Genomic DNA, 55,908 nt, shown 5'->3' with positions numbered 1-55,908 from the left:
GCTCAAAGAGTCTCAACCCTGTAGGATTTGAAGAGTTCCAAGTCTTTATCTTTAATATTGAGCTTAGTCACAACTAGGTCTATCATCTTGTTCTGTAGCTGTTCCTGTATCTTGGGCATCTCCTCTTTCTTTCCATTCACCATAAAGGTAGACAGAGATCTGGCCAACTCGGGTATATACTTTAGATAGGTGAGTAACCTCTTCTTGGCCTCCTCCTCCCTCTTCTTCTCCGTTATGTAGACTTTTAGTGATCTCGCAGCTTCCATTATACCATTCCGTATCTCCTTTTCAATCTCCTCCACGTCCGCTATACTTTCCTTCCCAGCACTCTTGTAGGGAACCTTAGTACTGCATAGGTGAACCATGACCACCAGAGGTATTTGTTCCTCCTCTATGCCGTATCTCTTCCAATCCATCTCCTCAACAACCTTCCACACCACGTCAGATTTCTCGTCATAGATGAGTGGTATCTTGTTGGCGTACCTGAGCACGGTAGGCTCCTCCGCGGGTTGTATACTCCCACCGTACGCCAGTCCCACCTCCACGATGAAGGGATGTCCCTGATAGGCCTTAGGCTTCCTGGTCACCGCCCCCACGTAATCTGGAGAGAGAGTCTGCTTAAGTCCCAGCTCTATGAGGTCAGCCCCTATAACCGACAAAGCCTCAGGAGACGGAGGTCTGAAGTCTGGAAAAGACTTCATGGAATCCACAAGCTTGGAGAGCTGGTCGTCGGTTAGCTTAGATGCCTTCTTGTTTGGGTCTATACCAGCCATCTCCAGGACTCCGAGGGCAGTCTTCTCACCCACGCTTTGAAACTCCTTGACCAAGAATTCCTTGACTGTAATGTCATCCCTCTGCTTGGATATCATGTTCTTCAGTAGCTCTATATCCACGCCATATGGATGGGGCTTGACTTCCTTCGGAGGCTCTGGGAGTTTGTTGGTAAGCCTCGGGTAGAAGACGACGTTTCCTTCCGGATCCTTCAGGAAGAACTCTGCATAGGGAGTGATGATGTAAGTCCTCTTGACGTACTCGTAAATCCTGGACTTAGCCCTCATCCAATCTCCTAGGATATACATGGTCACAATAGTTCCGTGAAATCCCGTTTCGTTGTTTACAGAGGCCTTCTCATATATTATTGGCTCGTTTTTCGTGACATCAATCTTGAGCTTAAAGGTATAGAGCCTCTTTGACCCCATGGGGGAAGTAACTACCTCAATTGGTCTGTCTTGATACATCTGGCTATACAATACTGCTGCTTTAACTCCTAGTCCGTACATTCCCCTGGTCTGTCTTATGACGTACTTGGAACTGTAGAGAACCCTCCCAAAAGCGTCTGGAACTACGTGAGGAGGAATACCTATTCCGTTGTCCTCAACTGAGACCCTGTATATTTCCTTCTCTTGGCTAGCCCTGTCTATGCTTATCTTTACAGAGGGCAATATGCCGTGAACGTCAGTGGCGTCCAAAGCGTTCTCCACTAACTCACGTAGGGCCTGATACATAGCCCTAGCAGGGTTTGAGAAACCTGCAAGTTCAGGGTTTCTCTTGAAGAACTCGGCTGGCGATATGCTAGTAAATTTCTCTTTTAAGGACACTTAAATCACCATGATGGATATATTATTGAGGGTGTTAGCTTAATAAGGATAAGGCCATAATGGGGAGGGCGAGGGTGGCGTCGGCATATATCACCACTTGCTGTGCTCTCTCCCTTATCTTGTTCCAGCTTATTGCCTCCCTAGGCCTGGCTCCACTCAGGCTCCCGTCGTATTCCTGGGCAGTGGTGAGGTATATGGCGTAATCTAGGCCATCCTTAAATTGGTTCCACCAAATGGTATGATGCTTACTTATTCCACCTCCTATTAGTAGGGCTCCAGCGACCTTGCTGGAGAAGACCATATCCTTTATCAACCTCATGTCCTCGAAGAGGTTTATCCTGAAACCAGTGAACTGAGATTGAACGAACAGGTTCGTTCCGAAACTACCGTCCACCACTCCAGGAACTATGATTGGGGTCTTGGTCTCATAGGCTGCCCGGAGTACTGAGTTATCATCGTTTATCTTCTCCCCGAACTTCCACAGAAGCTCATAGACTGGCCACTCCCTCTTCACCTTGATCAGTTCTGGGACTACTCCCCCCACCACTTTCTCTATGATTCCTCCGTAATTTTCGAAGGGTATGAGAACGTTTCCCAGCCTATGGATCCCTAATCTCCTGAGCTCTCCATCATCCAGTTCAAAGGATCCCTTATAGTACTTTCCACCAAAAGACCTCGCTATATCATGGTCTATAGTTCCACCCGTTGTAACGACGACGTTGAAGAAACCTCTCCTTATCATGTCGGCTATGAGACCCCTCAACCCAGTAGCCATCAGGTTAGCCGTGAATGAGATAAACCTCAGGTCACACTCCCTGACTATCCTCTTGAGGAGCAGGGAGCCCCTATACACCGCTTCTGCAGAGAAACCGTATATCTCGTTATATACCTCCAGGAACTCGTGAGCCTCCCTTAATCTATCCAGATTTACGTCCTTAATCTCCTCTGCAAGTAACTCGTCCCTATTCATCCCTTGGTCACTCCGATTGGTCTCAACCTCATAACTAACTTGGCTATCTTAACCTCGTGGGCAACCTTGGCTACCCTATCAACATCCTTGTAGGCTCCAGGGGCCTCCTCGGCAACGACTCTCCTGGTAGCTGCCCTAACTATTATACCCTTCTCGTCAAGTGAGCCTATTACGGAGTTGGCTGGATAATTCCTCACAGCTGCCTCTCTAGACATCCATCTTCCGGCACCGTGAGGGGCGGTAAACCAAGTCCTCCTCCCCTCTGGGACTCCTACCATAACATAACTTGCGGTCCCCATGCTACCTGGAATCAAGACCACCTGACCTGTCTCTCTGTGCTCTACGGGTATCTCTGGACTTCCGGGCGGGAATGCCCTAGTGGCCCCCTTTCTGTGAACCAATACCCTCTTCTTCTTGCCATCTATCGAGTATTCTTCAATCTTGGCAATGTTATGAGCCACGTCGTAAATGATATGGAGGTCTAGCTTCTCTGGATCAACCTTGAAGACCTTTCCGAAGCTCTCTCTGGCCCAGTGGGTTATGAGTTGTCTGTTACTCCAAGCAAAGTTTGCACCAGCAACCATGGCCCTGAAGTAATCTTGCCCTTCCCTACTATTGAAGGGGATGGCTGCCAGCTCCCTGTCAGGAACCTGGATGCCGTATTTCTTCATGGCCCTCTCCATGATTTGGAGGTAGTCGCTGGCTATCTGATGACCTAAACCCCTAGACCCTGTATGTACCATCACGGTAACTTGTCCCTCTCTGGTTATCCCCAGGGATTTAGCTACCCTCTCGTCATATATCTTGTCCACCACCTGTACCTCTAGGAAGTGGTTTCCGGCACCCAACGTCCCCAACTGCGATGCTCCTCTCTGTTTAGCTACACTACTGACTTTACTGGGATCCGCCAAGTCCCAACTACCCCTCTGCTCTATGTTGTTCATATCCTCAGCCCAACCGTAGCCCTTATCTGTAACCCACTTCACTCCTTCGCTCAGAAGGTTGTCCAACTCCTGTTGACTAAGCTTCACTTTGCCTTCGCTCCCCACTCCGCTGGGAACGTTCCTATATAACTCCTCTACGAGTTCTATCAGCTTGGGCTTAACGTCATTGTAATCCAAGTTCGTCCTCAGCAACCTCACGCCACAGTTTATATCGTATCCTATCCCCCCCGGGCTCACTACACCGTCTTCTTCTATGGAAGTTGCTGCTATCCCCCCGATGGGAAATCCGTATCCCTGATGACCATCAGGAAGAACGTACACGGACTCTTGTACCCCGGGGAGGCACGCCACATTAACCGCTTGTCTCAAAGTCATGTCCTGTCTCATCTTCTCTATAAGGACGTCATCAGCGAAGACGGACACCGGAACCCTCATACAACCTGTCTTGTCTATTTTCCACTCATACGAACTGACACGTTTTAAAGAAACGTCCATGGTCGATTCAGATATGATCTAATCTTTTTAACTAATAAAATTGCTCTCATGAGTGTTGATGAGTGTGGCGGACCCTGAGTGAGTGATGACCAGAGCTACACTGATCCCTTGGTTTTCAAGTTAGGACAGTGAAGGATCCTAATTGGTCTCATCTCATCCAACTGAAGGTCATGTTTAGCCGTCACGGGAGTGGAGGTAATGCCTCCCAGCCCTAGAAGGGACGAAGGATGTTACCTTTTCCATCAGATCTTCTTCTCAGCCTTCTTCTTACTCTGTTCCAGTTTCTCTTCATACTTTGCCAAAACTTCCCTCAGAGGCAAAGTAAGGCAGTCCTCCTTTAGGGAGTACAGCAATTCTCTCATGAAACTATATGCACAGGATTTGCTGTGAAACTCTAGATTTTTCCCCGAGACGCTAAACGTGACCCCTTGTCCTCTAGGGAAGGGTCTTCCACACGTTAAACACTCGTGAGTTTCTTGCATGGTTATGAGGGCTGATTTTATATTTTTAAAAATAACTCTAGCAGTTACTATTCGACGCCGCCCAAACATGGTGAAGTTAATGAACAGTAATGGATTACATCATAGAGTCGCTGCCCTGATGAGGGAGAGGAATTGGGCTACGATGACCAAGGTTCAGGAGTTAGCATTAGAGCCCATCCTAAAAGGTCGTAATACCCTTATCATAGCTCCGACTGGCTTTGGTAAGACTGAGGCAGCTATCTTGCCCATCCTAAGCAAGATGATGGATGAGGGGTGTAAACCAGTCTCATTGCTTTACATTACTCCATTAAAGGCCTTGATCAACGATATAACGATAAGGATAGACTGGTGGGCGTCTAAGCTAGGTCTCCTTGTCAACAGGAAGCATGGAGAAGTGCCTCAAAAGGAGAAGAACCAAAGACTCAAGAGGGTACCCCACATATTAGTAACCACACCCGAGGGTCTTGAGATAGACTTAGATTGGGCCTCAAGATTCAGGGAGAACTACAAGAATGTTAAATGGGTCATTGTGGATGAAATACATGAAATAGTGGGCTCTAAGAGGGGTGCTCAGCTCTTCATCCTTCTCGAGAGACTTAAGGAATTCTCAGGGACTGATTTCCAGAGGATAGGTCTTTCTGCCACCGTAGGTAATCCCAAGTTTGTAGCCTCAACCCTCTTTGGTTCATCCACAAGGCAGAGGTCCATAGTGAAGATCGATGAGAAGAAGGACTTCAGTCTCGTGGTGAGGAAGGTCGATGAGGGAAATAACGTTTGGTCAGACTCTGCTAAAGCTATAGAGGAATCCATAGAACCTCCTACACTGATCTTCACCAACTCCCGTTTCCTTACTGAACGCCTTCATGAAGAGCTTGAGAGGCTGGGTAAGAGTAACATATACGTTCATCACTCCTCAATCTCTCGAGACTCAAAGGCGACAGCGGAGGAGAGCCTTAGGGCAGGTAAGGCCCAGGCAGTCCTTTGTACGAAGACCCTTGAACTAGGTATAGATGTGGGTAAGATTAAGAAAATAGTATTATACAGACCTCCTCCCTCCGTAGCTTCATTTCTCCAGAGACTGGGAAGAAGTGGTCACTGCGTAGGCGGAATACCTAAGGGAGAGATCATATGTGTCCAAAACTTCGATTGCCTGGAGGCCCTAGCCATATACAACCTTTCCAGGAAGGGAGTAGTAGAAAGTCCCAGGAACGGTAGCCCCTTAGATGTAGTATCAAGAGAGATCCTGGGGATGGTTCTTCAATATTCTTCTATCGATGCCGAGAGAGTGTATCGGGTCATCACGTCCTCCTTCCTATACAGGAAACTAAAAAGAAGCGACTTCCAAAGGCTTCTAGATTACCTAGCCAAAAATAACTTGATCCAAAGGGAAGGGGACGAACTGAGGTTAGGTAAGTCGTTCTTCCGTATATGGACATTCAAGAAGGATAGGAACTTCTCCTGGTCCAGAAGCTTCTCCGAATTCTTTTCGCTAATAAATAACGATGATACGTTCGTTTTAAGATATAACGATAGGCCAATAGGGGAGATAGACGCAATTTATGTCTACAAACATATCAGACCAGGGGATCTGTTGAGGATTGGAGGTAAACTCTGGAGAGTCTCCAAAATACATAACGGGAAGTTAAGCATAGAGTTAGTCCCAGCAGAGAGAGGAGAAGGAGAGATACCAGTTTGGAAGGGTGAAGGAGTTCCAAAGTCTCACTTGTTGCCTATGGAGATCCAGTCTATCCTAAGCGACTTCAATAATTCCCTCAAGTCTCAAGTCTTAGATCAAAAATCTAGGGAAGAGCTGAGTAAACTTATGGAGCCCTACCTTACAAGGGGGGCCCCTCTACCCAATTCATCTATAGTATATGTAGAGAAAATAGGTAACGAGACCGTTTACTCCACACTGATCGACGAGAAGGTGGCCAATACTCTGGCACATATGCTGCTCTACGTGGCCACGTCTAAACATTCGCTCAACGTCTACGCCAGGGCCTCAATATATGGGTTTTCCATCAGTGTGACGGAGAGGGATCTCCTAGATGAGCTACTCAACGTTAAAGGAAATAGGTTGAAGAGGCTCATACTCAAGGCAATACTCAGGTCCCCACTATTCGTGTCAGTGCAGAAGGAAATCCAAGTGAGCTTCGGAAAGATAGGGAAGCTAGATCCGAGGGAAGACTCCCTAGTGATTAGGGAGGCTCTCAGACAGACAGTGATGAGGTATTTCAGCATCAAAAAGACGTTAAGTTTCATCGATAAGTTGAGGAAGGGAGAGATCAGGATTGTTCATGTAGAGCCTTCAACGCCCCTCGGAGAAGCAGTGCTCTCTCACGCTCCCATAAGACCGTGGATATCAGGGATACAAGCTCTGCTTTACGATGTACTCAAGGGAGGCGCGTACACGTTGAGTGAGCTGTCAGAAGTTCTATCAATTCCTCCCAAGAGCCTCGAAGTAAAGCTAAAACAGATGCGGAGAGCAGACTCAAAATATAGGGTGACTAGCTTCATAGATGTGGACAGCAGGGAAACTAGATGGTGCCTTATAGACGAATTGAAGACCTTCGCTAGTTCAGATGAGTTCTACACCTCCTTTGCCCCCATAAATGGAGAGGAGACTCTGATAGCCTCGCTGAGACCCCTCCATGGTAGTAGCACTTCTGAGGTCATCTTCAAGCCAAATCAGATCCTCGAAAATCCTGAGGATTTCACTAAGAAAATCCCCATGGATGAGATAGGGGAACTAAAGATAGTCGATCCAGTGGATCCAATGGTATGCAATATGTCTCCCAGGTACTATTTCGTTAGGAGAGATGTGATTCCCTACCTTCTACTCAACGCCTCAGCTTATATACAGAACATGAAATACACGTAAACATGATGATGAGAGCCCTAAATTTGAGCTAATGATATGGGCCCGTGTTCCTGATTAGTCCTAAACGTGATGGCTTTGACCCTTATGACAGGATACCTCCGTAGCATCTCTGGAACCTCTAGCTCCCTCCTGGCATCGAAAATGTATTGCATAAAGACCAATTATATCCATTGTGTACACAATTATAGAACAAATCTCCCTCCCTAAGCTAGATGTTAGGAGCCGATTTAATGAAAACACTTAATGACATGAACTCCCGAATAAGTGTTAACACTACTGACGCATTCTCATAACCAATCCAATAGATTTATTTCTTGAGTCTTGTGTTGAGATGCAGTGATTAACGTGAGCAGTAAGGTCGTTCAGTTCGTGGTTAGTCGTAACAAGTCTATAGAGGATCAGGTACTTGAGATAATTAGTTCCTTCAACCAGGGAGTTAATGACGTGGAACTCAAGGGTTACGGTAGGGAGATTGATAGAGCCGTCGATATATACAACATGCTTAAGGACAAACTGGGAGATGGAGTAAAATTGGAGGGCGTTAACATAGGAAGTGAGGTAAAGGAGAAGAGGAGAATCTCATATCTCCTGTTTAAACTCAGGAAGGGCTTCTAGACTCTCCACCTGCGCCAGGAGGTCGAGCAGGACCTCTGTCCCTTCTAAGTTTCCTAGGGAGATCATGTCCATCCTATTCAATAATTCTGCTGTAACTTCTTCAGAGACCAATTCGGGAAACTTGGACAGGAAGTTGTAAGCCTCGATCCCCTTTTTGGTAGCTATCAGTACTGCTTTTCTCTTGCTCTCTACAACGTAGCCATGGCGCAGGAGGGTCTGTAGAGTTTTAGCGTATGTGCTGGGCCTTCCGATCCTTCTCTCTTTCATTTGTTTTATCACGTCAGCATAGGTTAGGAGCCTGGAACTGGATCCCCTATAAGTTGAGACTTCTACCTTAACCCTTCCCTCAGGTACTGCGTAAACTCTATAGCTATACACTTTAGAGAAGCCATCCCTCATCTCAGTGAGCAACTCGACGTCCCACTTCTTATTATCCAGGCTGATCTCATACCTCGAAAACTTTGCCACCGATTCCCTCATTTGGCTGGCTATGAATCTTCTGAAAATCAAGTCGTACAAGGCGAAATGAGCCCACGTGAACTTGACTGTATGAAGCGAAGGATTTTCTCCCAATTCCTTCTTGAGCATCTCCACATCAAAGGATCTAGTGGGCCTTATTGCCTCATGGGTTCCTTCCTGCCCCCAACTCCTGGGCCTGAGGTCCTCAAGGAGTGACTTGCTCTGAAGATATTCCCTTGCTATCTCTATTCCCTTCGACGATATATGATGACTGTCGGTTCTATGATACGTTATGAGTCCGCTCTCGAAGAGATCCTGAGCAATTCTCATTACCCTCTCTGCAGGTAACCTGAATTGCCTGTAGGCCTCTACTAGGAGTTCGTCGGTGGAGAAGGGAGGTGGTGGATCCAGTAGCTCCTCCCTCTCCCCTATCTTTGAGATCATTGCCTCGTCTTCTTTAGGAATCCATTTGTCTTTAGAGAACTCCCTTAGGAAGTAATTTCCTATCCTTATTGATGTTACCCACCCCATATTGGACTTATATTCCTGAGTCCTCCTCACTATCCAACCTAACACGGGTGTCTGTACTCTCCCTGCACCGTGGTTTCTTTCGCCGAACTTGATCCTCAACAATTTGCTTAGCTCAAACCCAATCCACCTATCCTCTATTCTCCTGACAATCTGACTCTCCACGGTCTTCAAATCCAGACTAGCTGGATTACGTAGAGCTTCCAAGATACCAGTCCTGGTGACTTCATGATACTTCACTCTCCACAACCTTGGGTTATAGGGGACTAGTCCAACTGCTATATCGAAAGCTATTTTCTCTCCTTCCACATCAGGATCGGTTGCCAGGAACACTTCATCTACCTCTAGGGAGAGTTTCCTCAGGGCATTTATGGAGGTGAGAGTGGATGTAACTAGTGTGGATCCACAGTAGGGGCATACTTCTACCTCTTTACTAACAGAGCTCCTGCAGTTGAGACATCTATACAAAGGCGAGTAATGGGGAACTATTTTTCTGTCCCTGACCTCTACTCCGTAAATACCGCGTTCATTTAGTGTTAGGTCAGTGACGTGACCCTTACTGGCTACCACGTCCATAACAAAGACCTGGTTACCATCCATTATGACGGTCTCGTAGACTGGAATTCCTCCAACGAACCTCCTAGAGGGGAGGCCGAAAAGCTTAGATATAGTCCTGGCTTTTGTGGGTGACTCTACTACCATGAGCCCAGTCCTTATTTCTATCTTCCTCCCTCCCTCCTCTCTCGTTCTTTCGATTTCCTCCCTAAGGCCCTTCAGGTCTAGGGATTCAAAGTGTTCTGGATGAAATCCTTGGATAATATAATTCATCTTCTTCTTAAATATTTCGAATAATATCTGGTCGTCCACTATTACTACGCTAAGGCCCTTGGTAAGGCCTCCATTTAATAGCCTACTACTCCTGCCGGAACCCTGCAGATATGTTATGACATCTGGATATTGTAAGTAAACTTCACGTCCCATTCTGGTCAGGAGGAAGGTTTCACCTACGATATTGTCCTCAATTCTGCTTAGGGCCTCACTGACCTCCTCTATCAACCCCATTACCTTCTGCTGAACCTCGCCTAGTCTACCCTCCAGCTTCTGATTCTGAAGTATGGATATCTTAATTGCCTGAGCCTCACCTGGAGATAAAGTGAGGATCTCCTCCTCCGGAACCTCAAACCCCAAGAGTCTGGCCACCCTGAGTAAAGTGTATGGGTTCTTTATGGCGTCCATAGCACTTACTCTGGATTTAGGGACACCATAAAACACGACGTACTTTAGTGCTTTGGGCTCGTCTATTCCCCTCACCGCCACTCCGTAATAGGAGGCAGACCCTACGAGGATGTTAGTCTTACCTTCTGAGAAATCCTTTAGGAACTTCCTCCCAGCTATGGCCAGACCGACCTTAAACCCCATCCCATCTAGTCTATCCTTTATATCTCTCATTACTGTCTTCCCATATTCCCTTGATACCAACACTAGTCCCCCAGGGCCCATCCTCTCTACGACGTCCTCCAAGGAAGATGTTGTAAAAGAATCTACAATGTTTCTGGCGTAGGTCTGTGCCGTAGAGATATCAAAACCCGATATATGTCTTAGGGCTTTCTGCTTGATCCCCTTAGGTCTTAAAGACGCGCTCGCAACTACCAGTTGGGCTATAGGCCCAGAAAAAGACTTTATTTTATTTTCAAGATCGTTCAATTTCTCCATTAGCTCTTCCTTATTCTCCCTGAGTACCAGGAGCCTTCTGAGTCTGACCAGCCTCATGGCATCTTCATAGACCTCTTTAGGAATTCCCATGAGCTGGACCAGCTTATCTGTAGTTTTACCACTCTTGATGATGGAGTCAGCATCGTCCACAGCTATGAACTTGGGTCTGTAATCCGATAGAGCCTGGAAATTCCTATTTATGTAACTCACCGTGAGCACAGATACGGCGTTGGGATTCATGGATCCACAACTCACACTAGTTATTTCCCCCAACCTGTTGCAGATCTGTTCCTGTAACGATTTGGTGGGAACTAGGTAGAGTACGTTTTTAGATAGGTAGGCCGAATGGACGATCAGAGTAGTAGTCTTACCCATCCCTGTGGGAGCTGACAGCGAAAAGTTATCTCCTTCACTTAATCTCCTTAGCCACAAGCGTTGGAGAGACCAAGGTTCCTTACCGGTGACCTCCTTGAAATAGTTGATCATCTCTTTGTGAGCCTCGAGCGTGTAATAGAGCTCCCAATATCTGGCCAACTTCCCGTTGTTGACCAGCAGGTTGTAAATCACTTTGGATTTCTCCTCGATGGGCAGGTTTGCATAGGCGCTCCACTCACCGGGTAAGCAATTCGTACAAGGAAGACCTTGAAGGGCTCTGAAGTCTTCAAGAGGACCTTGACAATTTGGGCACGTACTATGGAACACTGAAGTTATCATTAGTTCTCAACTTAGGGACTGGTGAAGTTTAAAAAGAAGATAACCAGATGTTACTCGAAATTTGAGGAGTTCTGGCTTCTTAGGACTTCATGACACTAAATATGGACCGTTCAGGTTTCCATTGTAAATTCACTTTATTTAACTCCTTTTAGAGTAATTAGTCGTGAATCCATGAGAACTTAGTAATGATAAGGTAGAATTTGCATTACGTGATAACATAAAACTGCTATTCTCAATGGATCCGTGAATCGCCTCTAAATATTAATCCTCACCGTTTGTCCCTGACCTCATATAATTAATATTTATGACCTTTTACACAAACAAAAATTTGGAGAGTGCCACTTTGAAGTCTATGAGCGATGCGAGGTTGGAGGAAGGCACCCAATGAAACTTCCCATGTTCTCAAGAGAGTGTCCCAAGCGAGAATATTTGAATAAATCTATGTTCAGCTTGTTTGTTAATAATTCATTCCAAGTAAAAGTTATCGAGAAATTCTGAATTTCCTCGTCGGGGACTGCCCTTCGTAATACTTAAAGGGGACAGAAGGCGGTAGTACTCGACCCGACATGAAACCGTGGTACCACGACCTCCCCCAATAGAACTTGGCGGCAGGCATAAAACTCTTTTGAAGTTGAACTACGTGCTGAGCACGTTCGCTGCCTTCCTGAACGTCGACACGCTCACGCTGAGGGCGCTGATCCTCACGGTCGTGTGGCAGTGCTCCTACATGGACGTGTGGGGTTACTACGAGCACGACCAGATGGTCAGGTGGTTCCTAGGTAGGCCATTGTCTAAGTCTGAGCTGCACAGGAGGGCTAAGCGGTTGGGGGGTAAAGGAGGTCTTCCTGGAGTACGTCAGGGAGCTGGAGGGGGAGCTGGCGAAGCTGGAGGGTTACCTGCCCAGCAGCGCCATCCACGGGAAGCTCTGGGCTGTCGACTCGTTCGCGGTGGAGGTCCCCTTCGGCAAGACGACAGGGAGACGTTGAGGAAGAAGTTCGAGGTCAGCCTGAGGCAGGGCAAGGTCAGGGAGGCAGCTGAGCTCCTCTACCTGGTCCTGAGGTCGAAGGTCGGGAGGAGGTTCAAGGGCGAGTTCACCAAGAAGAGGAACAGGAGCCACTTCGGTTTCAAGGTCCTCGTCGCGATCTCCCCACCATGCTTGTCCACCGGGTCCAGGTCGAGCTGGCCAACTTCCCGGACAACGAGGTCGCCTCCTCCCTGCCAGGATACGAGGTCGTAGACAGGGGTTTCCCAGGGGAAGACCTGGCTCGTGGGCTTCCCCAGCTTCAGGAGGTACGTGGAGTTCTTCAGTTTCCTCAAGAAGTACTGGAGGCCCTACGCGGTCGACAGGGAAGGGGCAGAGCCCTTCGTCTACGTCACAGCGCTAGTCTACAACTCCCTGATCTACACCTTTGTGCCATCACTGGTCCCCGAACAGGAGCTCACGACCTAAACGAGGGGTCAGACGGGCGACCTCGACTCTACTGGGGTAGTGAGGGGTCTGCCGGAAAGTCAGTTTTCATTAACAATAAGTTATTTTATCTTACAACAAATCGAAGATCTACCCTAATCTTGAAAGATATATTCACCTTGTTCCTATTAGACTACAATTCGACGTTTCTATCACGTTTTGAACATTCAAATATTTGCGTTCGGGACACTCTCTCAAGGGGAGTTAGTCCCGTAGACGGGATGAGGAGGAAAATAAGGGTATGAGGACGAGGGTAGCCATGAAATTTCATGAAACCCTATGAAAGACCAACCCCTCCTTACTTCCTGGCCTGCTCTATGAGGGGGTGCGGGTTTATGATATCAAACTTGTATCTTAGGGTCATGATACCTGTTTTGCACTAAAATGTCCAAACCTAAAGGTCACATTTTTGTAGTCTATGCCTGACCTATAAAAAGAAAAACGCAACCGAACATTCATGACTTACCGATCTCTTGGGACGAAAATGCGGGCCCCAGAATAACTTTTTTAACTTATGTTGTCTCCTTATCAACGCAAAAAGGTGGTAAAATGAGCGGAACATCTCCAACTCCAAGTAACGTAGTCTTGGTGGGCAAGAAACCAGTAATGAACTATGTACTAGCTGCCCTAACCCTGCTAAACCAGGGTGTTCCAGAGATAATCATAAAGGCAAGGGGAAGAGCAATAAGCAAGGCTGTAGATACTGTAGAGATCGTCAGGAACAGATTCCTTCCCGACAAGATAGAGATAAAGTCCATCGGAGTGGGCAGCCAGGTAGTTACCAGCCAAGACGGTAGACAGTCCAGAGTTTCCACAATAGAGATAAGTATCAAAAAGAAGGCATAAAGTGTCAAAAAGCGTTTTTTAGGTGCACTCCTTAGTGGGAACCGCTCACTTAATTAATGTCGCGTGAGTATTTCTACTGGATAGTTATGAGTCAGCCTACCCACAGGGTAGAATTTGAGGGAAAGGCAAAAATAGGAGAAATCATGGGGAGCATAGGTTCTATTCAACTCAGACCGGAGGACCTGTCTAGCCCTATAGCCTTTCAGATGGCCTTATCCAGAATTTATTCAGAACTTATGAATATGATGACACAAGGCCCAAAGAAACACTACGTAGCCGAAGTAAAGTTCACAGACTCCATGGGAAATCCAGTTTCTGTAGGAGTTGACTTTGGAGAGAAGATCCCTCCACTCTCCAAACAGGAAGTGAAGGTCAAGGTCATCCTCGAGTTCTACGACGAAGAATAGCCCTCCTTAATAAATACGGATAGCTGACTTGAGATAGGAATTCGTCGAGTGGTACAATAGTAATCCTTCCCTCCCTATCTAGGAGGAGCCCCACTCTGGAGAGATATCTCAATGTAGATCTGGCCACTTTCCTAGAGAAATAAGGCTCGAGACACGCATAAGCGTCTAGGGGGGTAAACTCCTTTTCTTTAAACTTCCTCCAGAGTAGATAATAGACTACCATTTCCCTTTTCTTTGGCCACCTCATGGTCAACACAGCCTGGTTTATCATCACTACTCAGACCTTACAAGTCCTTTCATCAACAAATTTAATGCCTGCTACACTTTAAGCGTTTAAATGCCCTATATTTTCCAAGGGAAAGTATGTAAACCAGGAGAGATTGACCTAGTGAGGAAAGGGGATATAGTAATTATTAAACCTGTAACCCTTCTCGTAGAAGGTAGGCAGAGGGTCTACTCTCCACTGTCAGTAATCAGTGATAGTTGCAAGAGCGTTATCACTTCTCCTGCGTGGGTGGACGGAGTGGTAGTAGGAGAGCAGGAACCCATAATCTTGAGAGGGAAAATGGAGGTCTCAGGTGACCTTGAAGTGCTCAGTCCTGACTTTCTTCCAGCCTTTGTGGCACGTAGGATATTAGGTTCCACTAAATTCGTAGTAGATCCGTCACCTGTAGGGACTCCAGTGGTCTCGGTCTCCAGAACACCGCTCCTCTCGGCTAAAAGAGGGAAAGTGTTCCTTCACACCGAAGACCATCATAATATACTCCTTCCCTTAGCCTATTCACTCTTCTTCTTCGTGTCGTCATCTAGTAGCGAATAGAACATCTCCTCCATGGTTATGGACTTCCTCTTCTTGGCTTGATATTCCTCAGAGGTTCCTTGAGTAATCAGTTCGTACAGGATTGCAGTCTTATCTCCAGAGCTGTTCCTAAGCAACCTGCCTAGCCTCTGAATGAACTGCCTCTTGGAAGAGGTTCCAGCTACTATTATCCCGACGTTTGCGTCTGGAATATCAAGCCCTTCATCTCCAACAGTGGTGAGGACTAGCACACCTTTCTTGCTCTCCTTAAACTCTTCAAGGACTCTAACTCTATCTCCCTTACTCATCTTTCCTGTGAGCAGTAAAGATCCTAGAAACCTCGATATTGTCTCTGCGTGCTCTACATACTGCGTAAAGATCACAACTTTCTTCTCCTTATTGAGCTCAACGATCTCTCTTATCTTATTCAACTTCGCCTGAGTCAAAGCGGTTAACATACGCATCTCGTTGTGAACTCTCAGTGCTTCTGCCGCTTCTACATCCCCTTTCTGCAGAGCGTTAACCAGTTCCCTCATCGTTCTACCCTTAGATAGGGACCTGAACCTAGTCAGTAGTGTTGTGTATCGTTCCCTCTCTTGAACTGTGAGGGGTAACTTCACCTGAATCACTCTGAAGTTTGCGAGATATCCCCTGCTCACTAACTCCTCTAAAGGCTTATAATAGACTAGACCCCCCATCAGTCTGAATAGCTCCACGTGTTTTCCGTCGCTCCTGAAGGGAGTGGCTGAAAGTGCAATCCTGTAGGGGGCTACGAGTCCCAGTGCTATGTTCTTGAACTTCTCCGCAGGAAGGTGATGAGCCTCGTCTATTATTAACAATTTGAAGCTGGGGGAAAGCTCCTTCAAGTGCCTTATGGCTGACTGGTAGGTAGTAACGGTAATTGGAGATATCTCCTTCTTTTCGCTGTAGAATATACCCACTTTAGGGGTGCCTGAAAGGGACGACTTCAATGAGTCTAGCCATTGACGCAACTGCTCATTTGTGAAGGTGACTATCAGAGTTGAAGATCCAGCCTCACGAATTGCCCCTAAACCGATCAGAGTCTTGCCTGCCCCCGTAGGAAGGGAAATTACGCCTCTCATCCCGTTCCTCTTCCAGGCATCCAGTGCTTCCCTCTGATATTCCCTCAACTCAACGTTAAGCCCGACCTGAAAGTTTGAGAACGAAAGATCTAACCCCCTTACCCTCAGCGAACTGGACTTAAATATTCTCCTGAGAATGTGATAATAATAAGGATGAGTCACAAATCTTCTCCTAAGCCTATCATAGGGTATAGAGACCCTGAAGCGTTTCAGAACCTGAGAGAGATCTACCTTAGCCCTTACGATGAGCTTGTCTCCCTCCAGTTCGAAGAATACGTCAAAGTCGAGGGATTCCTGGAGTTCTCTCCTCTCCTCCTGTGAGAGTTGAACTCCAAACTTGTCTAGGATCTCTAATACCTCCTGTGACGAGAGTCCGTGAGCTGTTGCCCTCTTTAAGTTTAGGACGAACTTGTGACCTTGGGTCTCCTTTCCAAGGTAATCAGAGAAGCCCTCCAATAGTCTCAGATCTTCATCTGTCAAGTGCCTCAAGTAGAAAGTCTTCCAGGTCACCCTTTATCACTTCCACGTAGATCACTTCTCTTCCACTGCCCAGCAATTCCCCTAGTTCTTTTATCTCTTCAATTTTATAAATTAGCAACTTGATGCCGTCTGGTCTCACGAACACCGCAAAGACCTCTCTGGGGAGTTGCGTCTGGGACACGACGAGAAGTTGCCTGATTTTCTCGTCAGGGGTCACCCTCAGAACCAATCCCACACCGTTATCTAGAGTTAGACCTAAGAGCTCGGCTCCCAAGAGGGAGGCCTCAGACACTCCCATGTTGACTGCCTCCCTCAGACCTTTTATCTCCAGGTTCAGGAGATCGTTAAGGTTCATCATCTTTATTTCCTCTTTGATCTAAATATTAATCACATGGATAGAAAGTATTTTCTGGTCATAACCACCCTACCTGACCTGGAGAAAGGAAAGGAAATATCTAGAGTCCTGGTCAAGGAGAAATTAGCTGCGTGCGTCAACTTAATACCAGGCCTGACCTCGATCTATTGGTGGAAGGGAGATGTAACGGAAGACAAGGAGATCATCGCTCTAATAAAGACGAACTCAGATAGGTTAGAACAATTAATGGAGAGACTCAGACAGCTTCACCCCTACGAGTTACCTGAGATCCTAGTCCTAGAAATAAAGGAGGGTTTAAAGGCTTACCTGAACTGGATAGATACGAGTGTTTCAAGTTGAAGGTTAGTGTGGACGAAGAACTCGTGAGAAAGTTAGAGTCGCTGGCACTGATCTCGTTGTCCCCAGAGGAGAGGAGGGAGATAGTAAAGGATTTGTCGAGGATCCTGGATTTCTTCAATAAGATCGACGAGATAAACTTGGAGGACGTGGAACCTATGTTCCATCCCCTGAGCCAAGGTAGGCTTAGAAAGGATCAACCCAGAGATCCCCTTCCCAGAGACGAGGCAATCAAGAACGCGAAGAAGAAGAAGGACGGATATATAATAGGGCCCAGTACGACCGGTGGTTAGGCGTGATCAAGGATATAATAAACGACCTGTCATCTGGGAACTTGAGTCCAGAGGACTACGTGAGGAGAAGCTTCGAGAGGATAGAGAGAGTAGAAGGAAGGGTAAGAGCGTTCATAACTCTGCGAAAAGAGGAGGAGGTTCTCAACGACGTGAAGGCGTCACTAAGGGGGAAGGGCAAGTTATCTGGCGTCCTCATAGCAATTAAGGATAACATATCCACCAACGGAATAAGGACTACGTGCGCCTCCAAGATGCTGGAGGACTATGTCCCCCCGTACGATGCCACTGTGATCAGACGACTGAAGGAAGAGGGAGCGGTGATACTGGGTAAGACCAATATGGACGAGTTCGCCATGGGCTCAACAACTGAGACGAGCTATTTCGGACCCACCAGAAATCCCTGGGACCTGACCCGTACTCCTGGCGGATCCTCAGGAGGGAGCGCTAGCGCAATCGCCGCAGGCTTCGTGGAAATCGCTCTAGGTTCTGATACAGGAGGATCCATAAGGACTCCCGCCTCGTTCACGTCCATTTTCGGTCTGAAGCCGTCCTACGGAACCGTGAGCAGATACGGTCTGGTTGCTTACGCTAACAGCCTGGAGCAGATAGGTCCTATGGCCAGAAATGGAGAAGACCTTGCCCTTCTCTTCTCTATAATAGCTGGTCCAGACGATAGGGATGCCACTACCATAGATTATGCTCCACAAGGCGGGGCAATCAACATACCAGTTAAGGGAGTGAGGGTGGGGATACTTACGGATCTCCTGGAAGCCTCAGACAAGGCCGTATCATCTACGATTACCGGGTTCGTAGATAAGATGGTATCGGAGGGAGCTATAGCAGAGGAGACCAAACTAGGCCTAGTCGATTACGTACTACCTACGTATTATATTATTGCCATGTCAGAAGCTAGTTCTAATCTAGCCCGTTATGATGGAGTTAGATACGGATATAACTCGTTAGTTGAGGGTAACTGGAGGGAGGTTTATAGCAAGAATAGAGGTGAGGGCTTCGGGAGGGAGGTCAAGAGGAGGATACTCCTTGGTTCCTTTATCCTGAGTGCTGGCTACTACGAGCAATTCTACATTAAGGCGTTGAAAGTGAGGAGATTGATAAGGAATTCCGTAGAGAAATTGTTTAGCAAGTACGACATACTCGTCTCCCCCACGACCCCCGTACTTCCTCCAAGGATCGGAGAAGTGATAGATGACCCCATAAAGATGTACGCCATGGATGTGGGTACAGTTACAGCTAACCTAGCAGGAGTTCCTGCACTTTCTATGCCAGCTGGGTTCTACAATGGATTGCCGGTGGGTGTTCAGCTAATGGGAAGATACTTATCTGACAACTTTCTCATGGGGGTTGCAATTTTCATGGAGAAAGCGTTGGGACACAAGGGAGATCTGGCTAACCCTTGACACAATTTGGGTTTTCGCTCTAGGTGCCATGAATTAATTGGATCCCCATATCAAAAACAAATTTTCCCTTAATATTCATTTCATATTCGTCAGTCTGTCCTTGATCTCTAAAGGTAAATCCTCCAGTTTCACTACAGTGGCACTCCTAGGTCTCCTCACGAAGGTTTTGTTAATGATGATATATCTATCTGGAGACTTTTCGTCTCTTTTCTTTAGAACTCTCAACTTGGCGAACCTAGATTTATCGAGTTCAACGTAAACGTACTTCCCCTTCTTTAGTCCCATGAGGCTTCAGTACTCCTTGTTCTCATTACCTTTAAATTTCTAATTCCTCCTCTTCCTCTATCGGCTTTATACACTCGAGGGACTCCAACTTATCGAATATCTTTTTCACCGCCCTATAGACCTCATCTTCTCTCTTCGCCCCAGTTATCACCATCTTACCGCTACTGAAGATCAGTAGGACAACTCTAGGGTCGTCCATCCTGAATATGAGACCTGGAAACTGTTCTGGCTCATACATGTTGTTCTCCAGAAGAAATGCTGCCTTATCCAGGTTCACGTGCACGTGCATGTTGGCTGAGGCCACTATGTTCTGTATCTGGATCTTAGGTTTACCACCTATTCTTATACCGTACCGCCTGAGACTCTTTATTATCCTTTTAACCGCCTTTATGAGCTCCTCCGTGCTTTTGGCGCCAGTGACGACCATTTTCCCAGACTTGAATATCAGGGAAGTGACCTTTGGGCTCTCGAGTCTGAAGATGAGTCCCGGAAATTGGTCAGGATCATACTCCACGTTAGGGACGCTTCTTTCCATAGCATATAGATCCAATGTCTGATCTAGAGTAACTGTAGCTACAATGTTCTCAATACTTATAATCGGCTTATAAGCCGCTGAGCTGGAAATACTGAGTCACCAGTATATAGTTTTTATACTGCTTTATAAACTCCTTCTTTCCTGACTTCTTAACTTAGGCGTAGGAATTTAGCTCTACTTAATATAAGGCCACCTAAAAGTACTTCTACCCCACACATATGGCCTCAAATAATAATATTCTTCAGAAGTCTGAGTTCTGGAAATTCCATTATTCCCTCCCCCTCTACGACCAAGAAGGGTCTAGCTTTCTCCAAGATACCGTGTTCTCTCATGAGTGAACTCATGTAACTGTTCCTCATGAGACTTATGTCATTTCCAGCTTGATAACTGCCTATCGCGGGGAGCACTACGATTTGCCCCCCCAAATCTGTAGGAGTTACTAAGAAACACGGAAATTTTCTGGAAAATCCTAGCTTATCTCTTATGGCTATCCTTGGATGTTCGTGGCCAATTACGTAAACCCTCTTTGGTTCGACCTCTATCTCCCTATGACCGTGAAATATTACTAATTCTCCTTCCCTTATCTCGTCCACAAGCTCCACATTGTCGAACTTCTCAGCGATTAAGGAAATGTAGTTGTCGTGATTGCCCCTAACTAGTTTCACTGAGACACCTGATTCCTTTAAGTCCTTAAAGATGTCATTCAGATCCTCCCTTTCCTGTCTCCCAAGTCCGTTGAACCTATGTTTCATGTCTCCGTTAATTATTAGCCTGTTTGTTTTGAAATTTTCAATAGCACTCTTGTATATCTTCATGAACCTCCTTTTCTGGACTCTGGGCAGAAATAAACCCTTACTTGCCATTTCCTCCTCATAGCCAATATGAACGTCAGATAATACTACGGCATTCAGAGCCCTAGAGTAAACTACTGGTAAGTCTCCCTGGATCTCTATTCCATCAACCAATGAGACCAAGCATAAACACCCTTTTACTTCTAACCTTTAGTTAAAACCCATGTCAGCTATCCATTTCATAGGACTGGGACTCTCAAAAAGGTTTCTTACTAACGCTGCGTTGCAAACCTTGAGAAATTGCGATGTAATATATTTCGACTTCTACACCTCTCTTAGTTGTGATCTCTCTCCCGAATCTTTGGCAGAGATCACGGGGAAAAAGGTAGTCTCTGCAACGAGAGATCTCCTGGAAAGAAGGGAAAGGGAAATCCTACTCCACCTTGAGAACGGTAAGGACGTGTGTATAGCTACAGTAGGAGATCCCATGATAGCCACGACTCACGTTAGTTTATTTACTGAAGCCGTAAGGAGGGGACATGAGGCTAAGGTCATTCCTGGGTTGTCAGTTCATTGTTATGCAATTTCTAGATCCATGCTCTCGTCGTATAAGTTCGGTAAGTCTGTGACGATAACTTTCCCCGTATCAGGAAAGTTAGATTTTACTCCTTACAACGTAATAAAGCAGAACAGGGATCGCGGTCTCCATACTATAGTCTACTTGGACCTAAAGGAGGATATGGTTATGACCGCACAGTTAGCCATAAGTTACCTCCTCAAGATGGAAGATGAGCTCAAGGAGAGAGTCATCTCTGAGGACGATTTAGTAGTCATCGGTGAGAGACTTGGATGCCAAGACGAGAGAATGAGGGCTTTGAGGATGAGCGAGGCCCTTGCGACTGACTTTGGCAAACCCCCGCACATAATAATAATCCCAGCCAGAAACCTATACGACATGGAGGTAGAAGCTCTGAAATGTCTGAGTTGAGGGACAGGATACTAAGGTACATAGATGGCGTTGAGAGAACTCTCAATCAGATTTCCGAATCTAAGCATCCCAAAATAGTTCAGTTAGCTATACAGTATAAAGAGGACGCAAAGTACTACCTGGAAAAGGGGGATCTAGAGACTGCCTTAGTTGATATTGTGTACGCAGAAGGACTCCTAGACGCCTTAAACTACCTCGAGGAATCAAGGAAAAAGGTGTTCGTTGGAGGTACCTTTGATATCCTACATCCGGGCCACATAGAGTTTTTGAGAAGGGCATATCAACTAGGCGATGTCTACGTGGCAGTGGCTAGGGATAAGAACGCTGAGAAGGTTAAGGGAAGAAAGCCAATCAACGATGAACAACATAGACTAGAGGTTATAAGGAGCATCAAATATGTAAAGGAGGCGTTCTTGGGGGATGAAAATGACTTCCTTAAAAGTGTGGAGAGGGTGAAGCCAGATATCGTATTCTTAGGGCCTGATCAGAGAGTGGACGAGACCAAATTGAAAGAAGAATTGGATAAGCGAGGAATAAAGGTTGAAATATTCAGACTCAAAGAGAGGATAAATAAATGGCCTCACAGTAGTACTTCCTCAATAATTAAGGAGATAACGAACCGTTTCTGCAATCATGCATAGGCCTCAACTGTAACTTCGTCACCGTCATTGAGATTCAATTCCTTCCTCAAATGATAAGGTGATATGACCTCAATGATGCTCTTGGGATGGACGCTCCTGAGAGGAAAGACCACAGCTGCAGGTCTCAATCCGTTGATGGAGGCTGGAAACGCCCTAACTCCCCCTAAAACTCTGTTCTGCTCCCTATATTCAGGGATATTTATTGACTTAGAGGTATCTAAGGCGAGCCTATTTTCCAACGATTCCCTATCATATATGGCTAAATTGAGAGTTCCAGGATAGGGTTCGAAACCCAAAAACTTCTTAAACGACTCAACGTAGTACGGCATCGTTAGAAAGAGCCTACCCTCTCCTAGCCCAGAGATGACCCTCCCCCTGATTATTAACAGGTGAGACGTCATTATTGCCGTCTTCAGTACACTGAGGCATTCCTCAAGTAGCTTCTCCCCATTTTCAGTGACTCTGATTACCTCTCCTTCCTTGGAAAGCGAGCGTTTTATCAAACTCCTCTCCTCTAGCTCCCTGAGCTTCCTCGATATTGTCTGTTGCGACATCTTTAGTTCTTCAGCGAGAGTCTGTTGTGTTACCTCAGATCCCTTGTTAGACAGATAAACGATCTTAGCAATGAGGCATTCCTCACTCATGATCTTTCCCCTCCATCGCCTTCCTCGGTACAGCCAAGCTCCGCCCCTTTATATTCTCCTTCTATATCGTCCTGGACGTCTTGAGCTCTCCAGTCCCATTTCTCATTCCATGCCTTACCTATCTGTATGGGTCTCTCAATACTACTCAGGAGTACAATCCTGCTAGGCACATGCTCTGAGAGTGTATTATATCCAGACAATTCGGCTAGCTTTTCCGCGAACTTCCTCACTTCCCCGTGTCGAGGCATCGCGTCTTTAGTCAGCCTATATGTGGATGGTCCCACATGCATGTAGGCCTTAACCTCCACGTAAGTCGGAGAGGAAAAACGAATCAGTTTGGCGAATTCCTCAGCGTCACTATCGCTCATATTGAAGCCCTTAATCATCGTCATCCTTATTACTGTGGGTGAACTGAAACTGGGCAAAATATCCAAAGTTCTCATGACTAAGTTCCATGAGTTAGAAACTATGGGTCTGTTTATCATCTTATGTTTTTCTTCGTTTGGAGCCTGTAGGGAGACGAAGAGTTGACTTGGCTCTTCTTCCAACGACGCAAGAACGTCAGGTCTAACGCCACTGGTCACCAGGAACGTGGTAATCCCCCTCTTGTGATACTCCCTTATTAGTTCTCCAACCTTCTCGTATAGTGTGGGTTCTCCCGTCAGACTTATAGCGACGTGAGATGGCTTTAAGGCTTCCCTGGCCTTAATTGGATCAACCCCTTGTCTGCCCAGATATCCAGATACGGACCTCTTGTGCTCTTCAATTGACCTCTCCACTATATACTCAGGATCGTCCATGTAAGGCATCTTGGTTTCGTCCCACTCCAGGCCTATGTCCTCTGGTTCTAGCCTCCAGCAATGTATGCACCTGAACCAACACCAGGCCGCAACTGGAGTCATCTGCACACACCTATGGCTCTCTATTCCATAGAATTTCCCCTTGTAGCAATATCTCCCACTAGTGAGGGCCTCATGAGTCCAGTGACACTTCTTGTAGGCACTATGCCCTCCTATCAGATGGTATCTCTGTTTCTCCAATTCCTCTCTTATCTTGGAGAGAGTATCAATCCTGAATTGAGTGGCCATAACTTTACCTTAAATCAATTAACAGCGTAAGTTAAAATATCCTCCCTTAGTACTCGAAGTGAGGATCTCACAGATACTAGGACTGAAACGCTGTAAATGTAGGCATTACTACTTGTCGTCTATACCTACAGGGTCAGGAAAAGCTTTCTAATTACTCGTATCCTCAGAGAAATGGCCACCAGCCGGTCATACAAGTTGTTGCTAGTCGTCAGCCCCTAGTTAATCTCGACTTCTCTAGGATACTCAGCGCGAAATATGTCGCTATAAGTAAGAACGATGAGAGTAACAGGAGATAAAACGACTGAATTTGTATAGCATATATCCCGTTCTCTAGGTTCTTTAAAAGCTGGCTTAGAACTAGGTAAGCCAGTACCGAGGCTGCTATCTTTAGTACATCATGCCATACTTTAACGTCCCTATCCATGGCCCTAGATATGAGCTTGCCTGCGTATAAAATTACAAGTGAAAACGTCAAGTAGGGCAGAACGGCCAGCGTAACCGAGGAGGCACTGGAAATGGATAACTCCTTATATTGAATTCCTGTAAGATAACCATTTATAATAGCTAATATTAGCGAGATCGTAGAGAGAATAGCTACTATAACCATGATGGTCGAATTTTCCCACCATCTTTCTATGGACTCGTCTATTCCGAAACCCCTAACTAACATAGCAATACCCAACACCAGCAGGATCACGGGCAGCAAATAAGACGTGAGTCCCATTATGGACAGCACGCTGGATAGAAAGAGGATGATCCCTGGAACGCCTAAGAACAGTCTGGAGTACCTGGGTTCTGTTACCAGCCTTTTGAGGTATTTAGCGAGAAGTATATAGGTTTCCTCAACTCCCCTATGTTGCTCCACAATGACCCTTTCAATACCAACAATCTTCACCCGGCTCTCTATGATCGGAATTGCTTTGGCGTCCTCCGGGCTATCATAGACCAGGATTGCCTGATCTGGTCTCACAGTCTTCATAACGTACTCTATCTCCTTCGAGAGGTTCATCTGTGCCTCCAGACCTCCCTTCTGTGAACCTGCCACAAAGACGATCTCTACGTCCTCCCCTTTCTCCTTCATATCTAGAAAAATATTGAACGCTGTGATCATGGAATTCAGATCGGAGTCTAGCGCTAGAAACCTGGAAGCTTTCTCTATGGCTTCCCTTGCTTCCTTCTCGCCGATCACTGGTGACTTTATCCCAGCCCTCTCCAGGTCATTATCGATGTCAATGTAAATTACCGTGGTCTTCATCTTTTCCCCTGGCAGCCCCATAAAGGGCATAAAAGTCCTCGAATGTTAGCCTCTCCCCTTTCTTTAATTTCTCCTCTGCGACTTTCCTTTTTCTCTCTAAGACTTCCGCATCGTTAGCACCGCCATATACACCTCTCTCCATCTTCTTCTGAGTCTCCACCTGTTTCTCTAGCTCTCTGTTCTTCTGCTCTATCTGGCTATTCAGATCCTCTATCTCCTTATTCTTCTGCTCTATCCTCTGCTTCAGCTCGTCCAGTTCCTTTTTGATCTTCTCTCTCTCTTCTTTCAATGAGGCTATCAACTTCTTCTTCTCACTTATCTCGCCCACTGTTGCTGAGATCTTCTGCCTAATCGTCGCGAGCTCTATCCTTTTAGCTAGGAACTCCGCTTTCTCTTCATTCCCTTTCTCCTTAATTTTTAGTATTTTCTTAGCCTCTGTGAATTTCTTCTCCAATTCAGCTATTTTCTGAATCAGCCTCTTCTCCTCGTCTAGAGTAAGCGATGAAGTTTGGATTCTCCACTCGAGGCTCTTTATGCGCTTTTCGAGCAAGTCGGGATTCAAACCTTGTGTCTTCTTCATAAGATTCTTTAGTTCTTCAAATTCCCTCCTCATCTCCTTTATTACGTCAAATAGGGCGTCCTTCTTTTGCTTAAGTTCCTTCAACTCATTGATCCGGGCATTATACTCCTGGAAAAGTGTCTCGAGCTGGGCCCTGACGGCCTTTAGCTTCTCTATTTTTTCAATCCTCCTCTGTCTTAACTTCCTTACTTCCTCTATCGCTGCATATTTCTTTTCCTTCAGCTTGTTTATCTCCTGTCTAAGGTCGCTTATCCTTTTAAGAAGGTCTTCTTCCGCTGCCTCTGCTGGCGGGTTGCTCATCAGGGCTTACATAGAGATTGCTATGTTAATAACTTTTCCTAAACTCGAAGCGGACAGCTGGGCCTACCATAGTGATCTGTCAGAATTAAAAGCCAAAATTACGTTCGGATTGACTAGGGGGTTCTGGAACCTAAACTGGGTGGCGACTGACGAGATGGATACGCTTTATATTTCCTATGGCCAATAATCTCAATCCTAGGCTCGTATTATCTCTTCAATTATCTATCGAGTATTATCATTAGTGATATATAAGTGTGGAAAGAGTATTACCTTCTATCGTGAAACACGTTAAACAAGTCCCCATGGGTCGTTTCGTCAAGTCCGTCCTTAATGAGAAGTGGTTGGTAGCAGCCAACCCCAACCTAGACTACTCAAGGGAGGACCCAACGGGCCTAATACTCCTTGACAGCGGTGGGAGAAGAGTAGGCAAAGTCTTAGATGTCTTAGGACCTATAGAGAACCCCCTTCTTCTCGTAGAACCCCTTACTAGAGAAGAACCTAGGGGTGACGTCTTCCTCGAGATGCCCAGAATCGGGAGGAAGAGGGGTGGCAAGAGATGATGGTCTGCCCAACGTGTGGAGTCGGCGATAAAATTATTTATGACCAAACGAGGGCTCAATTCATCTGCAGTATAGACGGTACTGTTATCGCAGAAAACGTAGTAGACACCGGCCCAGAATGGAGAGAGTTCGATAGCTCGGACAGAGACAAGAAGGGAAGAGCTGGATCTCCCTTCACGAACAGAGTCCACGACGGAGGTATCACTACAATAATTGGTAGAAGTGCCAGAATGAAAGACAAAGTCAAATTAATGAAACTTCAGAGATGGCAAAGTAAACTTAGAGTTGCTGCAAGGGATAAGAAAGTGGTAACCTACTTGTCGACTCTAAACAGTGAAGCAGCAAAGTTGAACTTACCGGAGCACGTTAAGGAGACAGCTGCAATGATAATTAAGAAACTCATAGAAACTGGTTTAGCCAGGAGAGTTGACATGTACGCCCTTATAGCTGCTACATTATATTACGCTAGCCAAGTTAATAATTTCCCTATCTATATCCAAGAAATAAGGAAAATATATTCCTTAGATACGAGTACTCTTTGGAAGGCCCTCGAGAGAGTGCAGGCTGTAGCTAAGAACACTCAGAACATGAAGTCCAAATTGAAGCCGGTTGAGCACATACCAAAGATCGTGAATAGGTTAAATCTGCCTCAGCAGGTTGGAACCAAATCCGCTGAACTAGTAGATCTGATGTTCAACACGGGTCTGACCAGCGGGAAGGGGTATTTGGCACTGAGTGCTGCAATGGTTTACCTCATCAGTAGCCTTATGGACGTGAAGAAGACCCAGAAGGAGGTAGCAGAGGCGTTGCAGATAACTGAGGTAACTATTAGGAACAGATACAAGGAGATAGTAAGCAACTTTGAGATTGAGGTTTCAATATGAGCCGTTTCATACAACAATTGATTGATGTCGAAACCGTTTTGTTGTAATAGGGGCTTGGGGCCTCTTAGGTGAAATTTAGTTTAAAATCGATTTCGATTCGAAAGGTTTTACCATTCAATGCCTTCTAGCGCACGTGAGGCTCTTTAGTTTTTTATGATTCTGGTTTCCCATTAAAACCTTTCCAGATTTTAAACTTTACAAGGCTAAGGAACCTCGATGAGGGAGGGAGTTGAACGGAAGTAAAGTAAATAAGCCTGCAATCACATATTATAAAATCAGCTAACCCAGGTGAAATGGTTTGGAGACAAAAATCTCAACAAACGAGGAATTAGTGCACAGAAAGATAGCGGAGAGTGGTGATGAAGGAATCTCGCAACAAGAACTTGCAAGAAAGCTCGGTATCTCTACAAGGGAACTCGCTACTACAGTGAAGAAATTGATTAATAAAAAAATGATAATCAAGAAGGCAGTCAAGGAGAACGGAAAGCCTGTAATTAAGCTCTTTGCTGTGAGGAGGATAGAGGAACAACAAATATACGTCAATCTAGGTAGTATAGAGGATATTCCATGTTTCACATGTAAACTTCTCTTCAAATGTGATAATGGAGCTCACGTGACTCCAAGCTCTTGTACCAAGTTATCTAATTGGATTCTGTCTTCAGTAGCTTGACTTCAAACATTCCACAACTTCCTTGAACTCCCTCGAGGTTTTAATTCCAACGTTATTGAAGTGTGTCCTTGAGGCATCACCTAGACATTCTAAGACCTTATGTATAGGCCTCATATTTGTCCTCAGTTTTGATGCTATGACGCTGAGGTTGTAATATAGCTTGTATTTATTTTCATTCTTTAATAAATTTAAAAGATATGATAATTCACTATAGCTTTTTAGATATGAAAATTTTTCGAGAACAGACCTCATTTTATCCAAAAAGACCTCATCGTTGATACTTCCAGTCCACGCTGGTCCGGAGGAGAGTAAGGATCCACCGCACAACGGACATGACCTGATACACGGGTCGGTATCTAGAAAGATATAGCCACATTTGGTGCACTCATACATAGTGCCTAACTCCTGGAGAGACTTATCGGCCCTCTTCGCACCAGGCTCTAACTTTACAAACAGTCTGTAGTAATACTCCTTGTAGAAGGAGAAGAGAGGAACTACCCCCCTCTCAAAGAGGGCCGCGTCTCTGACCACTTTACCCAGAAGGATCCTCAGTCCTGCCTCCTTTGAGTAACTGAGCTTAGAAGTCCTAACACCGTACTTCCTGAAGCAGGAGGCTCTGGAGCTACCTTCTAAGGGGGCCAAATCGGTAGCTGTCAATGCTATTACCCCACCCCTCCTCGTTGAGGCTACAGCGCCCAGAGTGAAGGGTGATGGAGAGCCAAAGGGATCCACATCCGTAAAGTCCACCTTAAATTGGTGCATTGCCACGTTAGCGTCCAATTGAGTTATCTTATAGTTCTTCAGACCGTTTCTCTCTACGTTGATTCTCAGTAAGGTTATTGCCGCTGGATTCTTGTCATTAAAGATAGTCTCATCTGGGGAGACGCTCTCCAGGTTGTACCTGATTCCCCTGATCCCAGTAGCTGACATTGAGTCCAATATGGACTTCGGGGAGAGGAGTGAAACAGCTATAACGCTTGCATCCCTATTAAAAGTCATCTTAGGATTATAGAAGACAGGAGCCCAGGATGGGTCATACTTTCCTTCCCTAGAGTATGCAGAGGGGTCAGGGGCTAAGATCTTAGCCTTTCCCTCGACTACTTCATATAATTTCGTCCCCAAGGCTATCAATGTCATCCTGAGTGAGGATATTAAACCCATCCTTCTGTAATCTCTTTGCAGAGACCGAAGTCCTAGCCATAACTAAGAGCTTAGTCCTAAGTCCTGAGGCCATCTTTATGGCTTCCCTTAACTTCTTTTCAGTCTCTTCAGAGTTCTTGGGTTCTATGGTGACCAACACTTTTTCGGATCCTTTGGACGCTACAACGTCAACGGCTGTGAGTCTCAAAGTTGCAGACAGGAAACCTATCTTTGCCAGACTGTCGGCTATTTTGGAGCTGAGACCTTCACCAGCCGTAGGTTCCTCAAGAGAGAGGTTGTTCTGCACTCCGTCGCAGACATCCCCTATGATCTCGTCACCGAATATATCAATTAACTTCTCGGCGACCTCGATGGAGACATCGGATTCCCCGTTCTCGTAATCATAGATGGTCTTCCTGGTCACCCCGAGAAGCTTGGATAGATCACCCATACTGTAGCTCATCTCGATTCTCTTCCTTTTCAAAACGTCTGGCCTTATCTTGATGAATATCCCTCCCCTTGTCCTATATATGAAAATCTTCTCGCCCCTTAAAGCCCTGCTTAATCCCTCTAAGGAAAGGCCTATGACATTACCTTTCCCTATGGCTATGTCCTCCTCCGTCTCATCCGTAACTATCACAGGGGTACCCCCCAGAATAACGGAAAAGTTCCTCAATTCCTTAGTCTCATCCTTAGATGTATGATCCCCAGAGATCCTGATGACGAATTTCCTGTACTTTCCCTTGGCTATAACGTCTATAGATTTCCTAGACTTCTCTGGATACTCTATGACGGAGTACTCCTTCGACTCCTCTTCTAATATCCTTACCACTTCATCTGGAAGACTAGGCATATCATAACTCATCCTCTGTTCTGTCTGATCCAGAAATACTATCATGACTAAGGGTAATAAATATTAGTGATTTATACTGCCTGAGGAGAGATTCCATCTGCCCTCCAGATAATACTGAATTCTCCTTGCCTAGTATTATGGAGAGGGCTCTCCGATCCCACTCAGAGCCGTTAAGTTTGTACTCTCCTGGAGACGGGAGTTTAACGAAGATGAGGGGTATCCTAACTAGAGACCACAGGTATAGGGGTATCGACTGGGATATCTTCCTGAGCTCCTCGGGATCAAACCTATGCTTCAAGCCGTTATTAAGCGCTATTTCGACCTTTCCGTCCAAAGCCTCCTTTAAGGTAACATACTCTGCGGGCATAGAATCCAAAAGGTCCTTGAGACCTATATTGAATATCTTATCGAACAAGGGTCTCTATGCCCTGTCACCTATTGGAGCCTCGCTAACACCATTGCGTGATCCTTATCGTAAGGATGAAGGTTGATTATTTGAGTTACCTCAAAACCCTCGTTTTTAAGCTTCTCAGCCTCGGCTTTGAACACCTCAGACGGATCCTTAGTCACATCTATACTCCTCGCCTTTATGGCTAGGAGTAAGTGACCCCTGTCGCGTAGGAAGAATCTTGCATTATAGACTGCTATCTCTGTCTGGTCGGGCTGGGCTATATCGACATAGATCACGTCTGCGTCCTCAACTATTGCGGAATAGTTTTGTGGAAACCTCGCGTCTGCCAGGATAGGGAACATGTTAGGTCTATGCTGTGCTACCAGAATGAGTTCCCTCACTACCCTAGGCGAGAACTCCACACTATAAACCTTGCCGCTGAGCTCAACTATATCTGAAATATGGCTTGGAGTCGTCCCAGAGGCTGCACCTAAATAGAGTACTCTTGAACCCCTCTTCACTGGACTCTCCTTCAGGCCTTTAAGGATAGCCCCAGCCAGCTTGCTCCTGAATGCGTTCCACTCCCTGAATTCCGCGTCCCTGTACTTGAAGGTTCTCTCTCCGTACACTGTGAAACCGGGAGCTAAGTTTTTAGTGCATAGCCTCACTGTACCGTCTACATAGACGCACTCAAACACGTTCTCCATTTTAGTTTCCCTGACAGTCTCCAATACCTCACTTGACATGCTCTATCATCTCCTCTTTCCTTTCTTTCCCCTTTTATGCTCTCTTCTACCCTCCTGTTTCCTTCCCTCTTCCTTGTTCTGCTGTGGCTTCCTTGGAGGTGGTTGTGCATATTTAGTCTTGATCTCCTCTATCCTTTTGTTAATCTGCTCCACTAGTTGTTGACCTATAAATCTCCCACTATATGCGTCTACCCTAGCCGCTATGGCGAGTTTCGCTGCCAGAGCTCTCGCTATCTTTCCTCTCTGCCATCTCGGCGACACGTGTATGGCAGGATACTGGAATATTATACCGTGCTTTGGAGGTCTGCTGCCGCTCTTCAGTGCCCTAAAGAGGGCTTTCTCAGCACCTAAAACTTGGATGGTGCTGGCAGGCATCTTAGATAGCTCCTGAAGGCTTCCAGCTAGGCTCAACAGCCTTGCCCCTAATGTCGGACCTACCAATTCGGTAACGTTAGGGGCAACTTCCCTCATCACAGAGTCCAAGTAATCGTAGAGTGTACTTCTAAGTTTGTAAAGGGAGAGAATTGTGCCCGCTAACTCCCTTATGGAGTTTATGTCCGCCTCCGATATATCAGCCCCTATGCTCTTCTTTGCTGCATCGTATAACTTTTTGGCCCTCTGTTCATTCATGCCAAGCTCAATTAAACCTTCAGGGGTTATGTTATCCCTGTAGCCAGCCTCCCTGACTATTTTCGAGTATTGCTCGTGGTCTTCTATCATCTTGTCCATCTCTGGGAAGTGAAGGCTATACCACTCTCTCAATCTCTCAGAAAAGAGATTAATGGTCTTATCTATATCGTCTATGGCTCTTATGGCCTGGATGGCCAATAGATCCCTCTTCTGCGCGGCCCTCCTTAACTTCCTCCTCGTATACTCCAGGGAGACCTGGTACAGGAAGGAATAGAGCTCTTCTGGGGTCTCTGCGAATTTGACCTTTAACGCTATTTCCGGTAACGACTCCCTCAGCTTCTTAGCCCCTATATGATGTGGTTTGGCTGTTACCTTTATACCGAGGTTCTGCATCCTTGAAGACTCGGCTTCACTTTCTAGGATTACGTCTGAAGGTTTGATCTTCTGTATGAGCTCCATTGTGGCAGACATGGGTTCTCCGTTCTCTAAGGCAATGAGCATCTCAACAACTTTACCTAGCTCTTTTGGATTGAGTACGTAGTCCACTAGGTTCCCAGATTCATCGAACGCAAAAGAGCCAATGGTGTGTTCCGCTAGATAAATTTTCATTGACTAAAGCCCACATCAGTCTAAAAGCTCTAAGTTTAAATGTCTTGTTTTGACTATACATTCCGATAGACATGCCATCTCACGGTTCGTTAACGAAAGCCGGTAAGGTAAGGGGTCAAACTCCTAAGATACAGCCTAAAGAGAAGCACAAGGAGCCCCCTAGAGTAAGGAACAGGATGGAGTATGAGAGAAGAGTGTTAAAGGGGTCACAGAAACCTCAGAGAGCAGCCAGAAGGATGTAACTTTTTATTAATTATTTTCTCTTATATCATAAAATGTTAGAAGGATATAGGGGTAAAGCCCTGGAATTACTTGAGAAGATAGGAGCGGAAGTTGGGGATGTGGTAGAGATAGTGAAGAACGGCCTTACCGTGAGGGGACTCTTGATGCCATCTTACTCCAAGGACGACTCAATCCTCGTTGTGAAGTTGGACAACGGATATAACGCAGGTTTCTCCATAGAGAACGCAACTTTGAGGTTGATAAGCAAGGGAAAATCCAGAATACACCCAGTCACATCAGAAGAGAAGAGGAGGAGCGAGGTCAAAATAATAAGCACCGGGGGCACTATAGCCAGCAGAGTAGAGTATGAAACCGGAGCCGTGAGACCTGCTCTCAGTACCGAGGAAATACTGATGTTCGCACCAGAAATAAAGGAAATAGCTGAGGTCTCAGCCGAGATCCTTTTCAGTATCCTGAGCGAGAACATGAGGCCGGAGTATTGGATCAAGATAATTCAATCTGTGGTATCAGCGTTTAAGGAGGGTAATAGCGGGATAGTGATAGCTCACGGTACCGATACAATGAGTTTCACAGCTTCTGCTCTGGCCTTTGCCCTAAAGAAACTTCCTGGTCCGGTCGTCATGGTAGGTTCACAGAGGAGTAGTGATAGGCCCAGCAGCGACTCAACGATTAACCTGATATCATCAATTCTGCTAGCCAAACATGGAGAGTTCGCTGAAGTCGCAGTCGCAATGCACGGTGAGAGTTCCGACTCCCACGTCTTAGCTCACAGGGGAGTCAAGGTGAGGAAGATGCACACGAGCAGGAGGGATGCGTTCCAGAGCATTAATGACATTCCTTTAGCTAAAGTGTTCTGGAGAGAGAAGAGGATAAAGATGCTAAGAACCGACTTCATAAAGAGAAGCGACGAGGTTGAGGCTAGCCCAAAGTTCGAGGAGAAGGTATTCCTCTTGAAGTTCTATCCAGGACTTAGGCCAGAAATTGTGGACTACCTGGTTTCATCGGGCGTGAGAGGGATAATCGTGGAGGGGACTGGCTTAGGTCACACCTCGGATCAATTCGTGGACGTCTTCAGGAGAGCAGAGAAGGAGGGGGTGTTCGTGGGGATGACCTCCCAGTGCCTATTTGGAAGAGTTAACATGAACGTCTACACCACCGGAAGGCTATTACAACAGGCTGGAGTGACTCCACTTGAAGATATGTTGCCTGAAGTAGCTCTGGTCAAACTAATGTGGGTATTAGCCCATGAGACAGACTTGGCTGAGGTGAGAAGACTGATGCAAAGTAATCTAGTTGGCGAGATTAACCTGAGACATACAATAGACCTGTTCCCGAGGTGGAAATATGAGTGACGATTATAGGAAATTGGGACTTAAGGTCGGTCTTGAGGTTCATCAACAGCTGAACACTAAGCACAAGCTCTTCTGCCAATGTCCAACCGAGCTCGACGAAAAGGTTGGGAATAGCCTAGAGAGGTACTTGAAACCGGTGATGAGTGAGCTCGGTGAGATAGACGTAGCGGCTTACTTCGAGTGGGAGAAGGGGAAAAAATTCGTCTACGACGTCCCTCTGAATTCATCGTGTCTAGTTGAATGTGACGAGGAACCCCCTCATCCCATGAACCTTGAGGCAATAATGATAGGTCTGGCAATAACAATTGCACTACACGGTAATCCGGTAGATGAAGTTCTAGTCATGAGGAAGACTGTAATAGATGGTTCTAATACCTCGGGTTTTCAGAGGACGGCCATAGTGGGTCTGGGGGGTTACCTAGACGATGTAGAGGGCAGGATCTCCATCCAGACTATAGCAATAGAGGAAGACGCTGCGAGAAAGATCGAGGAGTTGAAGGATACTGTCAGGTACAATCTAGACAGGCTTGGAATTCCTTTGATAGAGATATCTACAGGTCCCGATATAAGCTCCCCAGAGCAGGCTAAGAGGGTAGCTTTAGAGATAGGTCAGATGCTCAGGTTGACTGGTAAGGTGAAGAGAGGTCTGGGCACCATAAGGCAGGACCTTAACGTGTCAATCAGTGGGGGAGTTAAGACAGAGATAAAGGGAGTACAAGACCTTGATCTAATCCCTAAGATTATAGAAAATGAGGCTAAGAGGCAGAGGTCTCTCCTGGAAATTAGAGAGGCACTGCGTTCTAGATTGGACAAGGAAACGTTCCTTGAGAACTTTATGTTTAAGGAATTAACTGACCTATTTCGTGAAACCAAGAGCAGGGTAATTCTATCGGAATTAAACAGGGGAGGTCAAGTGATCGGGATAAAGGCTCCAGGATTCGCAGGTATCTTAGGAAAGGAGGTAATGCCGGGAAGACGATTCGGGACAGAAGTTTCGGACTACGTTAAGTCTCTAGCAGGACTGGGGGGGATATTCCACTCTGACGAGCTCCCGAACTATGGAATAACAGAGACTGAGATAAGCAAGGTAAGGGAAACCCTAGGCATTCATGAACGTGATGCATTTATACTCATTGTAGGACAGAGGGAGAAGTTGGAGAAAGCGGTCTCTGTGATTAGAGACCGATTAGCCCACGCCTTCGAAGGTGTACCAAAAGAGACCAGAGCCGCAAACGAGGACGGAACCAGTAAGTTTATGCGACCTCAACCTGGCTCTGCCAGGATGTACCCAGAAACTGATATACCCTCCATAAGAATCACGACAGACCTACTCAGAGAGGCAGAGACTATCGCTCCCCCTACCCCGGAGGAGAAGCTCGATAGCCTTCTAAAACTTGGCCTCAACGAAGAGCTAGCCAAACAGGTTCTGAACAGTCCCAGACTGGAGCTCTTTGAGAAATTAGTTACAAAGTTCGGGCAAAAAGTTCCCCCCACTCTGATAGCTTCAACCCTAGAGAACACACTGAAATATGTCAAGTCTCAAGGCGGTGATATAAACAGGGTTACTGATAGTGTGATTGAAAAGATACTGGAGGAGGTATACGAGGGAAGAATATCTAAGGATTCTATACCTTCAATCCTGCTGGACTATTGTTCTCCTGGAGAGAACAGGAACCTAAGAGAGATAATTGTTAAGTACACACAACTGAGCGACGATGAGTTGTTGGCCATAATTAGTGCGGTGGTGAAAGAGAGTGAACAGGAATTGAGAGTTAAGGGGGAAAAGGCATTTGGAATTGTCATGGGAAGGGTGATGGACAAAGTAAGGGGAAGAGCCGAAGGGAGACGGGTGGCTGAGTTAATAAGGAGGGTGTTGAAAGAGAAGAGTGGATGAGGAGTTACCCCCGATTCCGATCGATGAGGAAAAGGCATTTGACTGATCTATTACGGTGAGCCCAGACGGAGTTCCTCTCAAGGATCCTAGGAGGAAAGGGGACAGTGGAGATAGAGGGGGAGTTGCTTGGCGTCGAACAACTGCCTCAGTTAGCGAGGGTAACAGGAACGGTTCTGTCCTGGAGGAGAAGCCTCACATTAATTGGACCTGACGGAAGTGCTGTCAGGGTTTTAGGTCAAGGAGAGCCGATGAACGCTCTAGCTCCCCTTCAAGAAATCCAAATTCCATGGACGTTTCCAAAACTTGACTATGATAGTCTAGTATCGATGGCTAGAGATCTAATACCGTGCGGTGAGGGCAGAGGATTCCTCAATCCCTCTCCTTGGGAGAGAGCGGCCATCCTCGACGGAAAGGAAGTAACTCTGGGACCTGGGGAGATGGGGGGAGACGCAGAGATAGGGGAGGAAAGAGGCGTCAGTTCAATAAAATTATATACGGGGTTCTACAACGTCCACCTATATCACTTGAACCCACTCTACATACAAGACTTGGGTCAGGCTTCTAGTATTAAACTGAAGTCTTACTTAACGTCACTCCAAAACACCTTTGGAATAACCGTAGTCTCTAGGTCTCCTTTCGATTTAGAATTTGAGGACGGGGAACTTAAAGTTCAAGGGGGAGATCTTAAATTGATCAAGTCGAATGACTGGAAGGAGGCTAAACCACACAGACTAGCTTGGGACTCGATTAACGAAGTTCTGACGATGGATTGTCAACCTAAATATAGGGTGTCCCTTCTTAAAATAGAACCATCCTCAGTTTTGCCCGTTTACATTCGTTATGAGGACTTTAAGGCGGAGTTAGGCCTACTCAACCTTAACGATAGACCTGTCATCTCTACCCTTTACCTCCCTGCTAGAATAACCTCTGCCAAAGTGAGGAACTTCGACGAGGGAAAGTGGGAAAACCTGGAATCCGAGTTCGACAGAGTCAGAATTCCAATAACTAAGTGGGGACTATCCTTAGTCTACATAGAGCTCAGGAGACTCCTTGAACAGCTCTTGAAGAAAAAGATCATTTCAAAATGATATTAGTCTCATAAAGACACGAAGGTAGATCCAATCCGTTCTTTTTAAGAACCCTCTTTCCTTCCGCACAAAGGATACAGTAATAAGTGGACAGCTGTTTCGGCCAGTTGGGAGAGGCCATCTTATCAACTAAATCGCTTATCATCTCCATGAGCCTTGGATCCCTCTCTATTATATCCCTTACTGCGTTTCCCCTCCTTTTATTCATGTAATTAGCTACAGCCGCAGGGGTCACTCCCATGACCATGGCTGCTCTATATAGAGGATAACCCTTGTCCTTAACCAGTTTGGTTGCTATTATGGATCTCATGGCTGGCAATAGCTCCTTCACTGAGAACTCACAAGGTGGAACCAATGACATAAGTACTACCATTAATCTATTATGAACGCTAATATAAAAACATATTTTAGATTGACTAGATTATAGTTCACAGGTCTTACAACCGCCCGAGAAGTTCTCACTTACCTCCACGAACTTCTTCTCCAACCTGAGGGGGGAAGCCTGCTTGGCTTTTTCCTCCCTCTCTTTCTTTATCCCGAAGTATATGACCTGCTGGGACTTGCTCTTGTCCCTATACACGGTTATCCCCTTTATGCCCAGCTTCCAGGCAGTCATGTATACCCTCTCCACAGTTTCCGTAGTCTCCTCGCTTCTCAGGTTTATGGTCTTAGAGGTTCCAGAGTCGTTCCATTGTTGCCAGGCTGCCTGATGGAGGACGTGGAACATGGGAGGGACTTCGTGGGCAGTCCTGAAGAGCTTCCTGATGGTCTTGGGAATGAAGGGATTGTCCCCCACCTCCCCACTCTCAGCTATTTTCTTGACTACCTCTGGCGTGTCCAACTCATACCTCCTAAGATAGTCCAGGAACAACGGGTCTATCTCCATGAACCTTCCCACCGCCACGTTCCTTATGAAGGCTAGGGCGAAGAGTGGCTCTATGGAGGAGGAGGTGCCAGCTATGATGGAGATCGTGCCCGTTGGGGCGACCGAGACCACAGTGGCATTCCTCAGACCGTACCTCAGCCTCATGTCCTTCAACGTGGAGAAGTCTAGCTTGTTCACCTCTGCCGTGAGCTTTCTCACGTACTCCGAGGGTTCCCCGTGGACTCCGGCTGTGGAAAGGAGTTCCTGCAGATCCCTTGCGGTCTCCCATATGTCCCTGTACCTCACAGGATCGTAGGCTGGGAAGGAACCTTTCTCCTTAGCCAACTCCACTGAGGTGTGTAAGGCGTGATAGTAAATGAACTTGGCCAGTTGATATGAGAGGAAGACCGCGTCGACGCTGTCGTAGGGTATGCCCAACTTGATTAGCATCCTGGCCAAGCCCATAACTCCCAGACCTACCTTTCTCGTCCTCTTGGTAGCCTCCTCTATCTGTCTCAACGGGTATCTGTTGGCGTCAACCACGTTGTCCAGGAACCTGACGGCGTACCTTATGGTCTCAGCCAGTCCGTTCCAGTCTATCCTACCGTCCACCACGAACTTCTCCAGGTTCAGGGAACCCAAGTTGCAGGACTCCCAGGGAAGGAGGGGTTCCTCACCACAGGGGTTAGTTGCCTGTATCTTGCCCAAGTACCAGGCTGGGTGTCTCCTGTTTATCTCATCAATGAAGAGGAGTCCTGGGTCACCGGAGTCCCAGGCACCCTTCACCACCTCGTTGAAGAGCGTCCTGGCGTTGACCCACTTCACCACCGCCCCCTCTCTCTCAGCTATGACCAAGGCCTCATCCACGGTGATTATCCTGCTCTCGTCTAGATAGATTGAACCCCTCTCCTCCAGTTCCCTGAGGATCTCCTCCTGTACCCACTCCTCGTCCATGTAGTTCCTCGCCCTCACTATGTAGTAGTCGTAATCAGTACCAGGTATCTTGGTCTTCCTGGGGGTGATCACGGGTACCTCTGCACCCCTCTCCACTGCATTCATGAAATAGTCATAAACGCCCACAGATATGTTGAAGTTCTGGAGCTGGACGTCCTTGAGCTCACCTGTCTTGGCCTTGATGAAGTCCTCCACGTCGGCGTGCCAGACGTGCATCACGCCCATGTTGGCTCCCCTCCTCTTCCCGCCTTGCTTCACCACGTCTGTGGAGACGTCGAAGATCTTCATGAATGACACTGGGCCAGAGGCTACACCTGCCGTGGATGCCACGACGTCTCCCTTGGGCCTCAGCTCGGAGAAATCGAAACCAGTACCCCCTCCCTGTTGGTGAACTAAGGCCATGGCCCTCAAGGTATCATATATCCCGTCCCCGTTCTTGGTGGTCATGGAGTCCCTGACTGGGAGCACGAAGCAGGCTGAGAGTATCCCCAGCCTTGTGCCAGAGTTCATCAGTGCTGGGGTGTTGGGGACGAACTTGAGCGATGACATTATCTCGTAGAACTTCTCTTCATATTCCCTCCTCCTCTCCTGGGGTTCTACGCTAGCCAGGTGCCTAGCCACTCTCCTGAACATCATCTGCGGAGTCTCTATGTACCTGAGGGTGTTGGGATCCTTCAGCAAGTACCTAGCCTCCAGAACTTTCAGGGCATTGTAGCTTATCAGGAGATCCCTCTCGTCGAAGGACTTCCACCCTCCCTTACCGAACACGTGATTATAGATCCTGGCTAGGACAAACTTCTTGGCCAAATCCATGAGCTCTGGGTGCTCCAGGGAGTTCTCAACTAGGTTCCTCTCCACTATGTCTGCTACAACCTTAGTTTCAATGACGTTATCCTTGGCATTTTGCAACACGTCATTGGCTATGCCGTCTAAAATCTCGTCTGGAACCATGCCCAACTTTGACAATATCTTCTCCATTCTGAACTCTTCCTTCCTACCGTCACGCTTGACTACTGACACCTTTGAGATGGAGATTATACTCAGCTCTTTCTGCATTTTAATCATACTATGCTCTTTCTCCCTTAATTAAAGAAATGTCTTCTTCTAAACGGTATTACCATCAAGTGGGCGATGTGACTATTACTCCATCACTCCTCCAATTTCTGAACGTGGAGGTGACTAAATCGGGAGATCTTAGGAAAGATGCTACCTTACTAGGGTTTAACTCTAGTGTCCATGTACTCTCTTCTCAACAGAGCGTACTCTTAGCTTAAAAGACGTCTGATTGAGCTAAATTGTTGTATATACCTTCGTTACCCTTTAACTATAACAGCGGCCATGAGAACTTTCTTCAAATACCGCCTCATACTCAAGGCGAAATCTAATAATTGCTGAGGATAAATCATTTTGGAAATACCTGAGCTACCATATAATATCGTTTCCACGACATTAAGTTTGAGGACCGTGAGACATAAGAACTTACGGGAGGCCTCTAATTTACATGACTGAGGCGAACGAGAGATTCAAGAAAAGCGGGTTTACATGACTCCACGGGACGGACCCGCCGGGATTCGAACCCGGGACCGCAGGCTCCGGAGGCCTGCGCTCTATCCTGGCTAAGCTACGGGTCCTCTTTAACTTTCACATTTTAGTTAATGAGTCTATACCTAGAACCTTAAGGCCATTCCTAAGCACCGTTTCCACTCCCTTCACCAAGTTGAGTCTGGTCATTCTCTTTCCCTCATCTGGCTCCTGTATTACTCTCTCCTTATCATACCACACGTTAAAGACATCGCTTAACTGCCTCAGATAAGAGGTCAGCAATTCTGGCTCTAAGTTGTCCGCAGCGTTCCTGAAAGTTTCGGGAAACTTTGCAATGATGAAGAGGAGTTTCCTCTTTTCGTTCACTAAGTCTTCGTAACTCACCCCATTAACGTCTATTCTTCCTCCGTATTTGGAAAGAATGTTATAGGCCCTCACATAAGTGTACTGTAGATACGGGCCACTGTTCTCCTCGAAGTTGGTTACTCTACCTATGTTAAAGGTTATTGGCTTATCTGCTGACACCGAGAGAATAGCGTACCTTATGGCACCGTTGACTATCTTATCCACCCCTTCCCCGTCGCCCTTCTCCTTCATTTTCTCTAGGACTGCTTGTCTCACCCTCTCATAAACCTCGTCTAGGGAGATGTATCTCCCCAACCTACCGCTCATCTTCATTCCTTGGAGTGTAACCATACTATAGGAGTAGTGGATCAGGTTCCTGGCTAGATCTGGGTATCCAAGTATGTAGAGAGCCGCCCTCAGCTGTATTTGGGGGACCGTCTGTTGCTCAGCTATGACGTTTATCACCAGATCGGCCTTAGGGGAGACGAACTTTCTAATGGTGTAGGCGATATCCCTGAGCGTGTAGAGGGTGGTACCATCGGCTCTCATTAGTACCAGAGGAGGTATTTCGAGTCCCTCTGGAATACGTAACTCTCTCCTGGTTTCCTCGTCCATATACCTGTTGAGATCTAGTGCCTGAGTCCCCTTGTACTCTATCCTAGCCTGAGAGGAGAGAGCATTCCTCAGAATGGATCTGACTTCTCCTGACCAGAGGAGGTCACTCTCATAATCGAAATGGTCAAATTCTGTCCTTAACTTACCGAGACTCTCCCTAAACCCGTCGAGTACCATGTCTACGTATTTTCTGACTATCTTCCTAGTCTCTGGGTCTCCCTCTTCGTACTTCCTTATTATCTCAGCTATTTTAGCCTCTGGGTCCTCCTCGTTCTTAATTCCCTCTGCTATCCTGTCAAAGAAAGGGGGATTTCTGGACCTAATTTCGGCAGCCAACGCTACTAGCTCGTCCCTCTTAGTAACCTTTTCGCGGTATTCCTCCTCTGTAGTGCCTTTCAATTCCTCTGATATTGCCCTTATTTCCAAGATTATGTTGGTCATTGCGTATATGACTCCTGCCCATTGATCTTTCTTCTCGCCAGCTGGAGGGTCTGGATATCCCAGCTTAGATAAGCCATATATGAGGATTGCGACCTGTCTACCACTATCATTGACGTAGAACCTCGCCGTTACTGCGTGTCCCCTCGCCCTAGTGAGTCTAACTAGGGCATCGCCGATTATGGCGTTCCTCAGATGGCCTATATGGAGCGGGTGAATGGGGTTGGCACTGGTGTGCTCTACCACTATCCTCATGGGCCTCTCAACCTTGTCGAGGCCGTAATCCTCCCCAATTGAGGAAAAGATCTCCCTAAAGATTGCATCCTCCCTCAACTTAACGTTGAGGAAGGGTCCGTCCTGAGAGTAGGACCTTACGTAACTGGAGTTGAGGGTTAAGCTGACTTGACCCTTTACACCCAATGCGGGAAGAGGAATTGCCAGGTCACCTATTTGGTCTCGAGGTGGATACTCCATTACTGCGATCAACCTCTCCACCTGAACCCCTAGTTGAGGGGCCAATTGAGAAGCTATCTCCCTCTTGACTCTTCCTAGGACGTCCACGTTGTGCAATATGCAAATGCGCTTTTAACTCTTTGGAGGGCTAAGAGTTACTACATGAAGAGAGTTGCAGAAATACTAGTCGTAGAAGACTTTACAGGTAAAACCCACGTGTCTGAAAAGGATATAAGGGAGCTAGTGAGTTCCCTCTCTAACGTGGATATGATAAGGGTAAACAGACTTCATGTCCCCCAATGGGAGGGAGAGTCTGAGGTTGTTGGGATACATCTAATAGTGAGGGAAGTTGCAGAGACGTGATATTTGCCCCTACTATAAGAACGGTTTTTGTACGTCTCCCCTCCTCGACACACCCTCAGATAGTGTAGTAAGTCCCAACAGGTGCTTTAAGACCTACAAAGGCTGTAGGCTCTATCAGGACAAGGGAGAGGAGAGAGAAGGTCTGCTCTCCTTTCAGGAGAACGTAGAACTGGAACTGAAGTTTTACCCCAGGGTGAACATTTTGGCAAGTGTTGTGGAGAGTTCATGTGAGAATTACAGACTGGTCAGGACCGAGAAGGGGCACGTGGCCTTCTGTTCCGTGTTGTCTAGGGTACTAACAGTCAGTAATGCCCAACTGTGTAACAAGTATTGGCAAACGTGCCCCATCAGAACGTCGTGATTTTAGTCGGTTCCCAGCTTAGCGTATTTCCCGTCATCCAAAAGTGTCACTTGCCTGGTCTCGGACAGGCTGGCTAAAGCCCTCCTTATTTTATCTTCGCTGGCTATACCTGAGAGTTTACTGTGGAGCTCCTTCAGGTTCATGGGTTTCTCAGATAAAAGATCCAAGAGTATCTGTTTGAGCTCTTCTTCGTTGGGCGCGGTCATCACAACTACGTCCCTATCGGAGTAAACCACCTTCAGCTTCCTCTCTACTTCACCTTCCTCTCCTTTCGTCTTCTTCGTCTTCTTACTCTTGGTGCTCAAGTCAATCACTAGTAAGTAATTGGACGTTCTACTTTTAAATGTTGTTGAAGGAAGGTCAACTTCGTGTTTCCTCTGTATTAATCCTTTTATAGATGCCGACAGAATAACCTCAATAGGCGATAAGAGTTTGGGAGAACCGGATTTTCTGAGGAATATAGCTAACAAAGTTCTGTCGCCGACCACGTTAGATCTGAAGAGGTTAGATGACGTGAGGAGATTGTTAGCTAAGGCAGAAACCAAGTTCAAGTTCTCATCGTCGGGTGGCGATCCAAAGAGATTAGTGGAGTACTTCAGGAGTCCTGAGTTTACCGAACTAGTTCTGGTTCTGGGAGTCGAACTAACAAAAAAGTTGTTACAAGAAGTCATAAATGGTTACACAGACCCAGAAATAAAGTCTGCAGCGAAGAAGGTATTGGAGGAAATAGATGGCTATAAAGATCTTGAGGAATCGGAGTCTCTTTTAATGTACAAAAAATTCTAACTATTTAGCCGAATGAAGGGGTGGAACCGGCCCCGCCTTCTCCTTCTTCTCCTTGGCCTGTCTTACCCTTTCCCTCTGACTTTAGTTGAGATGCAGCTATTAGATCGTCTATCTTGAGTACAGAAGTCGCTGCCTCTGTAGCACTCTTTAGTACTTGCCTCTTAACTCTAACTGGCTCTAACACGTTTATAGAGAAGGTATCGTCTATTATCTTTCCGTTTATTACATCAACTCCCGCATTGCTAATTCCCTTCACGTGCCTGGCCCTCAGGTCCATTACGGCGTTGATGGGCTCCATGCCGGCTGTCTCAGCAAGGATGGATGGGATTTCCTCTAGAGCATCAGCGTAGGCTTCCACTGCTAGCTGTTCCTTCCCTCCTACAGTCCTCGCATATTCCCTGAGTTTCATGGCTAGCTCTATCTCTATAGCGCCTCCTCCAGGTACTATCATGGGCTCTAGTAAGATGTTCCTTAATGAGTGAAGGGCGTCGTTGATGCTCCTCTCAGCCTCATCCAGTGCCATATCGTTGGAACCCCTGAGCAGGATGTTCACCGCCCTCGGGTTCTTGGCTCCCTCAATAAATACCATCTTATCATTGCCTACCTTCCTCTCCTCAACTAGCTCAGCATAGCCTAGATCCTCTGGCGTCGCGTCCTTAATGCTGCTTATTATCCTTGCCCCTAGTGCCTTCTCCAACTTCTCAATGTCGCTCCTCTTAACCCTCCTCACGGCCATTATTCCTTTCTTGGCGAGGAAGTGCTGTGCTATGTCGTCTATACCTTTCTGACAGACAACCACGTTAGCGCCTATCGACGCTAACTTGTCTACCATTTCCTTGAGGTACTTGGTCTCTTCATCTAGGAAGGCCTTTATCTGATCCGGACTAGTGATGCTTATCTTAGCCGATATCTCAGGCTTCTCCACTTCAAGGGCTGCATCCAAGACTGCAATCTTTGCCTTTTCCACCCTCTTGGGCATCCCAGGATGTACTACCTCCTTATCCAGGACTAGACCGTGCACTAGCATGCTATCACTTATAGTACCTCCCTTCTTCTTGTCTATCTTGACTAGATCCAAGCTCACATTATAGCCTCCGTTGGGAAGAGGCTCGGCAACCTTAGACACAGCCTCAATGATTATGTCTATCATCTTGTTCATCTCTGACTCTGCCTCTGCGATGAACTTGCTGGCCATGGTCGTATAGACTATCTTCTTTAGGTTGGCCCTCACGGTGGGGGAATTAAGATCCCTTACATCAATCCTAGTGGACAGCTGAGGGAGTAGCTCGAGAGCCTTATTAAAAGCCTTCTTATATCCCTCAATGATTATGGTCGGATGGATGTTCTGATCCAACAGGTTCTCGGCCTTCTCCAAAAGGAGACCGGCCAATACAACTGCACTAGTCGTCCCATCTCCTACCTCGGCGTCTTGGGCCTTTGCAGCCTCTACCAGCAGTTTAGCTGCTGGGTGTTGGATCTCCATCTCTTTTACTATGGTTGCACCGTCGTTGGTTATGGTCACGTCTCCAAAACTATCGATGAGCATCTTATCTAGACCCTTAGGACCGAGACTCGATCTAAGCATCTCAGCTAAGGTTCTTGCAGCTAGAATGTTATTCCTTAATGCGTCTCTCCCTGTGGACCTCGAAGTCCCTTCCTTGAACAGAAGAACTGGAACTCCAGCCATTCAATATCACCTTTTCTGGTGTCCATTCAGATCGCTTATATATAAATTTTGCTGATCTCTAAATTAAGGCCCTTGCAAGGGCCAGCGACCTAAGAGTCCTTCAGAAAGTTTAATTTGCCAAACGATATACATGACCAATAACGTGAAGTGCATTAAGTGCGGAAACGAATTCTCGTTATTGATTAGCGGTAAACCAATGTGTTTGAGGTGCTCCAGAGATGAGATCATACATAGGGTAAAAAGGAATCTAGTGAGGAGTGGAGTAGATCTCAGGAATTCATCACTCACCATACTGTCACCTGAGTTCTATTCAGGGGTTGGGGAGATCCTTGCAAATCTGATAAGAAAAGTATGTGAGCCCTGTAACGTATCCCTCAGGAAAGAGGTAATAACTGGTGAACCTGATATTAACTCCACCATCCACGAGCTGGTTGTTAAAGTTCTGGAGTCTGAAAACAGATACTTTGTCTTCCCTCTCACTGCAGACTTCTACTTAGCATATCTTATCTATTCCTCCACTCGATCCTTAAATGGAGCTTACCTAAACCTTTACGGTCTTAGGGTGAACGTGGGAGAAAAGACCGTCCTGAATTTACTTTACAACACCCCCTACACCGAGCTGAGGGGTTTCTCCGAGTTAACTCCCCGGTTAATCACAGGGGATTCCTTGTTCGACTCCATCCTGTCTTGGTCTCATGATAGGTTCCCTGATAACGAGGTCTTTCACACGTTCTCCCCGTCTGTGGAGGAGCTCACGAGATTGTTCCCGAGATGTAGGAGGTGTGGAGCCATCATCTCTGCTGGAGACTACTGTAAAGCTTGCGAAGTTGATCTTTCTCTTGTGCAGTGAGGATTACCTCGTAGTAAATTCCGCCACTTTCAGCCTTAAACCTAGATGGGGCAGAGGGACCCAAACTTCCGTAAAAGAGGTAGCCAGAACTCACTATCTCCTTAAACTCCTCGGGATTAGTGGAGGCCATATCCTTTAGTTGCTCCATGAGGTGCAGGTTGTCTTTCAACTCCCTCATTTGCATCACGTAACCACATACCTTACAACTCAGGTCCGGCATTATTGCCCTGAACCCGCATTTGGGACAGGTGACTGGAGACCTCAGGGAGCTGGATTGGTTCCATAAACTCCTCATAAAGTCTATAAGATCTGGCCTATTCCTCCTCTTGGCTTCTGCATAGAGCGTCGCAGCCAACTCGTTCACTAATTTCCCCACATGGTAAACCACGAATTCAAACTGCTCATCGCTCATCTTGCTCAAGGAGATGGTCTGGAGTAGCTTGGCTGCGATATACTCAAGCAAAGCGTCCCCAGAAGCGTTAAGCCTATTGACTATGGTTCTCACCTTAGGCTTTGTCTTAACCTGACCCACCGCAGCAATGAAGGGCTCCTTTATTATATCCCTGAAGACGTCCCTATCGAGGTTGAGATAGGATAAGTTAAGGCCAAGCTTTACTTCTTCCAAGTACTCTTCTAGGAGTTTTTCCGGATCTACGTATTTCTCCTTCTTACTCTTCTTGGCTCCTGCCTCCTCTCCAGACGATTCCTCCTCTTCTTCCTCTCTTTTCTTCCTGGCCACTTTGAAGGTCACGCCTCACCTTATCACACTGACTGCGCCAGATCTAGAAAGTCCAATGGAAGTATCTTCTTTTTGGACGTAAACTCTTGATATTTAGTGTCCAGAAAGTCCATAAATACTGGACAATTCTCGTATTTTCCGTCTCTATTACATTTATTATTGAGCGACAGGAAGCACTTTGAAGTCTTCTTATCAAAGTACGGACAAACTTTGTAATAGGTTTTAGCACTCTTCACCATTTTTTCTACCCAGATCTTCTTGTGATCCTTCTTCTCCGCCTCCTTTTCGGCCTTTTGTAAAGCCTTATCGATCTCTTCCTCTGACATCTTTATGGATTTGTTTGGTGATGACAAATTATTACACCTCTTGTTTAACCATCTTTCCCTAACTATCAGTTATATACATTACTACTACTTCAGCTCCCTTTTTTGTCAAAATGACGTCACGAAAACATTCTCGGTTTGTATAAACTATCCTGAATCAAATCACATTAAAACAAAAGAAGGCAGACCCTGTAGAGGAAATATTAACACAAACCCGCCTTCATGAAACGACTAGATCACGTGACCTTTAGATCTTGAAGCCTCTACTCACACTTCTCCAGAAGTCTCTTTAGGTTCTGAGAAAAGCCGACCCTAAAGCCAAGTTTAGGATCGTTGTAGAGGTACATTAACCGCTTGGTCTGCAGGGAACGGATGACCTTGAAGAGCCACCCCATATCTGCCTTGTATTCCTCTTGAAGCTGATCTAAGTAGACGTAGGTAGATCCCCATTGTTTATATCTTTCTAATAAGAATAAAAGAATTTCTTTTTCTTCCTCAGTTAACTTTGCGGTTATCTCGTTTAGACAAACCGTGGGATCCCTCTTTTGTGATTTATTGAGGTTAGATCTGGTTTTTGACTCAATAAACGACAAAACTTCCTTCTCCGAGTCTTTTCTCCTTTGTTCATCTTTGTGGTTTATTGAGTCTCTAACATTTCCAGAGAGCATCTGTTTTGCTATGACCAGCATCTCCTTGAACCTAGAGTTGGAGAACGACTCTAACACCGATACCGCTGTTCCCTCCCCTTGGGGGGTCAAGTACCACCTTCCCCCCTCTTGATAAACGAGGCCCTTTTTTCTCCAGTAACTTAGATAACTGCTCACATATTTAGTATCATAACCTAGATTAGAGGCTATCTCCGAGGTCCTCAAAGGTCTTGCGTGGAGGAGTACCAGGATGGCCTCCATTAATTTGGACCTAGGAGACCCCTTATACTCGGCACGTTCCTGTCCCTGAAGGTCAATGTGGGCCTCTTCGTCTTTCACGGAAATCCTTTGTAGTCTTTCTTTATTTAATGATATAGTGAAATTGTCCCGTGAGTAATATCATGAATTTTTGGCTAAGTGATACTACACGTTCTGACGGCCATGAACTGATCATATCCTACAATCACCTTATACACTCCCTCATATTTCCTGTCTAGGTCTGGAGAACCAGTATCAAACCTGAGGCACTCTATCTTGGACAGCTTAATGCGAGATGACAGAATCACTATATCGTCTCTAGAAACCCTCGTCAGGACTCCGGGCCCTATCTCCTGGTTCCCTCTGCCTATCACGAAGCCTTGACCTCCTATCGGGGTGAGCACAAGTTTCACGGGGTTTAACTCCCCGGTTAATCTCAAAAGGTCTTGGTAATTTACATTAAATTTTATAGGCTTTCTCCCTAGAAACAGATCTGTACTCAAAAAGTTGGGATAGTAACCTAACATCTTCTCAATGGACTTAACCGTGGCCCCAGGCCCCAGAACGTAATATACGTCCTCTTTGAGGAACTCGTCGAGAAAATACTGGGCAATCTCGTTTAGATCCTCCTGGAAACTGTACTCCTCCTTACCACTGACTAAGAGATTTTGGAATTTTATTGTATTTACAATATAATATAGCCTAACAATATATTCACCTCTCCTATATGCGTCTTCATCGATGTCCAATATCTCTCCCCTCGTGATTTCAGTTCTACCCTGCTCAAAATACTTCAGGAGAATCCCAGCTGCCTCAGGAGTAGAGGCAAAAACTCCACTGTGCATCTTCACTCCTGTTGGGACTCCTAGGATAGGTATCTCGCTACTCTCCAACGCTTCAGCCACATCCCTAGCTGTACCGTCTCCTCCTGCGAAAACTATTATATCTACCCCTGTTGATCTCAGCTCCCTCACCGCCCTTATGGTGTCCTCTCTCGTGGAGTCGTCCCTCCCAGATCTCAGTAGGCGATATTCCTTTCCTGAGTTGACCACAAAATACTCTCCCATTTTCCCTCTGGGAACTAGGTAAAGCCCTTCTGGGGCAGTAGAGAGGAACCTGCTCACTCTAGCGCGGAGCTCTGGATTCTCAATTCTCAGGTCATCACTACCCTTATGTCCTATTCTTCCTCCAGCCCCAGCAAACGGGTTAATTATCAGTCCTATCCTCATGGCTCAGGAGATACAGCCCCACCTTATATGCCAAGTGTAAGTCCTTTGGAATCAAATAGACGATTAAGTCCCCAGGGGAAACATACTCTGTATCCCTCTTCACTTCGTCCAGGAGAGACCTTATGGTGAACTCCTCGGTCTTGGGAGGTATCTCCACTCCAGTCTGAGTCTTAACCACAATCAGTACCGCTTCTGCTCCCAGCCTGATTATGGAGTCTCTTAGGTTTATCACCCCTAGCCTAGTTACCAAACGCTCTCCTTTCCTTATGACTACCTTGACTCCGTCCCACCCGAGAGAGTTGATGGTTGAAGTGGATATCGTTACGTCCCTCTTCCACTCCTCGACGATGGACTTCCCCTTATCAGTGAGCTCGGCCCCACCGACACGATCCACTTTGATCAGACCCGACTCCCTTAACCTTTTGAGCATTGTTTTCACGGAAGCCTCCCCTAGTCCTAACCTTTTCATAAGCGAGAGTCTACCCAAAGGCGGTTCAGAGCCTATTAGATTCAGCGCCCAGACAACGTGAGCCTCATCGTAACTAGGCCTATTTCCCTGTTTTGGCCTGGTCGTCTCCTCAAGGGCCGAGATCCCGCTCATACTTTTAATTCTGTACCATTCACTTAAAAACGATGTTAAAAGGTAAAAGTCTACTCTGCCTTCTAGACTTCGACTCTTGGGAGATTCAGAAGATGCTCGACGTCTCCTTCTCGATGAAGGAGAGGGTTCTCATAAATTCCATTCCTAAGTCCCTGGATGGCAAGAGGATCGCCCTCCTCTTTGAGAAACCTAGCACCAGGACGAGGGTGAGCTCCGAGTTGGCAGTGACGATGCTGGGGGGTACTACAGTGGTACTCACTAAGAACGATATCCAGCTCTCTAGAGGAGAGCCAATAGAGGACACGGCGAGGGTCTTGGGGAGGATGGTCCACGGCATTGGGGCCCGTGTGCTGAGACACGAGAGTTTGGTAAAGCTCGCCCAATATTCAGGAAGACCTGTGGTGAATCTATTGAGCGACCTCTCTCATCCTCTTCAGGCCCTAACGGACTTCATGACCATAAGGGAGACATTCGGTACCCTCAAGAGACCTATGGCCTTTGTGGGGGATGGAGGCGACAACGTTTTAGTTAGTCTAATGGCCTTTACGGCTAAGATGGGCTTGGAGCTGAGGATAGCCTCCCCCAAGGAACTGAGGCCTAGACAAGACGTAATGAGGAGAATAGAGGATGAGGCAGATAAGACAGGTGCAATAATAGAGTTCTTCGAGGATCCGTATCAGGCCGTCAGGGGTGTCTCGGTGGTATATACAGACGTGTGGGTGAGTATGGGTCAAGAGGCTGAAGCCCAGAGGAGAAGAGAGCTACTTTCTAATTACAGAGTTACCGAGGACCTCATGCGTTACACCTCCGAGGACTCAATATTCATGCATTGTCTCCCAGCGGTGAGGGGAGAGGAAGTAGAACAGTCTGTGATAGACGGGAAGAGGAGCAGAGTCTGGGATCAAGCTGAGAATAGGCTCTACACTGCCATGTCGGTGTTCTCCCTCCTCTTTTAAGAGTCGAAAAAGGAGTCAATCCTCGTCTGATTTAATACTCTCTTGATAGCCCTTATCTCCCTTAGTTTAACCCTTCCATCTTTTAGCCTCCCTTGGACTAAGTCGAGCGCCTCTCCTAATCCTTGAAAGCTACCAAGTCTATTGTTGAACGCTCTCCTCACGGTCTCTCTTATGTGCCAATTTCCTACGGGAGCAAAGTACTCGCCTGTTACTTCTCTTATTATCATTACTCCAGCCGACCTTCGAATCTTGGTCAAGTACTCAAGGGCAGCGAGCCTAGCAGCCATGTAGCCTCCATCAAGCGTGCCGTATTTACCCCAGTAGTCCTCGCTCAGGTCTGTGATCGTGAGCTCCCCAGCCCAGAGTGAAGTGGGATACCAGATCTCAACCCACGTGGAGAAAAACGAGGACGGATAGATTATTATGTGGAAGTAATTACCCAAGTAACCCTGAAAGAAAACTGACGTCTCTGAGACCCAAGGTAAGTCCCTGACCTCCTTCAGAAGTGAGTCACCTACTATGCTGTCTACCGCAGTTATTGCCCACCTGGTAGGAACTAGTTTTCTGTTCTTCAGAGTTCCCAGCAGTCCTGTGGAGAGCGCACTCACGACCCTATATACATCCTCTCCCCCTCTGTAAAGGGTCAACACTGCATCATTAGCCTTCACATCGTCATTGATTAACCTATCGAGGATCTTAGGTACCTTGGGATTCTCAGTTACCCTTATATCATCAGCTTTAATTGTAGGACCCCTGGGCATGACTATTCCGTCAAACTTAAGCTTAGTCTCAAGTTTGCCCGTAACTTTACTCTCCGATAACACAGGTCTCTCTGAGATCGTAGCAAGTGATATCTCCCTTTCGTAAAGCTTCCAGACATCATTTATTCTATACATAGAGAAGTTAGATACCAGTGATGACCTGTAGTTGATGATATCGTGAAGGGAAGCCCTTCCCCACCATCCCGCCGGATCTTCATATAGTCTTGCCTGTTCCCCTACAACCTCTGGGGCAACGTTAAAGGAGAGAGACACCTTAGGGTAACCTTTCTCTCCTACAATGACACTAGGTGGGGTGGAGCCCTGAAGCAATCCCACATCTAACCTTACTTTTGAAGCGGCATTGGTTACAGCTCTAAATCTTTCCAAGATCGGACAGCTAGTTAGACCGCAGAGGAATTTCGCCCCTTTACACCTAACGCAGAGCTCCGCCGGTATTCTTCTCAAGGCCCAGTCTCCTTATAATTGACCACTCTATAATCTTTAACTTAGCATTTGCCTTCAGTCCTACCTCAACTGGCTTGACTCTACCCTTCCTAATTTCCTCAAGGATCATGGAGGGTTTCACCTCGTTTATCTCAATTAGATTATAGGCTGAACCCAAAGCCTCCTTAACGTGGGCGTCACTGTTGGCCAATCCAGGTAGGTTCAGCTTAAGCGACGCCTCAAGGGCTCTCTTGTTTGCCCACCCTGGTGCCTTTGAGTTAAAGATCTCCACCGCATCAAACTTATACTCAAAAACCGATCTGCCAATTCCCTTTCTAAATGTGTCGAAGGGATGAGAAGGGAAAATCACACACGAGTTTTCCCTACTGTAATCCGTTAGCGATTCCAGTTGGGTTGGAGGATCTGGAGGAAAATCACACAGGATAACTACGTGCCCTTCTCGTGTAGTCACCTCCTGTCCTGGAATCACTCTGCCCTCCACACACTTAACTCCCTTACTAGTGTCGTGATCCGTCAGGGCTATGATAACATCTAACTTCCGTGCATATTCCACGAGGACTTTAGGGCTCTCCCTTCCATCACTGAAAAAGGAGTGTACGTGAAGGTCTAACTTCATATGTAACCTAGCTCTCTCATTACCTCGAGGGTGAGTATGGTTATACCAGCTGCCCCCCTTACTAGGTTATCCCCTAAGACTACGAATCTTATGGAGTCACCCTCCTGTCTTATACGCCCGACACTTACCGCCATTCCTCCCTCGGCCTTAACGTCAATCTCAGGTTGAGGTCTATCCTCGCCTTCAAGGACTCTAATTGGATGCTTGGGGGCTGTGGGGAGGTTTCGATCCTGTGGAAATGCCCCGAAGTTCATTAATTCCTTTCTGACCTCTTCTGCATTAACCGGGGAGTTAAACAACGCAGTCACTACACCCATGTGGCCTACCTTCACAGGCACTCTGGTTGCGGTGACCACAGCGTCCAGTTTAACGTAAGCTATCTTATCTCCTTGAAGTTCTCCCAACATTTTCCCTGACTCCTTGGGTATCTTATCCTCCTCACCCTTAATATATGGTATTACATTGTTACCTATGGACATGAAGGGAAGACCGTTATAGCCCGCACCACTCACCGCTTGAAGAGTAGTTATAACTAACTTATTCAGTCCGTATTTTAGGAGAGGCTTAAGAGGCATGCTCAGGATCGCTGCAGTGCAGTTGGGATTCTTCACCATTAATCCCTTCCACCCTCTCTTCTGTCTTTGGGTCTCCAGTAGCCTCAGATGCTCCCAGTTAATCTCCGGGTTTATTAGAGGGATCTCAGGGTCCATCCTAAATGGACTGGAGTTGGAGACCACAGTTATCCCTTCTCTCACCAATTTCAGTTCCACATCCTCAGCTAGCTCGTTAGGGAGGGCAGAGAGAACAACATCCACATCCCTGTGATCCTCAGGGCTTGTCGACACGACCGTGAGGTCTTGAGCAGCTTCCGGGATCTCTCCCTCCTCTATCCACTTAACTGCTTCTTTGTATTTCTTCCCTACCTTGTTTGGAGAGGCACTCACTTTGGCCAGCTCTATGAAAGGGTGAGACGAGAGGAGTCTCACCATCTTTTGGCCTACCATTCCGGTTGAGCCCAGGAGGGATACCCTCAGCTTGTCCATCCCACTATCACCCCGTGTAACTCCTTTGCCAGGTTAAAACCTTCATCCTTCCTCACCACGAAGGTGGCACTAACGTTCCTCAGTCCGCGGGATATAGCCATGATCTCGAAAGAGGAAGCGTGCTTTAGAACCTTCATGAAGGTTTCCTTCCTCCTCAATCCGCATCCTACTACACTAACTGAGCTTACATCCTGAACTTCTACAGTATCTATGTCTCTTATTGACTGGAGTCTAGGTATCAGCTTACTGGAGTTATCGGAGTCGACTACTATGTGAATTGTGGTCTCTGAGGCGGGCTGAGACAGAGATACAATGTTAACTCCAGCATTTCTCACCTCTTCCATCACTGTGGCGGCTGACCCGACCTTACCCACTATCTTACTGCTCTCAACAGAGATCATCTTCAGGTTCTCCAGGGTAGCTATGCCCTTGAGGTCGTCCTCTTCGTTGCAGGTACCTTTAACCAAAGTATGTCCAGTGTCATAGAGTCCCTCAATGTAGACTTCTATATCACTATCTAACATGGGTTCAAAGGTCCTTGGGTGAAGCCTCTTTGCACCCATTTGAGCCAGTTCCATTGCCTCTTCCAAGGAGAGCCTGGGAATAGTTTTCGCTCCCTCAAACTTTCTGGGGTCTGCAGTCATTATCCCAGGTACTTCGGTAATCAACCTAACTTGTCTAATTCCGAGCAGTTTGCCCAAGAGAGTCGCAGTGTAGTCACTGCCTCCTCTCCCTACAGTCGTGTATCTCTCGTCTTTAGTTTTTCCTATGAACCCTGGTACCACAACTATCCTGCTATTCATGCTCAGGAGTTTCTTAGACCCCTCAGATGAAAGGTTCTCAATTACCTTAGCCTCACCGAACATGTCATCTGTAATTAAGGTAGGTTCAGGGTAACTGACAGCATCGAGACCTCTGCTTTTGAGAACAGCTCCCATGAGGACGCTTGACATCCTCTCCCCGAAGGAGAGTATGTAATCCCTGACCCTGGGCGACATCTCATCAAGGACCCTTATAGACCAGGCTATCCTGAAGAGTTCATCTGCCAGCTTAGAAAGGTCCCTGAAAGCGCTCTCGAATTCCTTGATGTCTACGGTCTTGGAGAGTAACTTCACGTGTCTATCGTATATTTCTCCTACTATGTCTACTGCCTTGTCTCTGTTCTCCGTTGCCCTTATCAGTTCGTTTGTTACTCCCTTTATGGCTGAAGTTACTACAACGGTCTTTTCAGGGGAGGTAGAGTATAATCTTACCCTCTCCGCTATTAGGTCGAAGTCCTTTTCATCCTTTTGTATGGACCCTCCTATCTTAACTATCGGCATTCAGATCACCCAGGATTATATCTCCCAAGTAGTCTGGGTTAACCACTATACGCCTTGCCCCAGACTTTATCATGGAATCTGGATCCTTCAGGGCATGTCCTGTCAAGACGTTAACGGCGATCTCGTCCTTATCCACGAGCCCAGCTTGGAGAGCTCTCTTGTAACCAGCGTAGGAAGCGGCAGAGGCAGGCTCTGCTCCTATACCTTCCATTCTCGCGAGTTCCCTTTGAGCCCCCAATATCTCGTTATCGCTAACGTAAAGTGCGGTTCCCTTGGACTCCTTTATGGCCTTAATTGCCTTCTTCCAATTTACTGGCCTTCCAATTCTTATTGCTGTAGCTACAGTTTCTGGGTTATCTGTGAAGGTAGGCTCGTCCAGATTGTTAATTACAGCCCTAGCTATCGGTGACGCACCCTCAGCTTGTACCCCTATCATCCTGGGCATCTTGGATATGACGCCTGACTCGAGTAGTTCCTTAAATCCCTTCCAGATGGCATAAATGTTCCCAGCGTTCCCTACAGGGACTAAGACGACGTCTGGGCTACCTATTTCTTCTGCGATCTCATAGGCAAGGGTCTTCTGTCCCTCCAACCTCC

The 55,908-nt window shown here is 46.6% G+C and carries 57 protein-coding genes, 1 tRNA gene and 1 pseudogene (2 of these 59 cut by a window edge); 23 read left to right on the top strand and 36 right to left on the bottom strand.

From position 1 onward, the window contains the following. The 4 genes in view from METMK1DRAFT_RS12985 to METMK1DRAFT_RS12970 are tightly spaced (at most 34 nt apart) and all read right to left on the bottom strand, a layout consistent with a single transcriptional unit that may run on beyond the window. A protein-coding gene (locus METMK1DRAFT_RS12985; RefSeq protein ID WP_009074921.1) for a DNA topoisomerase IV subunit A crosses the window boundary here: on the bottom strand, positions 1–6 show its 5' portion. Its footprint begins 1,155 nt before the window's first position; 6 of the gene's 1,161 nt are visible here — the first part of the coding sequence; it begins with the start codon at positions 4–6; the stop codon falls past the left edge of the window. Next, on the bottom strand, positions 3–1,598 hold the full coding sequence (locus METMK1DRAFT_RS12980; RefSeq protein ID WP_009074918.1) for a DNA topoisomerase VI subunit B: 1,596 nt from the start codon (positions 1,596–1,598) through the stop codon (positions 3–5). The genes METMK1DRAFT_RS12985 and METMK1DRAFT_RS12980 overlap by 4 nt, the downstream gene beginning before the upstream one ends. A 34-nt stretch (positions 1,599–1,632) precedes the next feature. Beyond that, the gene (locus METMK1DRAFT_RS12975; RefSeq protein ID WP_009074916.1) at positions 1,633–2,568 is read right to left on the bottom strand and encodes a deoxyhypusine synthase; all 936 of its coding nucleotides are present in this window, start codon (positions 2,566–2,568) and stop codon (positions 1,633–1,635) included. Further along, positions 2,565–4,007 (bottom strand): RtcB family protein, encoded by a 1,443-nt coding sequence (locus METMK1DRAFT_RS12970; RefSeq protein ID WP_009074914.1) that lies wholly within the window; start codon positions 4,005–4,007, stop codon positions 2,565–2,567. Before METMK1DRAFT_RS12970 ends, METMK1DRAFT_RS12975 begins: the two co-directional genes overlap by 4 nt. A 561-nt stretch (positions 4,008–4,568) precedes the next feature. Here METMK1DRAFT_RS12970 and METMK1DRAFT_RS12960 point away from each other — a divergent pair. Both METMK1DRAFT_RS12960 and METMK1DRAFT_RS12955 read left to right on the top strand, forming a co-directional pair. Next, positions 4,569–7,370, top strand: a complete 2,802-nt coding sequence (locus tag METMK1DRAFT_RS12960) for a DEAD/DEAH box helicase (RefSeq protein ID WP_009074909.1) — start codon at positions 4,569–4,571, stop codon at positions 7,368–7,370. A gap of 345 nt (positions 7,371–7,715) precedes the next feature. Next, a complete protein-coding gene (locus METMK1DRAFT_RS12955) occupies positions 7,716–7,985 on the top strand; it encodes a DNA-binding protein (RefSeq protein ID WP_048088112.1) in 270 nt (89 codons plus the stop codon). Here METMK1DRAFT_RS12955 and rgy read toward each other — a convergent pair. Next, positions 7,950–11,399, bottom strand: coding sequence for a reverse gyrase (gene rgy / locus METMK1DRAFT_RS12950; RefSeq protein WP_009074903.1), 3,450 nt, complete (start codon positions 11,397–11,399; stop codon positions 7,950–7,952). The two genes, METMK1DRAFT_RS12955 and rgy, sit on opposite strands and share 36 nt — an antisense overlap. Before the next feature lie 574 nt (positions 11,400–11,973). On the opposite strand from rgy, the pseudogene METMK1DRAFT_RS12945 reads away from it, so the two are divergent. The 3 genes and pseudogenes from METMK1DRAFT_RS12945 (at position 11,974) to METMK1DRAFT_RS12935 (ending at position 14,120) form a co-directional block, all read left to right on the top strand. Next, a pseudogene (locus tag METMK1DRAFT_RS12945) lies at positions 11,974–12,849 on the top strand (IS5/IS1182 family transposase). 567 nt (positions 12,850–13,416) lie between these two features. Further along, a complete protein-coding gene (gene albA / locus METMK1DRAFT_RS12940; RefSeq protein WP_009074896.1) occupies positions 13,417–13,713 on the top strand; it encodes a DNA-binding protein Alba in 297 nt (98 codons plus the stop codon). Positions 13,714–13,799: 86 nt separating this feature from the next. Continuing rightward, the gene (locus METMK1DRAFT_RS12935) at positions 13,800–14,120 is read left to right on the top strand and encodes a hypothetical protein (protein ID WP_048088018.1); all 321 of its coding nucleotides are present in this window, start codon (positions 13,800–13,802) and stop codon (positions 14,118–14,120) included. On the opposite strand, the gene METMK1DRAFT_RS12930 is transcribed toward METMK1DRAFT_RS12935, so the two are convergent. Further along, positions 14,092–14,391 (bottom strand): hypothetical protein, encoded by a 300-nt coding sequence (locus tag METMK1DRAFT_RS12930; RefSeq protein WP_009074892.1) that lies wholly within the window; start codon positions 14,389–14,391, stop codon positions 14,092–14,094. The two genes, METMK1DRAFT_RS12935 and METMK1DRAFT_RS12930, sit on opposite strands and share 29 nt — an antisense overlap. 66 nt (positions 14,392–14,457) lie before the next feature. On the opposite strand from METMK1DRAFT_RS12930, the gene METMK1DRAFT_RS12925 reads away from it, so the two are divergent. Next, on the top strand, positions 14,458–14,940 hold the full coding sequence (locus METMK1DRAFT_RS12925) for a hypothetical protein (protein WP_009074890.1): 483 nt from the start codon (positions 14,458–14,460) through the stop codon (positions 14,938–14,940). On the opposite strand, the gene METMK1DRAFT_RS12920 is transcribed toward METMK1DRAFT_RS12925, so the two are convergent. Both METMK1DRAFT_RS12920 and METMK1DRAFT_RS12915 read right to left on the bottom strand, forming a co-directional pair. Beyond that, positions 14,898–16,532: a DEAD/DEAH box helicase gene (locus tag METMK1DRAFT_RS12920; RefSeq protein WP_009074888.1), complete on the bottom strand. Its 1,635-nt coding sequence runs from the start codon at positions 16,530–16,532 to the stop codon at positions 14,898–14,900. The genes METMK1DRAFT_RS12925 and METMK1DRAFT_RS12920 overlap by 43 nt on opposite strands. Continuing rightward, positions 16,492–16,860, bottom strand: a complete 369-nt coding sequence (locus tag METMK1DRAFT_RS12915) for a hypothetical protein (RefSeq protein WP_009074886.1) — start codon at positions 16,858–16,860, stop codon at positions 16,492–16,494. Before METMK1DRAFT_RS12915 ends, METMK1DRAFT_RS12920 begins: the two co-directional genes overlap by 41 nt. A 33-nt stretch (positions 16,861–16,893) precedes the next feature. Between METMK1DRAFT_RS12915 and cutA the strand changes: the two genes are divergently transcribed. The 3 genes from cutA to gatA are packed head-to-tail and all read left to right on the top strand — an operon-like array spanning position 16,894 to position 18,925. Next, positions 16,894–17,217 (top strand): divalent-cation tolerance protein CutA, encoded by a 324-nt coding sequence (gene cutA / locus METMK1DRAFT_RS12910; protein ID WP_009074884.1) that lies wholly within the window; start codon positions 16,894–16,896, stop codon positions 17,215–17,217. Further along, a complete protein-coding gene (gene gatC, locus METMK1DRAFT_RS12905; RefSeq protein WP_009074882.1) occupies positions 17,214–17,507 on the top strand; it encodes an Asp-tRNA(Asn) amidotransferase subunit GatC in 294 nt (97 codons plus the stop codon). The genes cutA and gatC overlap by 4 nt, the downstream gene beginning before the upstream one ends. Before the next feature lie 2 nt (positions 17,508–17,509). Next, positions 17,510–18,925, top strand: a complete 1,416-nt coding sequence (gene gatA, locus METMK1DRAFT_RS12900; RefSeq protein ID WP_009074880.1) for an Asp-tRNA(Asn)/Glu-tRNA(Gln) amidotransferase subunit GatA — start codon at positions 17,510–17,512, stop codon at positions 18,923–18,925. A gap of 75 nt (positions 18,926–19,000) precedes the next feature. Here gatA and METMK1DRAFT_RS12895 read toward each other — a convergent pair whose 3' ends face one another. The 3 genes from METMK1DRAFT_RS12895 to METMK1DRAFT_RS12885 form a co-directional block, all read right to left on the bottom strand. Beyond that, positions 19,001–19,210 carry a DUF5622 domain-containing protein gene (locus METMK1DRAFT_RS12895; RefSeq protein ID WP_009074878.1) on the bottom strand — a complete coding sequence of 70 codons (210 nt, stop codon included), beginning with the start codon at positions 19,208–19,210 and terminating at the stop codon, positions 19,001–19,003. Between the two features lie 31 nt (positions 19,211–19,241). Continuing rightward, on the bottom strand, positions 19,242–19,805 hold the full coding sequence (locus tag METMK1DRAFT_RS12890) for a TATA-box-binding protein (RefSeq protein ID WP_082230058.1): 564 nt from the start codon (positions 19,803–19,805) through the stop codon (positions 19,242–19,244). A 164-nt stretch (positions 19,806–19,969) separates the two neighbouring features. Then, positions 19,970–20,719, bottom strand: coding sequence for a metallophosphoesterase (locus METMK1DRAFT_RS12885; protein ID WP_009074873.1), 750 nt, complete (start codon positions 20,717–20,719; stop codon positions 19,970–19,972). Between the two features lie 40 nt (positions 20,720–20,759). On the opposite strand from METMK1DRAFT_RS12885, the gene dph5 reads away from it, so the two are divergent. Both dph5 and METMK1DRAFT_RS12875 read left to right on the top strand, forming a co-directional pair. Further along, positions 20,760–21,524: a diphthine synthase gene (dph5, locus tag METMK1DRAFT_RS12880; protein ID WP_009074871.1), complete on the top strand. Its 765-nt coding sequence runs from the start codon at positions 20,760–20,762 to the stop codon at positions 21,522–21,524. Beyond that, complete coding sequence (locus METMK1DRAFT_RS12875; protein WP_009074869.1) at positions 21,512–22,165, top strand: DUF357 domain-containing protein; 654 nt, start codon at positions 21,512–21,514, stop codon at positions 22,163–22,165. Before dph5 ends, METMK1DRAFT_RS12875 begins: the two co-directional genes overlap by 13 nt. Here the strand turns inward: METMK1DRAFT_RS12875 and METMK1DRAFT_RS12870 are convergent. From METMK1DRAFT_RS12870 to METMK1DRAFT_RS12855, 4 genes are all read right to left on the bottom strand, one after another. Beyond that, the gene (locus METMK1DRAFT_RS12870; protein ID WP_009074867.1) at positions 22,156–22,809 is read right to left on the bottom strand and encodes a DUF120 domain-containing protein; all 654 of its coding nucleotides are present in this window, start codon (positions 22,807–22,809) and stop codon (positions 22,156–22,158) included. The two genes, METMK1DRAFT_RS12875 and METMK1DRAFT_RS12870, sit on opposite strands and share 10 nt — an antisense overlap. After that, positions 22,806–23,897, bottom strand: a complete 1,092-nt coding sequence (gene twy1 / locus METMK1DRAFT_RS12865) for a 4-demethylwyosine synthase TYW1 (RefSeq protein ID WP_009074865.1) — start codon at positions 23,895–23,897, stop codon at positions 22,806–22,808. The genes METMK1DRAFT_RS12870 and twy1 overlap by 4 nt, the downstream gene beginning before the upstream one ends. Positions 23,898–24,105: 208 nt before the next feature. Next, positions 24,106–25,173, bottom strand: a complete 1,068-nt coding sequence (locus tag METMK1DRAFT_RS12860; protein WP_009074863.1) for a DUF373 family protein — start codon at positions 25,171–25,173, stop codon at positions 24,106–24,108. Then, entirely contained in the window at positions 25,127–26,032 is a 906-nt protein-coding gene (locus tag METMK1DRAFT_RS12855) for a coiled-coil protein (RefSeq protein WP_009074861.1), read from the bottom strand. Before METMK1DRAFT_RS12855 ends, METMK1DRAFT_RS12860 begins: the two co-directional genes overlap by 47 nt. Before the next feature lie 278 nt (positions 26,033–26,310). Here METMK1DRAFT_RS12855 and METMK1DRAFT_RS12845 point away from each other — a divergent pair, with 278 nt between their 5' ends. The 3 genes from METMK1DRAFT_RS12845 to METMK1DRAFT_RS12835 all read left to right on the top strand — a co-directional run bounded on the left by METMK1DRAFT_RS12845 (position 26,311) and on the right by METMK1DRAFT_RS12835 (position 28,146). Then, positions 26,311–26,592 carry an H/ACA ribonucleoprotein complex subunit GAR1/NAF1 gene (locus tag METMK1DRAFT_RS12845; protein WP_048088015.1) on the top strand — a complete coding sequence of 94 codons (282 nt, stop codon included), beginning with the start codon at positions 26,311–26,313 and terminating at the stop codon, positions 26,590–26,592. After that, a complete protein-coding gene (locus tag METMK1DRAFT_RS12840; RefSeq protein ID WP_048088108.1) occupies positions 26,592–27,476 on the top strand; it encodes a transcription initiation factor IIB in 885 nt (294 codons plus the stop codon). Before METMK1DRAFT_RS12845 ends, METMK1DRAFT_RS12840 begins: the two co-directional genes overlap by 1 nt. Positions 27,477–27,774: 298 nt before the next feature. Then, positions 27,775–28,146 carry a winged helix-turn-helix transcriptional regulator gene (locus METMK1DRAFT_RS12835; RefSeq protein WP_009074853.1) on the top strand — a complete coding sequence of 124 codons (372 nt, stop codon included), beginning with the start codon at positions 27,775–27,777 and terminating at the stop codon, positions 28,144–28,146. Here the strand turns inward: METMK1DRAFT_RS12835 and METMK1DRAFT_RS12830 are convergent. Genes METMK1DRAFT_RS12830 through METMK1DRAFT_RS12810 form a run of 5 tightly spaced genes read right to left on the bottom strand, consistent with a single transcriptional unit; the run spans position 28,135 to position 32,515 of the window. Next, positions 28,135–29,283, bottom strand: a complete 1,149-nt coding sequence (locus tag METMK1DRAFT_RS12830; protein WP_048088014.1) for a tRNA (guanine(26)-N(2))-dimethyltransferase — start codon at positions 29,281–29,283, stop codon at positions 28,135–28,137. The two genes, METMK1DRAFT_RS12835 and METMK1DRAFT_RS12830, sit on opposite strands and share 12 nt — an antisense overlap. Beyond that, entirely contained in the window at positions 29,249–30,184 is a 936-nt protein-coding gene (locus METMK1DRAFT_RS12825) for a helix-turn-helix domain-containing protein (protein WP_009074847.1), read from the bottom strand. Before METMK1DRAFT_RS12825 ends, METMK1DRAFT_RS12830 begins: the two co-directional genes overlap by 35 nt. After that, positions 30,141–30,554, bottom strand: a complete 414-nt coding sequence (locus METMK1DRAFT_RS12820; RefSeq protein ID WP_009074844.1) for a DUF61 family protein — start codon at positions 30,552–30,554, stop codon at positions 30,141–30,143. The genes METMK1DRAFT_RS12825 and METMK1DRAFT_RS12820 overlap by 44 nt, the downstream gene beginning before the upstream one ends. Before the next feature lie 20 nt (positions 30,555–30,574). Continuing rightward, positions 30,575–31,276 carry a fibrillarin-like rRNA/tRNA 2'-O-methyltransferase gene (locus METMK1DRAFT_RS12815; RefSeq protein WP_009074842.1) on the bottom strand — a complete coding sequence of 234 codons (702 nt, stop codon included), beginning with the start codon at positions 31,274–31,276 and terminating at the stop codon, positions 30,575–30,577. A gap of 6 nt (positions 31,277–31,282) precedes the next feature. Beyond that, on the bottom strand, positions 31,283–32,515 hold the full coding sequence (locus METMK1DRAFT_RS12810) for an rRNA biogenesis protein (protein WP_009074840.1): 1,233 nt from the start codon (positions 32,513–32,515) through the stop codon (positions 31,283–31,285). Positions 32,516–32,586: 71 nt separating this feature from the next. Between METMK1DRAFT_RS12810 and METMK1DRAFT_RS12805 the strand changes: the two genes are divergently transcribed. From METMK1DRAFT_RS12805 to METMK1DRAFT_RS12790, 4 genes are all read left to right on the top strand, one after another. Continuing rightward, the gene (locus METMK1DRAFT_RS12805) at positions 32,587–32,757 is read left to right on the top strand and encodes a 30S ribosomal protein S30e (RefSeq protein ID WP_009074838.1); all 171 of its coding nucleotides are present in this window, start codon (positions 32,587–32,589) and stop codon (positions 32,755–32,757) included. Positions 32,758–32,790: 33 nt separating this feature from the next. Beyond that, positions 32,791–34,110: a Glu-tRNA(Gln) amidotransferase subunit GatD gene (gatD, locus tag METMK1DRAFT_RS12800; protein ID WP_009074833.1), complete on the top strand. Its 1,320-nt coding sequence runs from the start codon at positions 32,791–32,793 to the stop codon at positions 34,108–34,110. After that, positions 34,103–36,004: a Glu-tRNA(Gln) amidotransferase subunit GatE gene (gene gatE / locus METMK1DRAFT_RS12795; protein WP_009074831.1), complete on the top strand. Its 1,902-nt coding sequence runs from the start codon at positions 34,103–34,105 to the stop codon at positions 36,002–36,004. Before gatD ends, gatE begins: the two co-directional genes overlap by 8 nt. Before the next feature lie 104 nt (positions 36,005–36,108). Then, entirely contained in the window at positions 36,109–37,092 is a 984-nt protein-coding gene (locus tag METMK1DRAFT_RS12790; protein WP_009074829.1) for a hypothetical protein, read from the top strand. Here METMK1DRAFT_RS12790 and METMK1DRAFT_RS12785 read toward each other — a convergent pair. From METMK1DRAFT_RS12785 to METMK1DRAFT_RS12770, 4 genes are all read right to left on the bottom strand, one after another. Next, entirely contained in the window at positions 37,079–37,453 is a 375-nt protein-coding gene (locus tag METMK1DRAFT_RS12785; RefSeq protein ID WP_048088106.1) for a transcriptional regulator, read from the bottom strand. The genes METMK1DRAFT_RS12790 and METMK1DRAFT_RS12785 overlap by 14 nt on opposite strands. A 60-nt stretch (positions 37,454–37,513) precedes the next feature. Next, the gene (locus METMK1DRAFT_RS12780) at positions 37,514–39,967 is read right to left on the bottom strand and encodes an adenosylcobalamin-dependent ribonucleoside-diphosphate reductase (RefSeq protein WP_048088013.1); all 2,454 of its coding nucleotides are present in this window, start codon (positions 39,965–39,967) and stop codon (positions 37,514–37,516) included. A gap of 500 nt (positions 39,968–40,467) precedes the next feature. Then, positions 40,468–40,542 (bottom strand) — tRNA-Arg (locus tag METMK1DRAFT_RS12775). A 10-nt stretch (positions 40,543–40,552) separates the two neighbouring features. Continuing rightward, complete coding sequence (locus METMK1DRAFT_RS12770; protein WP_048088012.1) at positions 40,553–42,412, bottom strand: arginine--tRNA ligase; 1,860 nt, start codon at positions 42,410–42,412, stop codon at positions 40,553–40,555. Between the two features lie 54 nt (positions 42,413–42,466). On the opposite strand from METMK1DRAFT_RS12770, the gene METMK1DRAFT_RS12765 reads away from it, so the two are divergent. Beyond that, positions 42,467–42,667 (top strand): hypothetical protein, encoded by a 201-nt coding sequence (locus METMK1DRAFT_RS12765; protein WP_009074820.1) that lies wholly within the window; start codon positions 42,467–42,469, stop codon positions 42,665–42,667. Continuing rightward, on the top strand, positions 42,654–43,028 hold the full coding sequence (locus METMK1DRAFT_RS12760; RefSeq protein ID WP_009074818.1) for a hypothetical protein: 375 nt from the start codon (positions 42,654–42,656) through the stop codon (positions 43,026–43,028). The genes METMK1DRAFT_RS12765 and METMK1DRAFT_RS12760 overlap by 14 nt, the downstream gene beginning before the upstream one ends. A gap of 2 nt (positions 43,029–43,030) precedes the next feature. Here the strand turns inward: METMK1DRAFT_RS12760 and METMK1DRAFT_RS12755 are convergent, their stop codons facing one another. After that, positions 43,031–43,333 (bottom strand): hypothetical protein, encoded by a 303-nt coding sequence (locus METMK1DRAFT_RS12755; RefSeq protein ID WP_009074816.1) that lies wholly within the window; start codon positions 43,331–43,333, stop codon positions 43,031–43,033. Positions 43,334–43,460: 127 nt separating this feature from the next. Here METMK1DRAFT_RS12755 and METMK1DRAFT_RS12750 point away from each other — a divergent pair, with 127 nt between their 5' ends. Next, the gene (locus METMK1DRAFT_RS12750) at positions 43,461–43,814 is read left to right on the top strand and encodes a hypothetical protein (protein WP_048088105.1); all 354 of its coding nucleotides are present in this window, start codon (positions 43,461–43,463) and stop codon (positions 43,812–43,814) included. Between the two features lie 4 nt (positions 43,815–43,818). Here METMK1DRAFT_RS12750 and thsA read toward each other — a convergent pair whose 3' ends face one another. Continuing rightward, positions 43,819–45,501, bottom strand: a complete 1,683-nt coding sequence (thsA, locus tag METMK1DRAFT_RS12745) for a thermosome subunit alpha (protein ID WP_009074813.1) — start codon at positions 45,499–45,501, stop codon at positions 43,819–43,821. A gap of 142 nt (positions 45,502–45,643) precedes the next feature. Between thsA and METMK1DRAFT_RS12740 the strand changes: the two genes are divergently transcribed. Beyond that, the gene (locus METMK1DRAFT_RS12740) at positions 45,644–46,351 is read left to right on the top strand and encodes a hypothetical protein (protein ID WP_245544646.1); all 708 of its coding nucleotides are present in this window, start codon (positions 45,644–45,646) and stop codon (positions 46,349–46,351) included. Here the strand turns inward: METMK1DRAFT_RS12740 and METMK1DRAFT_RS12735 are convergent. The 5 genes from METMK1DRAFT_RS12735 to METMK1DRAFT_RS12715 form a co-directional block, all read right to left on the bottom strand. Further along, a complete protein-coding gene (locus tag METMK1DRAFT_RS12735) occupies positions 46,293–47,102 on the bottom strand; it encodes a hypothetical protein (RefSeq protein ID WP_245544645.1) in 810 nt (269 codons plus the stop codon). The genes METMK1DRAFT_RS12740 and METMK1DRAFT_RS12735 overlap by 59 nt on opposite strands. Before the next feature lie 11 nt (positions 47,103–47,113). Then, the gene (locus METMK1DRAFT_RS12730; protein ID WP_009074807.1) at positions 47,114–47,416 is read right to left on the bottom strand and encodes a hypothetical protein; all 303 of its coding nucleotides are present in this window, start codon (positions 47,414–47,416) and stop codon (positions 47,114–47,116) included. Positions 47,417–47,676: 260 nt separating this feature from the next. Then, positions 47,677–48,399: a helix-turn-helix domain-containing protein gene (locus METMK1DRAFT_RS12725; protein ID WP_009074805.1), complete on the bottom strand. Its 723-nt coding sequence runs from the start codon at positions 48,397–48,399 to the stop codon at positions 47,677–47,679. A 74-nt stretch (positions 48,400–48,473) separates the two neighbouring features. After that, positions 48,474–49,547, bottom strand: a complete 1,074-nt coding sequence (locus METMK1DRAFT_RS12720) for an ATP-NAD kinase family protein (RefSeq protein WP_009074803.1) — start codon at positions 49,545–49,547, stop codon at positions 48,474–48,476. Further along, complete coding sequence (locus METMK1DRAFT_RS12715) at positions 49,525–50,148, bottom strand: DUF4443 domain-containing protein (RefSeq protein ID WP_009074801.1); 624 nt, start codon at positions 50,146–50,148, stop codon at positions 49,525–49,527. The genes METMK1DRAFT_RS12720 and METMK1DRAFT_RS12715 overlap by 23 nt, the downstream gene beginning before the upstream one ends. A 32-nt stretch (positions 50,149–50,180) precedes the next feature. Between METMK1DRAFT_RS12715 and argF the strand changes: the two genes are divergently transcribed. Beyond that, positions 50,181–51,104, top strand: a complete 924-nt coding sequence (gene argF, locus METMK1DRAFT_RS12710; protein ID WP_009074799.1) for an ornithine carbamoyltransferase — start codon at positions 50,181–50,183, stop codon at positions 51,102–51,104. Here the strand turns inward: argF and METMK1DRAFT_RS12705 are convergent. The 5 genes in view from METMK1DRAFT_RS12705 to thrC are tightly spaced (each overlapping or abutting the next) and all read right to left on the bottom strand, a layout consistent with a single transcriptional unit that may run on beyond the window. Then, complete coding sequence (locus tag METMK1DRAFT_RS12705) at positions 51,101–52,330, bottom strand: Nre family DNA repair protein (RefSeq protein ID WP_009074797.1); 1,230 nt, start codon at positions 52,328–52,330, stop codon at positions 51,101–51,103. The two genes, argF and METMK1DRAFT_RS12705, sit on opposite strands and share 4 nt — an antisense overlap. Next, positions 52,299–52,946, bottom strand: coding sequence for a PHP-associated domain-containing protein (locus METMK1DRAFT_RS12700; protein WP_009074795.1), 648 nt, complete (start codon positions 52,944–52,946; stop codon positions 52,299–52,301). The genes METMK1DRAFT_RS12705 and METMK1DRAFT_RS12700 overlap by 32 nt, the downstream gene beginning before the upstream one ends. After that, positions 52,943–53,989, bottom strand: a complete 1,047-nt coding sequence (asd, locus tag METMK1DRAFT_RS12695) for an aspartate-semialdehyde dehydrogenase (protein WP_009074793.1) — start codon at positions 53,987–53,989, stop codon at positions 52,943–52,945. The genes METMK1DRAFT_RS12700 and asd overlap by 4 nt, the downstream gene beginning before the upstream one ends. After that, entirely contained in the window at positions 53,977–55,311 is a 1,335-nt protein-coding gene (locus METMK1DRAFT_RS12690; RefSeq protein WP_009074790.1) for an aspartate kinase, read from the bottom strand. Before METMK1DRAFT_RS12690 ends, asd begins: the two co-directional genes overlap by 13 nt. Next, positions 55,298–55,908: the 3' portion of a threonine synthase gene (thrC, locus tag METMK1DRAFT_RS12685; protein ID WP_048088011.1), read on the bottom strand. The gene runs 571 nt beyond the window's last position; the window shows 611 of its 1,182 coding nt (coding positions 572–1,182); the start codon falls outside the window, past its right edge — the gene reads right to left on this strand; it ends in the stop codon at positions 55,298–55,300. The genes METMK1DRAFT_RS12690 and thrC overlap by 14 nt, the downstream gene beginning before the upstream one ends.

The organism is Metallosphaera yellowstonensis MK1, from assembly GCF_000243315.1.
Classification (GTDB): Archaea; Thermoproteota; Thermoprotei_A; order Sulfolobales; family Sulfolobaceae; genus Metallosphaera; species Metallosphaera yellowstonensis.
This window is presented reverse-complemented; position numbering and strand designations above follow the sequence as displayed.

What these genes read in the sequence shown, in the direction of transcription:
- METMK1DRAFT_RS12925 (WP_009074890.1), top strand. Translation starts at nt 14,458, where the DNA reads ATGCCCTATATTTTCCAAGGGAAAGTATGTAAACCAGGAGAGATTGAC.
- METMK1DRAFT_RS12840 (WP_048088108.1), top strand. Translation starts at nt 26,592, where the DNA reads ATGGTCTGCCCAACGTGTGGAGTCGGCGATAAAATTATTTATGACCAA.
- METMK1DRAFT_RS12780 (WP_048088013.1), bottom strand. Translation starts at nt 39,967, where the DNA reads ATGCAGAAAGAGCTGAGTATAATCTCCATCTCAAAGGTGTCAGTAGTC.
- cutA (WP_009074884.1), top strand. Translation starts at nt 16,894, where the DNA reads ATGGATAGAAAGTATTTTCTGGTCATAACCACCCTACCTGACCTGGAG.
- METMK1DRAFT_RS12715 (WP_009074801.1), bottom strand. Translation starts at nt 50,148, where the DNA reads ATGAGCGGGATCTCGGCCCTTGAGGAGACGACCAGGCCAAAACAGGGA.
- argF (WP_009074799.1), top strand. Translation starts at nt 50,181, where the DNA reads ATGTTAAAAGGTAAAAGTCTACTCTGCCTTCTAGACTTCGACTCTTGG.
- METMK1DRAFT_RS12935 (WP_048088018.1), top strand. Translation starts at nt 13,800, where the DNA reads ATGAGTCAGCCTACCCACAGGGTAGAATTTGAGGGAAAGGCAAAAATA.
- METMK1DRAFT_RS12830 (WP_048088014.1), bottom strand. Translation starts at nt 29,283, where the DNA reads ATGACATTGATAGCCTTGGGGACGAAATTATATGAAGTAGTCGAGGGA.
- rgy (WP_009074903.1), bottom strand. Translation starts at nt 11,399, where the DNA reads ATGATAACTTCAGTGTTCCATAGTACGTGCCCAAATTGTCAAGGTCCT.
- albA (WP_009074896.1), top strand. Translation starts at nt 13,417, where the DNA reads ATGAGCGGAACATCTCCAACTCCAAGTAACGTAGTCTTGGTGGGCAAG.
- gatE (WP_009074831.1), top strand. Translation starts at nt 34,103, where the DNA reads ATGAGTGACGATTATAGGAAATTGGGACTTAAGGTCGGTCTTGAGGTT.
- METMK1DRAFT_RS12805 (WP_009074838.1), top strand. Translation starts at nt 32,587, where the DNA reads ATGCCATCTCACGGTTCGTTAACGAAAGCCGGTAAGGTAAGGGGTCAA.
- METMK1DRAFT_RS12785 (WP_048088106.1), bottom strand. Translation starts at nt 37,453, where the DNA reads ATGTCATTGGTTCCACCTTGTGAGTTCTCAGTGAAGGAGCTATTGCCA.
- METMK1DRAFT_RS12930 (WP_009074892.1), bottom strand. Translation starts at nt 14,391, where the DNA reads ATGATAAACCAGGCTGTGTTGACCATGAGGTGGCCAAAGAAAAGGGAA.
- METMK1DRAFT_RS12720 (WP_009074803.1), bottom strand. Translation starts at nt 49,547, where the DNA reads ATGAGGATAGGACTGATAATTAACCCGTTTGCTGGGGCTGGAGGAAGA.
- METMK1DRAFT_RS12915 (WP_009074886.1), bottom strand. Translation starts at nt 16,860, where the DNA reads ATGATGAACCTTAACGATCTCCTGAACCTGGAGATAAAAGGTCTGAGG.
- METMK1DRAFT_RS12870 (WP_009074867.1), bottom strand. Translation starts at nt 22,809, where the DNA reads ATGAGTGAGGAATGCCTCATTGCTAAGATCGTTTATCTGTCTAACAAG.
- asd (WP_009074793.1), bottom strand. Translation starts at nt 53,989, where the DNA reads ATGGACAAGCTGAGGGTATCCCTCCTGGGCTCAACCGGAATGGTAGGC.
- METMK1DRAFT_RS12730 (WP_009074807.1), bottom strand. Translation starts at nt 47,416, where the DNA reads ATGTCAGAGGAAGAGATCGATAAGGCTTTACAAAAGGCCGAAAAGGAG.
- METMK1DRAFT_RS12895 (WP_009074878.1), bottom strand. Translation starts at nt 19,210, where the DNA reads ATGGGACTAAAGAAGGGGAAGTACGTTTACGTTGAACTCGATAAATCT.
- gatD (WP_009074833.1), top strand. Translation starts at nt 32,791, where the DNA reads ATGTTAGAAGGATATAGGGGTAAAGCCCTGGAATTACTTGAGAAGATA.
- METMK1DRAFT_RS12765 (WP_009074820.1), top strand. Translation starts at nt 42,467, where the DNA reads ATGAAGAGAGTTGCAGAAATACTAGTCGTAGAAGACTTTACAGGTAAA.
- METMK1DRAFT_RS12690 (WP_009074790.1), bottom strand. Translation starts at nt 55,311, where the DNA reads ATGCCGATAGTTAAGATAGGAGGGTCCATACAAAAGGATGAAAAGGAC.
- METMK1DRAFT_RS12855 (WP_009074861.1), bottom strand. Translation starts at nt 26,032, where the DNA reads ATGAGCAACCCGCCAGCAGAGGCAGCGGAAGAAGACCTTCTTAAAAGG.
- thsA (WP_009074813.1), bottom strand. Translation starts at nt 45,501, where the DNA reads ATGGCTGGAGTTCCAGTTCTTCTGTTCAAGGAAGGGACTTCGAGGTCC.
- dph5 (WP_009074871.1), top strand. Translation starts at nt 20,760, where the DNA reads ATGTCAGCTATCCATTTCATAGGACTGGGACTCTCAAAAAGGTTTCTT.
- twy1 (WP_009074865.1), bottom strand. Translation starts at nt 23,897, where the DNA reads ATGGCCACTCAATTCAGGATTGATACTCTCTCCAAGATAAGAGAGGAA.
- METMK1DRAFT_RS12975 (WP_009074916.1), bottom strand. Translation starts at nt 2,568, where the DNA reads ATGAATAGGGACGAGTTACTTGCAGAGGAGATTAAGGACGTAAATCTG.
- METMK1DRAFT_RS12875 (WP_009074869.1), top strand. Translation starts at nt 21,512, where the DNA reads ATGTCTGAGTTGAGGGACAGGATACTAAGGTACATAGATGGCGTTGAG.
- METMK1DRAFT_RS12810 (WP_009074840.1), bottom strand. Translation starts at nt 32,515, where the DNA reads ATGAAAATTTATCTAGCGGAACACACCATTGGCTCTTTTGCGTTCGAT.
- METMK1DRAFT_RS12825 (WP_009074847.1), bottom strand. Translation starts at nt 30,184, where the DNA reads ATGATAGTATTTCTGGATCAGACAGAACAGAGGATGAGTTATGATATG.
- METMK1DRAFT_RS12960 (WP_009074909.1), top strand. Translation starts at nt 4,569, where the DNA reads ATGAACAGTAATGGATTACATCATAGAGTCGCTGCCCTGATGAGGGAG.
- METMK1DRAFT_RS12815 (WP_009074842.1), bottom strand. Translation starts at nt 31,276, where the DNA reads ATGTCAAGTGAGGTATTGGAGACTGTCAGGGAAACTAAAATGGAGAAC.
- METMK1DRAFT_RS12700 (WP_009074795.1), bottom strand. Translation starts at nt 52,946, where the DNA reads ATGAAGTTAGACCTTCACGTACACTCCTTTTTCAGTGATGGAAGGGAG.
- METMK1DRAFT_RS12970 (WP_009074914.1), bottom strand. Translation starts at nt 4,007, where the DNA reads ATGGACGTTTCTTTAAAACGTGTCAGTTCGTATGAGTGGAAAATAGAC.
- METMK1DRAFT_RS12860 (WP_009074863.1), bottom strand. Translation starts at nt 25,173, where the DNA reads ATGGGGCTGCCAGGGGAAAAGATGAAGACCACGGTAATTTACATTGAC.